At 61.8% G+C, this 56,237-nt stretch carries 57 protein-coding genes and 1 tRNA gene (1 of these 58 running past the window's edge); 12 read left to right on the forward strand and 46 right to left on the reverse strand.

Annotated features, from left to right (window positions below; translation table 11 throughout):
* Positions 1–60: 60 nt before the first annotated feature.
* Positions 61–2,820, reverse strand: coding sequence for a preprotein translocase subunit SecA (secA, locus tag Cth01_RS02295; RefSeq protein ID WP_045838439.1), 2,760 nt, complete (start codon positions 2,818–2,820; stop codon positions 61–63).
* A 315-nt stretch (positions 2,821–3,135) separates the two neighbouring features.
* Between secA and Cth01_RS02300 the strand changes: the two genes are divergently transcribed.
* Positions 3,136–3,441, forward strand: a complete 306-nt coding sequence (locus Cth01_RS02300) for a hypothetical protein (RefSeq protein ID WP_003062178.1) — start codon at positions 3,136–3,138, stop codon at positions 3,439–3,441.
* Positions 3,442–3,497: 56 nt separating this feature from the next.
* Here Cth01_RS02300 and Cth01_RS02305 read toward each other — a convergent pair.
* The 6 genes from Cth01_RS02305 to petA all read right to left on the reverse strand — a co-directional run bounded on the left by Cth01_RS02305 (position 3,498) and on the right by petA (position 7,793).
* A tRNA-Thr gene (locus Cth01_RS02305) sits at positions 3,498–3,573 on the reverse strand.
* 84 nt (positions 3,574–3,657) lie between these two features.
* Complete coding sequence (locus Cth01_RS02310; protein ID WP_034357512.1) at positions 3,658–4,176, reverse strand: ClpXP protease specificity-enhancing factor; 519 nt, start codon at positions 4,174–4,176, stop codon at positions 3,658–3,660.
* 99 nt (positions 4,177–4,275) lie between these two features.
* Positions 4,276–4,887, reverse strand: coding sequence for a glutathione S-transferase N-terminal domain-containing protein (locus Cth01_RS02315; protein WP_003058564.1), 612 nt, complete (start codon positions 4,885–4,887; stop codon positions 4,276–4,278).
* A gap of 100 nt (positions 4,888–4,987) precedes the next feature.
* Positions 4,988–5,743 (reverse strand): cytochrome c1, encoded by a 756-nt coding sequence (locus Cth01_RS02320; protein WP_003062174.1) that lies wholly within the window; start codon positions 5,741–5,743, stop codon positions 4,988–4,990.
* 17 nt (positions 5,744–5,760) lie between these two features.
* Positions 5,761–7,176, reverse strand: a complete 1,416-nt coding sequence (locus Cth01_RS02325; RefSeq protein WP_003062172.1) for a cytochrome b — start codon at positions 7,174–7,176, stop codon at positions 5,761–5,763.
* A gap of 14 nt (positions 7,177–7,190) precedes the next feature.
* Positions 7,191–7,793, reverse strand: coding sequence for a ubiquinol-cytochrome c reductase iron-sulfur subunit (petA, locus tag Cth01_RS02330; RefSeq protein ID WP_034357510.1), 603 nt, complete (start codon positions 7,791–7,793; stop codon positions 7,191–7,193).
* A gap of 149 nt (positions 7,794–7,942) precedes the next feature.
* Between petA and mscL the strand changes: the two genes are divergently transcribed.
* Complete coding sequence (mscL, locus tag Cth01_RS02335) at positions 7,943–8,377, forward strand: large conductance mechanosensitive channel protein MscL (protein WP_034357508.1); 435 nt, start codon at positions 7,943–7,945, stop codon at positions 8,375–8,377.
* Positions 8,378–8,535: 158 nt separating this feature from the next.
* Here mscL and pdxA read toward each other — a convergent pair whose 3' ends face one another.
* From pdxA to Cth01_RS02360, 5 genes are all read right to left on the reverse strand, one after another.
* Positions 8,536–9,594, reverse strand: a complete 1,059-nt coding sequence (pdxA, locus tag Cth01_RS02340) for a 4-hydroxythreonine-4-phosphate dehydrogenase PdxA (RefSeq protein WP_082085624.1) — start codon at positions 9,592–9,594, stop codon at positions 8,536–8,538.
* Between the two features lie 80 nt (positions 9,595–9,674).
* A complete protein-coding gene (locus Cth01_RS02345; protein ID WP_072248213.1) occupies positions 9,675–10,433 on the reverse strand; it encodes a Nif3-like dinuclear metal center hexameric protein in 759 nt (252 codons plus the stop codon).
* A 115-nt stretch (positions 10,434–10,548) separates the two neighbouring features.
* Positions 10,549–12,123: a malonate--CoA ligase gene (locus Cth01_RS02350; protein ID WP_045838441.1), complete on the reverse strand. Its 1,575-nt coding sequence runs from the start codon at positions 12,121–12,123 to the stop codon at positions 10,549–10,551.
* A gap of 29 nt (positions 12,124–12,152) precedes the next feature.
* Positions 12,153–13,115 carry a Bug family tripartite tricarboxylate transporter substrate binding protein gene (locus Cth01_RS02355; protein ID WP_045838442.1) on the reverse strand — a complete coding sequence of 321 codons (963 nt, stop codon included), beginning with the start codon at positions 13,113–13,115 and terminating at the stop codon, positions 12,153–12,155.
* A 50-nt stretch (positions 13,116–13,165) separates the two neighbouring features.
* A complete protein-coding gene (locus Cth01_RS02360; protein WP_034361347.1) occupies positions 13,166–13,915 on the reverse strand; it encodes an enoyl-CoA hydratase/isomerase family protein in 750 nt (249 codons plus the stop codon).
* An 88-nt stretch (positions 13,916–14,003) separates the two neighbouring features.
* Between Cth01_RS02360 and Cth01_RS02365 the strand changes: the two genes are divergently transcribed.
* Positions 14,004–14,702 (forward strand): GntR family transcriptional regulator, encoded by a 699-nt coding sequence (locus tag Cth01_RS02365; RefSeq protein ID WP_003062157.1) that lies wholly within the window; start codon positions 14,004–14,006, stop codon positions 14,700–14,702.
* 28 nt (positions 14,703–14,730) lie between these two features.
* Here the strand turns inward: Cth01_RS02365 and Cth01_RS02370 are convergent, their stop codons facing one another.
* On the reverse strand, positions 14,731–16,056 hold the full coding sequence (locus Cth01_RS02370; RefSeq protein WP_003062155.1) for an MFS transporter: 1,326 nt from the start codon (positions 16,054–16,056) through the stop codon (positions 14,731–14,733).
* 364 nt (positions 16,057–16,420) lie between these two features.
* On the opposite strand from Cth01_RS02370, the gene Cth01_RS02375 reads away from it, so the two are divergent.
* Entirely contained in the window at positions 16,421–17,581 is a 1,161-nt protein-coding gene (locus Cth01_RS02375; RefSeq protein ID WP_045838443.1) for a trypsin-like peptidase domain-containing protein, read from the forward strand.
* A 194-nt stretch (positions 17,582–17,775) separates the two neighbouring features.
* Here the strand turns inward: Cth01_RS02375 and tatC are convergent, their stop codons facing one another.
* From tatC to hisF, 9 genes are all read right to left on the reverse strand, one after another.
* Positions 17,776–18,588, reverse strand: a complete 813-nt coding sequence (tatC, locus tag Cth01_RS02380) for a twin-arginine translocase subunit TatC (protein WP_034357499.1) — start codon at positions 18,586–18,588, stop codon at positions 17,776–17,778.
* A gap of 156 nt (positions 18,589–18,744) precedes the next feature.
* Positions 18,745–19,266, reverse strand: coding sequence for a Sec-independent protein translocase protein TatB (tatB, locus tag Cth01_RS02385; protein ID WP_003062149.1), 522 nt, complete (start codon positions 19,264–19,266; stop codon positions 18,745–18,747).
* A gap of 22 nt (positions 19,267–19,288) precedes the next feature.
* The gene (tatA, locus tag Cth01_RS02390; protein ID WP_003058595.1) at positions 19,289–19,525 is read right to left on the reverse strand and encodes a Sec-independent protein translocase subunit TatA; all 237 of its coding nucleotides are present in this window, start codon (positions 19,523–19,525) and stop codon (positions 19,289–19,291) included.
* A gap of 121 nt (positions 19,526–19,646) precedes the next feature.
* Positions 19,647–20,012, reverse strand: a complete 366-nt coding sequence (locus Cth01_RS02395; RefSeq protein WP_034357497.1) for a histidine triad nucleotide-binding protein — start codon at positions 20,010–20,012, stop codon at positions 19,647–19,649.
* Between the two features lie 97 nt (positions 20,013–20,109).
* Positions 20,110–21,153 (reverse strand): patatin-like phospholipase family protein, encoded by a 1,044-nt coding sequence (locus Cth01_RS02400; RefSeq protein WP_034357495.1) that lies wholly within the window; start codon positions 21,151–21,153, stop codon positions 20,110–20,112.
* A gap of 269 nt (positions 21,154–21,422) precedes the next feature.
* Entirely contained in the window at positions 21,423–21,821 is a 399-nt protein-coding gene (locus tag Cth01_RS02405; protein ID WP_034409137.1) for a DUF4870 family protein, read from the reverse strand.
* Positions 21,822–21,832: 11 nt separating this feature from the next.
* Positions 21,833–22,231: a phosphoribosyl-ATP diphosphatase gene (locus Cth01_RS02410; protein WP_034357492.1), complete on the reverse strand. Its 399-nt coding sequence runs from the start codon at positions 22,229–22,231 to the stop codon at positions 21,833–21,835.
* Between the two features lie 4 nt (positions 22,232–22,235).
* The gene (hisI, locus tag Cth01_RS02415) at positions 22,236–22,664 is read right to left on the reverse strand and encodes a phosphoribosyl-AMP cyclohydrolase (protein ID WP_255538961.1); all 429 of its coding nucleotides are present in this window, start codon (positions 22,662–22,664) and stop codon (positions 22,236–22,238) included.
* 72 nt (positions 22,665–22,736) lie between these two features.
* Positions 22,737–23,537: an imidazole glycerol phosphate synthase subunit HisF gene (gene hisF / locus Cth01_RS02420; protein ID WP_003058607.1), complete on the reverse strand. Its 801-nt coding sequence runs from the start codon at positions 23,535–23,537 to the stop codon at positions 22,737–22,739.
* Between the two features lie 787 nt (positions 23,538–24,324).
* On the opposite strand from hisF, the gene glmM reads away from it, so the two are divergent.
* The 7 genes from glmM (at position 24,325) to Cth01_RS02455 (ending at position 34,980) form a co-directional block, all read left to right on the forward strand.
* On the forward strand, positions 24,325–25,659 hold the full coding sequence (glmM, locus tag Cth01_RS02425) for a phosphoglucosamine mutase (protein ID WP_034357702.1): 1,335 nt from the start codon (positions 24,325–24,327) through the stop codon (positions 25,657–25,659).
* Between the two features lie 162 nt (positions 25,660–25,821).
* Positions 25,822–27,003 (forward strand): non-hydrolyzing UDP-N-acetylglucosamine 2-epimerase, encoded by a 1,182-nt coding sequence (wecB, locus tag Cth01_RS02430; RefSeq protein ID WP_045838444.1) that lies wholly within the window; start codon positions 25,822–25,824, stop codon positions 27,001–27,003.
* Positions 26,990–29,209: a cyclic di-3',5'-guanylate-activated glycosyltransferase NfrB gene (gene nfrB / locus Cth01_RS02435; RefSeq protein WP_034357488.1), complete on the forward strand. Its 2,220-nt coding sequence runs from the start codon at positions 26,990–26,992 to the stop codon at positions 29,207–29,209. The genes wecB and nfrB overlap by 14 nt, the downstream gene beginning before the upstream one ends.
* A 10-nt stretch (positions 29,210–29,219) precedes the next feature.
* Positions 29,220–31,970, forward strand: coding sequence for an NfrA family protein (locus Cth01_RS02440; protein ID WP_045838445.1), 2,751 nt, complete (start codon positions 29,220–29,222; stop codon positions 31,968–31,970).
* Positions 31,971–32,072: 102 nt separating this feature from the next.
* Entirely contained in the window at positions 32,073–32,396 is a 324-nt protein-coding gene (locus Cth01_RS02445; RefSeq protein ID WP_034357484.1) for a hypothetical protein, read from the forward strand.
* 32 nt (positions 32,397–32,428) lie between these two features.
* Positions 32,429–34,063 carry a DUF2334 domain-containing protein gene (locus Cth01_RS02450; protein WP_034357481.1) on the forward strand — a complete coding sequence of 545 codons (1,635 nt, stop codon included), beginning with the start codon at positions 32,429–32,431 and terminating at the stop codon, positions 34,061–34,063.
* 47 nt (positions 34,064–34,110) lie between these two features.
* Positions 34,111–34,980: an alpha-amylase family protein gene (locus Cth01_RS02455; protein ID WP_233425098.1), complete on the forward strand. Its 870-nt coding sequence runs from the start codon at positions 34,111–34,113 to the stop codon at positions 34,978–34,980.
* Between the two features lie 134 nt (positions 34,981–35,114).
* Here Cth01_RS02455 and Cth01_RS02460 read toward each other — a convergent pair whose 3' ends face one another.
* The 7 genes from Cth01_RS02460 to Cth01_RS24220 form a co-directional block, all read right to left on the reverse strand.
* Entirely contained in the window at positions 35,115–35,981 is an 867-nt protein-coding gene (locus Cth01_RS02460) for a D-hexose-6-phosphate mutarotase (RefSeq protein WP_045838447.1), read from the reverse strand.
* Positions 35,974–36,717: a 1-(5-phosphoribosyl)-5-[(5-phosphoribosylamino)methylideneamino]imidazole-4-carboxamide isomerase gene (gene hisA, locus Cth01_RS02465; RefSeq protein ID WP_003058631.1), complete on the reverse strand. Its 744-nt coding sequence runs from the start codon at positions 36,715–36,717 to the stop codon at positions 35,974–35,976. Before hisA ends, Cth01_RS02460 begins: the two co-directional genes overlap by 8 nt.
* A 214-nt stretch (positions 36,718–36,931) precedes the next feature.
* Entirely contained in the window at positions 36,932–37,600 is a 669-nt protein-coding gene (hisH, locus tag Cth01_RS02470) for an imidazole glycerol phosphate synthase subunit HisH (RefSeq protein ID WP_045838448.1), read from the reverse strand.
* Positions 37,601–37,681: 81 nt separating this feature from the next.
* Complete coding sequence (gene hisB / locus Cth01_RS02475; RefSeq protein WP_003058637.1) at positions 37,682–38,305, reverse strand: imidazoleglycerol-phosphate dehydratase HisB; 624 nt, start codon at positions 38,303–38,305, stop codon at positions 37,682–37,684.
* Positions 38,302–39,420, reverse strand: coding sequence for a histidinol-phosphate transaminase (gene hisC / locus Cth01_RS02480; protein ID WP_039049597.1), 1,119 nt, complete (start codon positions 39,418–39,420; stop codon positions 38,302–38,304). The genes hisB and hisC overlap by 4 nt, the downstream gene beginning before the upstream one ends.
* A gap of 69 nt (positions 39,421–39,489) precedes the next feature.
* Positions 39,490–39,930, reverse strand: a complete 441-nt coding sequence (locus Cth01_RS24215; protein ID WP_039049596.1) for a PIN domain-containing protein — start codon at positions 39,928–39,930, stop codon at positions 39,490–39,492.
* Positions 39,927–40,199 carry a hypothetical protein gene (locus Cth01_RS24220; protein WP_012837072.1) on the reverse strand — a complete coding sequence of 91 codons (273 nt, stop codon included), beginning with the start codon at positions 40,197–40,199 and terminating at the stop codon, positions 39,927–39,929. Before Cth01_RS24220 ends, Cth01_RS24215 begins: the two co-directional genes overlap by 4 nt.
* A 156-nt stretch (positions 40,200–40,355) precedes the next feature.
* On the opposite strand from Cth01_RS24220, the gene Cth01_RS02490 reads away from it, so the two are divergent.
* Positions 40,356–41,921, forward strand: coding sequence for a serine hydrolase (locus Cth01_RS02490; RefSeq protein ID WP_045838449.1), 1,566 nt, complete (start codon positions 40,356–40,358; stop codon positions 41,919–41,921).
* Between the two features lie 36 nt (positions 41,922–41,957).
* Here the strand turns inward: Cth01_RS02490 and Cth01_RS02495 are convergent, their stop codons facing one another.
* The 17 genes from Cth01_RS02495 to pelG form a co-directional block, all read right to left on the reverse strand.
* Positions 41,958–42,890, reverse strand: a complete 933-nt coding sequence (locus tag Cth01_RS02495) for a hypothetical protein (RefSeq protein ID WP_045838450.1) — start codon at positions 42,888–42,890, stop codon at positions 41,958–41,960.
* A 97-nt stretch (positions 42,891–42,987) separates the two neighbouring features.
* On the reverse strand, positions 42,988–44,304 hold the full coding sequence (gene hisD / locus Cth01_RS02500; RefSeq protein ID WP_045838451.1) for a histidinol dehydrogenase: 1,317 nt from the start codon (positions 44,302–44,304) through the stop codon (positions 42,988–42,990).
* 21 nt (positions 44,305–44,325) lie between these two features.
* Positions 44,326–44,988: an ATP phosphoribosyltransferase gene (gene hisG, locus Cth01_RS02505; RefSeq protein ID WP_045838452.1), complete on the reverse strand. Its 663-nt coding sequence runs from the start codon at positions 44,986–44,988 to the stop codon at positions 44,326–44,328.
* On the reverse strand, positions 44,985–46,256 hold the full coding sequence (gene murA, locus Cth01_RS02510) for a UDP-N-acetylglucosamine 1-carboxyvinyltransferase (RefSeq protein ID WP_034357460.1): 1,272 nt from the start codon (positions 46,254–46,256) through the stop codon (positions 44,985–44,987). The genes hisG and murA overlap by 4 nt, the downstream gene beginning before the upstream one ends.
* A gap of 92 nt (positions 46,257–46,348) precedes the next feature.
* Positions 46,349–46,591 carry a BolA family protein gene (locus Cth01_RS02515; RefSeq protein WP_003062090.1) on the reverse strand — a complete coding sequence of 81 codons (243 nt, stop codon included), beginning with the start codon at positions 46,589–46,591 and terminating at the stop codon, positions 46,349–46,351.
* 72 nt (positions 46,592–46,663) lie between these two features.
* On the reverse strand, positions 46,664–47,419 hold the full coding sequence (locus Cth01_RS02520) for an ABC transporter permease (RefSeq protein WP_003058656.1): 756 nt from the start codon (positions 47,417–47,419) through the stop codon (positions 46,664–46,666).
* Entirely contained in the window at positions 47,416–48,351 is a 936-nt protein-coding gene (locus Cth01_RS02525; protein ID WP_034348309.1) for an ABC transporter ATP-binding protein, read from the reverse strand. Before Cth01_RS02525 ends, Cth01_RS02520 begins: the two co-directional genes overlap by 4 nt.
* Positions 48,352–48,425: 74 nt before the next feature.
* Positions 48,426–48,752: an STAS domain-containing protein gene (locus Cth01_RS02530; protein WP_034357458.1), complete on the reverse strand. Its 327-nt coding sequence runs from the start codon at positions 48,750–48,752 to the stop codon at positions 48,426–48,428.
* A gap of 19 nt (positions 48,753–48,771) precedes the next feature.
* A complete protein-coding gene (locus Cth01_RS02535; protein WP_034381574.1) occupies positions 48,772–49,404 on the reverse strand; it encodes an MlaC/ttg2D family ABC transporter substrate-binding protein in 633 nt (210 codons plus the stop codon).
* 80 nt (positions 49,405–49,484) lie between these two features.
* Positions 49,485–50,282, reverse strand: a complete 798-nt coding sequence (locus Cth01_RS02540) for an MlaA family lipoprotein (RefSeq protein ID WP_034357456.1) — start codon at positions 50,280–50,282, stop codon at positions 49,485–49,487.
* Positions 50,279–50,779 (reverse strand): outer membrane lipid asymmetry maintenance protein MlaD, encoded by a 501-nt coding sequence (mlaD, locus tag Cth01_RS02545; RefSeq protein WP_034357454.1) that lies wholly within the window; start codon positions 50,777–50,779, stop codon positions 50,279–50,281. The genes Cth01_RS02540 and mlaD overlap by 4 nt, the downstream gene beginning before the upstream one ends.
* Positions 50,780–50,808: 29 nt before the next feature.
* Positions 50,809–51,585 (reverse strand): lipid asymmetry maintenance ABC transporter permease subunit MlaE, encoded by a 777-nt coding sequence (mlaE, locus tag Cth01_RS02550; protein ID WP_003062071.1) that lies wholly within the window; start codon positions 51,583–51,585, stop codon positions 50,809–50,811.
* Positions 51,582–52,394, reverse strand: a complete 813-nt coding sequence (locus Cth01_RS02555) for an ABC transporter ATP-binding protein (protein WP_034357452.1) — start codon at positions 52,392–52,394, stop codon at positions 51,582–51,584. The genes mlaE and Cth01_RS02555 overlap by 4 nt, the downstream gene beginning before the upstream one ends.
* A gap of 221 nt (positions 52,395–52,615) precedes the next feature.
* Positions 52,616–53,392 (reverse strand): amino acid ABC transporter ATP-binding protein, encoded by a 777-nt coding sequence (locus Cth01_RS02560; protein WP_003062063.1) that lies wholly within the window; start codon positions 53,390–53,392, stop codon positions 52,616–52,618.
* Positions 53,373–54,026 (reverse strand): amino acid ABC transporter permease, encoded by a 654-nt coding sequence (locus Cth01_RS02565; protein ID WP_003058677.1) that lies wholly within the window; start codon positions 54,024–54,026, stop codon positions 53,373–53,375. The genes Cth01_RS02560 and Cth01_RS02565 overlap by 20 nt, the downstream gene beginning before the upstream one ends.
* 143 nt (positions 54,027–54,169) lie before the next feature.
* Positions 54,170–54,979: an amino acid ABC transporter substrate-binding protein gene (locus Cth01_RS02570; protein WP_034357450.1), complete on the reverse strand. Its 810-nt coding sequence runs from the start codon at positions 54,977–54,979 to the stop codon at positions 54,170–54,172.
* 242 nt (positions 54,980–55,221) lie between these two features.
* On the reverse strand, positions 55,222–56,237 hold the 3' portion of the coding sequence (pelG, locus tag Cth01_RS02575; protein ID WP_034357448.1) for an exopolysaccharide Pel transporter PelG. The gene runs 358 nt beyond the window's last position; only the last 1,016 of its 1,374 coding nucleotides appear in the window; its start codon lies beyond the right edge, outside the window; it ends in the stop codon at positions 55,222–55,224.

Below are 56,237 nucleotides of genomic sequence, written 5' to 3' on the forward strand. Positions count from 1 at the left end.
GCAAGGGGCGCCACCGCAATGAGTCCCCTTCAGGGGGAAGGCGCCAAGCGCCTCAGGGGGTCAGGACAGCTTGCCGTGGCAAAGCTTGAACTTCTTGCCGCTACCGCAGGGGCAAGGGTCGTTGCGGCCCACGTGCACGCCCTCGGGCATGGCCAGAGGCTCGGCCAGCATCACGTCGTCCTCGATGCTCATGCCTTCGGTTTCCGAGGGCGAGGCATAGCTCATGTGCTCCAGGCTCTGCGCGCCGCGCTCGTTCATGGCGACGGCGGCTTCGTCCATCTCTTCGCGCGAGCGGACCTGGACCGTCATCAGCACGCGGGTGACTTCGGTCTTGACCTGATCGATCAGTTGGCGGAACAGCTCGAAAGCCTCGCGCTTGTATTCCTGCTTGGGCTGCTTCTGGGCATAGCCGCGCAGGTGAATGCCCTGGCGCAGATAGTCCAGCGCAGCCAGGTGGTCGCGCCAGTTGGTGTCGAAGCTCTGCAGCAGCACGGCGCGCTGGAATTGCGTGAAGTTCTCCTGGCCGATCAAGGCCACCTTGGCGTCGAACAGATCGTGGGCTGCCTTGACGACCTTCTCCAGAATGTCTTCGTCAGTGATGGATTCGGAACCCGCCACGTCCTGCTGCAAGGAAAGATCGATCTGCCATTCGCTGGCCAGCGCCTTCTCCAGGCCGGGCACATCCCACTGCTCTTCCATGGACTCGGCCGGCACGTACTGACGCACCAGGTCGGTGATCACGTCCTCGCGCATGGCGGCCAGCATGCCATTCAGGTCTGTGGAATCCAGAATGTCGTTGCGCTGCTGGTAGATCACCTTGCGCTGGTCGTTGGCAACGTCGTCATATTCGAGCAGTTGCTTGCGCATGTCGAAGTTGCGTGCTTCGACCTTGCGCTGCGCCGACTCGATGGAGCGGGTCACGATGCCGGCCTCGATGGCTTCGCCTTCGGGCATCTTCAGGCGGTCCATGATGGCCTTGACTCGGTCGCCCGCGAAGATGCGCATCAACTGGTCGTCCAGGCTCAGATAGAAACGCGAAGAGCCGGGGTCGCCCTGGCGGCCCGAGCGGCCGCGCAGCTGGTTGTCGATACGGCGCGATTCATGACGCTCGGTGGCGATGATGCGCAGACCGCCCAGTGCCACGATCTTGTCGTGGGCCACTTGCCAGTCGGCACGCAGCTGCTCGATCTGCTGGTTGCGCTCGGTCTCGCTGAGTGCCTCGTTGCTCTCGATGGCCTTGAGCTGCTTGTCGATATTGCCGCCCAGCACGATGTCGGTACCACGGCCGGCCATATTGGTGGCGATGGTGATCATGCCTTCGCTGCCCGCCTGGGCAATGATGTCGGCCTCGCGCTCATGCTGCTTGGCGTTGAGCACCTGATGGGGCAGCTTCTCGCGGGTCAGCAGCTGGTCGATGATTTCGGAGTTCTCGATCGAGGTCGTGCCGACCAGCACGGGCTGGCCGCGCTCGTAGCACTCGCGGATGTCCTTGATCGCCGCGTCGTACTTTTCCTTGGTGGTCTTGTAGACGCGATCGAGCTGGTCCTGGCGCTTGCTGGGCTTGTTGGGCGGCACCACCACGGTTTCCAGGCCATAGATTTCCTGGAATTCGTAGGCTTCGGTGTCGGCCGTACCGGTCATGCCCGACAGCTTCTTGTAGAGACGGAAGTAGTTCTGGAAGGTGATCGAGGCCATGGTCTGGTTCTCGGCCTGGATGGCCACACCTTCCTTGGCTTCCACGGCCTGGTGCAGGCCATCGCTCCAGCGGCGGCCGGCCATCAGACGGCCGGTGAACTCGTCCACGATCACGATTTCGTCGTTCTGCACCACATAGTGCTGGTCGCGGAAATACAGCTGGTTGGCACGCAGCGCGGCGTACAGATGATGCACCAGAGAGATGTTGGAGGGGTCGTACAGGGACGAGCCTTCGGCGATCAGGCCGGCATGAGCCAGCAGGCGCTCGGCCGCTTCATAGCCCTGATCGGTCAGGTAGACCTGATGGGATTTTTCATCGACCGTGAAATCGCCGGGCTTGGTCACGCCCTCACCCGTGCGGGGATCGGCTTCGCCCTCCTGGCGCACCAGATTCGGCACGATCTGATTCATGGCCACGTACATGGCCGTGTGATCTTCGGCCGGGCCGGAAATGATCAACGGAGTACGCGCCTCGTCGATCAGGATGGAGTCCACCTCGTCGACGATGGCGTAGTTCAGCACGCGCTGCACGCGGTCGCCGGGCTCGTACACCATGTTGTCACGCAGGTAGTCGAAGCCGTATTCGTTGTTCGTGCCGTAGGTGATGTCGGAGTTGTAGGCCTGCTGCTTCTGTTCACGCGACAGATTGGGCAGGTTGATGCCCACCGACAGGCCGAGGAAGTTGTAGAGGCGAGCCATGGTCGTGGCATCGCGATTGGCCAGGTAATCGTTGACGGTCACGACATGCACGCCCTCGCCCGACAGGGCATTGAGGTACACGGGCAGCGTCGCGGTCAGCGTCTTGCCTTCTCCGGTGCGCATTTCGGCAATCTTGCCGTAATGCAGCGCCATGGCGCCCAGCATCTGCACGTCGAAGTGACGCATCTTCATGACGCGCTTGGAGCCTTCACGCACTACGGCAAAGGCTTCGGGCAACAACTCGTCCAGCGCCTCGCCCTTGGCAACGCGGTCCTTGAACTCCTGCGTCTTGGCGCGCAATGCCTCATCGCTGAGCTTTTCGTACTCAGGCTCCATCGCATTGATGCGAGCGACTGTTTTACGGTATTGCTTGAGCAACCGGTCATTGCGGCTGCCGAACAGTTTGGTGAGGAAATTGGTGGCCATGCGTGCGAAGGCACATTGCTTTTTTGCCTGTTGCGCAAAGCAATGTGTCCAGAATCCCTTGATTGTTGGTCTTCAGATGGGGCCGTCCCTGCGGCAGTCAAGAGCCACACCCGAAATGGGTGAAAAAACCTCCTGACGCACCCCAAACAGGGACAGGACCAAAAAATGATTCTAACCGCGCAAGCCTGCCTTGGCTTTTCGCTACTCCAGAGCACGTATGGGATTGCACTGCACGCGCAAATAGCCGGCACTGCGGCATTCATTCTCGGCTGAGCTAAGCTCGGGCTTGCCCTTGCCCAACTGTTTGCCGCTCGCATGACCATTGTTCGCCGCCATCACGCCGTAACTGCCATCAATGCCATGGAGTCTTCTCCCACATTGGCGCGCCTGGCAGCACTGACTCAGGACTCCAGCAACCGGCTCAAAGCCGTTTTACCCCTGGTTCCGCCCATGCTGCGCGCCAGCTTGCAGGCCGGCCCCATTGATGAAGACGGCTGGTGCCTGATCGTGAAAAACAACGCTGCTGCGGCCAAAGTGCGCCAATTGCTGCCGGCCATGGCGGCTCATCTGCGCACCAAAGGCTGGGCCGTCAACAGCATCCGCATCAAGGTTCAGGCCTGACAAGACCTTTTTAGAGGCAGAAAAACAAAAAAGGCCTCCGAAGAGACCTATTTGTTTGGTGCCGGTTGTCGGATTCGAACTGACGACCTACCGCTTACAAGGCGGGTGCTCTACCAACTGAGCTAAACCGGCGAAGACTGAATTCTAACGTAGAAATTCAGCCCCAAAAGAAGAATCCTGAAATTTCCCGATCTGCCGGCAAAAACACTGGCCGGACTACTTCACACGCTTGAGCGCCGGACGACCACCTGCGGGTGGCGGCGTACGAGGAGCATCATCTTCGCCGGAAGCTTCTGCTTCCGCCTTGACGGGAACCAGTTGCACCACACGCTCGGCCGAGGACTCCTCATCCGACTCCATGTCGGGCTCGGCATCCTCCATCGATGGCGCATCGTCGTCCTCGGGGACTTCGTCCTCCTCGGGCGGGAAGGCCATGCCCTGTCCGGTCTCGCGGGCATAGATGGCCATGACGTTCGCCACAGGCACCATGATTTCCCGTGGCTGGCCGCCAAAGCGTGCCTTGAATTCAACATACTCATTGCCGATCAGCAGGCCGCTGGTCGCGTCATAGCTGATGTTGAGCACGATTTGACCATCACGCACAAACTCCATGGGCACCTGGGTGCTGCGGTCCACGCGCACGGCAATATGCGGCGTCAAACCATTGTCGGTACACCATTCAAACAATGCCCGCAGCAGATACGGACGGGTTGAAGTCGTTTCAGGGGCTGTCATCTCATTTCCTGACGAATCAAATCCAGAAGATTGCAAAGACAAAAAAGCGGGCAGATGAAGGAAAGCCCTTCAACATGCCCGCTCTGCGCTCATGTGCAATTACTTGCGCATGACCTTTTCAGAGGGAGTCAGTGCTTCAATGTAAGCGGGGCGCGAGAAAATGCGCTCGGCATACTTGAGCAGAGGGGCAGCATTCTTGGACAGCTCGATGCCGTAGTAGTCCAGACGCCACAGCAGGGGAGCAATCGCCACATCCAGCATGGAGAAGTTCTCGCCCATGATGTACTTGTTCTTCAGGAAGATGGGCGCCATCTGGGTCAGGCGGTCACGGATATGGGCACGAGCCTTCTCCAGAGCCTTTTCATTGCCCTTGACGTTGCGCTCTTCCAGAGCGCTCACGTGCACGAACAGTTCCTTTTCGAAGTTCAGCAGGAACAGGCGCACACGGGCACGGTCCACAGGGTCGCCAGGCATCAGCTGGGGATGGGGAAAGCGCTCATCGATGTACTCGTTGATGATGTTGGACTCGTACAGAATCAGGTCGCGCTCGACCAGGATTGGCACTTGACCATAGGGGTTCATCACGGCGATTTCTTCGGGCTTGCTGAACAAGTCCACATCGCGGATCTCGAAATCCATGCCTTTTTCAAACAGCACAAAGCGGCAGCGGTGTGAGAAGGGGCAAGTCGTTCCCGAATAAAGCACCATCATGGTGGAGACTCCTAAAAATCAAAAAGAGTGGGTTGCCCACGGCACCCCACTCTGCACTAACACGGTTTGGCTGCAGACAACTTCTGCACGGCGGCAAAGCCTATTTCACGTCTTTCCAGAACGCGGCATTCAGGCGCCAAGCGATAAAGATGAAGAAGGCCAGGAAAATCAACACGCCCACCCCGATACGGGTTCGGGTGTTCTGAGCCGGCTCCCCCATCCATTGCAGGTAATTCACCAGATCGCCAACTGCCTGATCGTACTGCACTGCGCTCATCTTGCCAGGAGACACCTGCTCCCAACCCTTGAAGACCTGGGTCTTAGTTCCATGGTCGTCATGCTCTTCGAAGATGGCGCGACGCTCACCCTGCAGCTCCCACAGCGCATGCGGCATGCCTACGCTGGGAAAGGCAAGATTATTCCAGCCCGTGGCCTTGGTGTCATCCCTGTAGAAAGTACGCAAGAAGGTATACAGGTAATCAGCTCCCGAGCCGCCCGAGCCGGCACGCGAGCGCGCGATCACGGTCAGGTCGGGCGGGTTGGCACCGAACCACTCCTTGGCTTCCTTGGGATTGATGGCTGCCTTCATGGTCTCACCTACCTTGTCGGTGGTGAACAACAGATTGTCCTTGATGTCCTGATCGGTCAGACCGATGTCCTTCAAGCGATTGAAACGCATGAAGGCAGCGGAGTGGCAGCTCAGGCAGTAGTTGACAAAGATCTTGGCACCATTTTGCAGGGATGCCGTGTCGCTGGTGTTGACTGGCGCCTTATCCCAGTGGATGCCGCCTTCAGAAGCTTGCGCAGCGCCGGCAATACCCAGGGCTGCAACCAGGGTCAGAATCAGTTTCTTCATTCTTGTTCTCTCCTGCTTCAGTGAGGCTTGAAGGTGACACGCTCGGGCACGGGCTTGGTTTCACCCAAGCGGCTCCACCAGGGCATGAGCAGGAAGAAGCCGAAGTAGAACAGCGTGCCGACCTGCGACACCTTCTCGCCCACCGGCGACGGAGGCTGCACCCCCAGATAGGCCAGGACGACGAAGTTCACCACAAACACTGCATACACATATTTGTGCCAGCTGGGACGATAGCGGATCGACTTGACCGGGCTGCAATCGAGCCAGGGCAGGGCAAACAGGATGATGACCGCACCACCCATGACGACCACGCCCCAGAACTTGGCGTCGATGGACAGCATCATGGCGATGGCACCCAGGGCCACGATGGCGACGGCGCCCTTGGCAAAACCAGGCAGGCGCGACTTGAGAATGCCGTAGCCGGCACCCAGCACCACGCAGGCGATCAGCACATACATCATCTCGCTGGTGATGGCACGCAGCATCGAATAGAAGGGCGTGAAGTACCAGACAGGGGCAATGTGATTGGGCGTCTTGAGCGGGTCGGCCGGGATGAAGTTGTTGTACTCCAGGAAGTAGCCGCCGAACTCGGGCGCAAAGAACACCACGGCCGAGAACAGGAACAGGAACACCGTCACGCCAAAGATGTCATGCACCGTGTAGTAAGGGTGGAAGGGCACCCCATCCAGAGGGCGGCCCTTTTCATCCTTGGGCGCGTTCGGGCCCTTGATCTCGATACCGTCGGGATTGTTGGAGCCCACGTCGTGCAGCGCCAGCAAATGCGCAACGACCAGACCCAGCAGCACCAGAGGCACGGCGATCACGTGGAAGCTGAAGAAGCGGTTCAGAGTCGCATCGCCCACCACATAGTCGCCACGGATCAGCAGAGCCAGATCGGGACCGACAAAGGGGATGGCGGAGAACAGGTTCACGATCACCTGGGCGCCCCAGTACGACATCTGACCCCAGGGCAGCAGATAGCCCATAAAGGCTTCAGCCATCAGCACCAGGAAGATGGCGCAACCGAAGATCCAGACCAGTTCGCGCGGTTTGCGGTAAGAACCGTACAGAAGACCGCGAAACATATGCAGATAGACCACCACAAAGAACGCCGAGGCGCCTGTGGAGTGCATGTAGCGGATCAGCCAGCCCCAGGGCACATCACGCATGATGTATTCCACGGAAGCAAACGCCTTTTCGGCATCGGGCTTGTAGTGCATCACCAGGAAGATGCCGGTGACGATCTGGATCACCAGCACCAGCAGCGCCAGCGAGCCGAAGATGTACCAGAAGTTGAAGTTCTTGGGAGCGTAGTACTCCGACATATGGACGCGGTACGCATCGAATGCCGTCGGAAACCGGTTCTCCAGCCAGTTCATGGCCTTCGCTCCGGTTGTGGAGTTCGGGTCGATTTGCTTGAATTCGTGAGCCATTGTTCTTGTCTCCCTCAGGCTGCCTTGGTGTCTTCACCAATCAGCAGCTTGGTGTCGGACAGATACATATGTGGCGGCACTTGCAGGTTGTCCGGCGCTGGCTTGTTCTTGAACACCCGGCCGGCCATGTCAAAGGTGGAGCCATGGCAGGGGCAGAGGAAACCGCCCTTCCAGTCTGCAGGCAGCGAAGGCTGGGGCCCAGCGACGAACTTGTCGGTGGGAGAGCAACCCAGGTGGGTGCAGATGCCCACGACCACCAGGATTTCAGGCTTGATGGAGCGCGCTTCATTTTGCGCATAGGGCGGCGTGAACTCTTCGGGATGACGCGCCGAGGTCGGGTCTGCCAGTTCGCCATCGAGGCCTGGCAGGTCCTTGAGCTGCTCGGGTGTGCGCTTGATGATCCACACCGGCTTGCCACGCCACTCGACGGTGAGCTTCTCACCATCCTTGAGATTGGAGATATCCACCTCTACCGCAGCACCTGCTGCTTTGGCTTTTTCAGAAGGCTGGAAGGAGCTCACAAAAGGGACGGCCGTTGCCACACCGCCCACGGCACCAGCACATGCTGACGTGATGATCCACGTGCGCTTGCTGGAGTCGACTGGAGAGTCACTCATGGATTTCCTCGAAGTACATCGCTTGATTTGGGGTCAACTGCAAATTCTAGCGGTGGGGTTATGGTTATTCCAGCCCCAGTCCGACGTTGACAACCGCCAAAGTCACGCAATACTGCGCTATCTCAAACTCTTAGTGACTGGAACTGCTTATGGGCATGATGCAAGAATTCCGCGAGTTCGCAATCAAGGGAAACGTCATGGATCTTGCCGTGGGCGTGATCATCGGCGGCGCGTTCGGGAAAATCGTTGACTCCGTGGTCAACGACCTCATCATGCCTCTGGTGGGCCTGCTCTTTGGCAAGCTGGACTTTTCCAACCTGTTCGTCGTTCTGGGCACCATGCCCGAAGGAGTTCCACGCACTCTGGATGCGCTGAAAAAAGCCGGCATTCCCGTATTTGCCTATGGCAGCTTCATCACGGTTGCGGTGAACTTCGTGATTCTGGCCTTCATCATTTTCATGATGGTCAAACAGATAAACCGCCTCAAGCGCGAGGCTCCGCCTGCACCGGAGCAAGCACCCGCTACGCCCGAAGACATTCAGCTGCTGCGCGAGATCCGCGACAGCCTCAATCGCAAGGCCTGAGAGCGTTCAGCCCAGTGATGAAAAGCCTGCTGACCTCCAGCAGGCTTTTTTCATGGCATCGAGCATTCAGCGCGACCCAGCACACTGCATGAATCCATCCGGCAAGTGCTTGGATGCCTGAAGCATTGACGACTGGTGAACCAGCAGTTGAAGTCCCATCAACTCGCCAGGCTGCGGGCCATATGCACGGCTTCAAGCAGGCTGGCCTCATCGGCCACTCCCTGACCGGCGATATCAAAGGCCGTGCCATGGTCGGGACTGGTGCGTACCAGCGGCAAACCCAGGGTCACGTTGACGCCTTTTTCCACACCCAAATATTTGACTGGGATCAACCCTTGGTCGTGGTACATCGCCAACACCACATCGAATTCACCCGGGTGGGCTGGCGTATTTCGCGCCCGCATGAAGACTGTGTCCGGCGCAAACGGTCCCTGCACATCCATGCCTTCTGCCTGTGCTGCCGCGATTGCCGGGGCAATGATTTCGATTTCTTCACGTCCGAAGATGCCGCCCTCGCCCGCATGCGGATTGAGCCCTGCCACGGCAATGCGAGGCGTACGTCCCAGGCTCTTGCCCAGCGCCTGATGCGTGATGCGCAAGGTCTGCAGAATCTGCGGCCCGGTCACGGCCTCGATGGCCTCGCGCAGCGACACATGGATGCTGACCAGCACGGTACGCAGCTCGTCATTGGCCAGCATCATGCGCACCGGCATCTGCTCCAGCGAAACGCCCGCATGGGCGGCCGCCTCGGCCTGCAGCAGCTCCGTATGCCCGGGGAAGGTCACGCCGGCCAGATGCAGTGCCTCTTTATGCAAGGGCGCCGTAACCATGGCGGCAATCTCGCCACGCAAAGCCGCTTGCGCAGCCCAGACCACGCATTGCGCCGCGGCCTGCCCGGCAGCCGCGCAAATCTGGCCATAGGGCTGAGGCCCCGCCAACCCCGGCAAGTTCAGCAGCGCGACGGCACCTTCCGGAACAGACCAGGCTTCACCCGGCTCATCGATCACCACCACGGGCTGGGCAATGGCCTGATCGCCGTCGACGGCCCTGGCGGCCAGCGCCGTGGCCCGGCGCAGAGTCTGCAACTCGCCCACTACAAAGCAGCCGCGCATGGCCTGCGGCGCAGCCCGAAAAGCCTTGGCGATGATTTCAGGCCCTATGCCTGCGCAGTCGCCCTGGGTGATGGCGATGGTTTGGGTTGAAGCAATGACGGACATAGGCATCAGAGTTGCCGCAAGCCTCCTGTTCCAAAGTGCTTGCAGCCATCAAAAGTGAAAGACGAAGGTCCAGGAGCGGATCAGGCCGGGTTGTCGATATCGATGAAGCGGTGCTCCAGCCCGCACTCCTGGGCTACATGGGCAGCCACGGCCGGAGCACCATAGCGCTCGGTCGCATGATGGCCGGCAGCAATAAAGCTCACGCCCATCTCTTGCGCCAGATGCATCTGGGGCTCGGAGATCTCGCCGGTGATATAGGCATCGGCGCCGGCGGCAATCGCGGACTCGAAAAAGCCCTGCGCCCCTCCGGTGCACCAGGCCAGCCTGCGAATCGGCTTGTGCTCCTGCACACCGGCCAGCGTCACCTTTCGCCCCAGCACGCTTTGCACATGCCCTGCCAGAGCGGCGGCATCGGCAAAGTCCACATCGGCCAGCCAGCCCAGGTTCTGGTCGCCGAATGCGGCCTGTCCCTGCACTCCGAGCCGCGCCCCGAGTTGCGCGTTATTGCCCAGTTCGGCATGGGCATCCAGCGGCAGGTGATAGGCAAACAGATTGATGTCATGCGCCAGCAGCAGACGGATGCGCTCCTTGAGCCAGCCCGTGATGCGACCATCCATGCCGCGCCAGAACAGACCGTGGTGCACGAAGATGGCATCGGCCCCGGCCTCGATCGCCGCCTCGATCAGGGCGCGACTGGCCGTCACACCGCTGACGATGCGACGAATCTCGCTCTTGCCTTCGACCTGCAGGCCGTTGGGTCCGTAGTCCTTGAAGCGTTCGGGCTGCAGCAAGGCGTCGAACGCCTGCAGCATGTCTTGGCGGGTGGTCATCATGGGCATGATTGTCGCACCCGCCGCACTTCAAGATAAGGAGCTGCTAACGCATGCAATCAAAGCATTTCAGTACGAAATACACCTAAATACCTTTGTTACCATGAGGTAGCAGCTATGGTTTTCAGAGAAACAAGTCCCGGTAGCGATCACGCAGCAGGTTTTTCTGCACCTTGCCCATGGTGTTGCGCGGCAGCTCCGAGACGACAACGCAGCGCTTGGGAATCTTGAAGTTGGCAAGCCGGGACTTGAGCGCGGCGACAATGGCGGCGCCGTCGAGTGGATGGCCGCTCCTGGCAACGACCACCGCCACCCCCACCTCGCCGAAATCCGGGTGCGGCACACCGACCAGGGCGCTCTCGGCCACGCCGGGCATATCGTTGATAAAGCCTTCGATCTCCGCCGGGTAGACGTTGTAACCGCCGCTGATGATCAAATCCTTGCTGCGACCCACGATGCTGACATAGCCACGCTCGTCGAGCCTGCCGACGTCGCCGGTCCTGAACCAGCCATCGGCCGTGAACTCCTGCGCCGTTTTCTCCGGCATGCGCCAATAGCCTTTGAAGATATTGGGTCCCCGGACCTCGATGGCACCGACCTCGCCCGTGGACAACGGCTGGCCGCTGTCGCCCGCCACGCGCACACTCACACCGGGCAGCGCAAAGCCCACGGTGCCGCCACGGCGCTCGTCCTGCCCGCCGTGGCGTGCATCGGGGCCGTAGGGATTGGAGGTGAGCATGATGGTTTCACTCATGCCATAGCGCTCGAGAATGGTGTGGCCTGTGCGCTGGCGCCACTCGCCAAAGGTCTCGATGAGCAGCGGCGCCGAGCCCGAGATGAACAGCCGCATCCGGCCGGCCGCCTCCCTGGTCAACGTCGGCTCAGCCAGCATGCGCACATACAGCGTAGGCACGCCCATGAACACGGTGGCGCGCGGCATGGCGGCGATCGCGGCTTTGGCGTCGAATTTCGACATCCAGATGATCTTGCTGCCATTGATCAGCGCACCATGGATGGCGACGAACAGCCCGTGCGCATGGAAGATAGGCAGGGCGTGGATCAGCACGTCACCGCCCTGCTCGCGCGTGCGCCAGCCCCAGTACTGCTTGAGCATGAGCGCGTTCGAGAGCAGATTGCCATGCGAGAGCATCGCCCCTTTGCTGCGCCCCGTGGTGCCACTGGTGTAGAGGATGGCGGCCAGATCATCGGCCTGGCGCGGCACGGGTGCATGCACCTCGTCGAAGCGCAGCGCCTGCTCCAGCAGGCTGCCGTCCTGCGCTTCGCCCAGCGTGAAAACATGCTGCGTGCCGCAGTCCGCCGCCACCTTTGCCACCCAGTCCATATTGGCGGGCGTGCAGACTACGACGGCGGGCTCGGCATTGCCGATGAAATATCCGATCTCGGCACTCTGGTAGGCAGTATTGAGCGGCAGGAACACATGACCGGCACGCAAGGTGGCCAGATACAGCATCAGTGCCTCGACCGACTTTTCCACCTGCACCGCGATACGGCTGGCGGCGGGCAGATCGAGCGAGGCCAACAGATTCGCCATGCGTGCGCTCATGCGATCCAGCTCGCGCCAGGTATAGAAAAGCGGTGCATCGGCCGGGGCCTGAGGCGATACCGCCTCGATGGCGACCTCGTCCAGATCGGCCGGGAAAGCCGCGCGCAGGGCGGTGAACATATTCATGTCAGACATATGGAAAACTCTCTTTGCTGGAAACCGCTTCATTGCCCTGCCATGGCGCGCTCGGCAACGGCTTTTTGCTTCTTGCCGTCGGCCTGGGCCCAGGCCTCGAACTCCTGGGACGATGCCGAGGGATAAGCCACAACGCCCTGCTTTTCAAGCTTGGCCTTGACTTCCGGGTCGCTCAAGGCCTGGCGGCTGGCCTCGAACAGCTTTTGCGTGATCTCCCTGGGCAGCTTGGCCGGCCCGTAGAGACCGAACCAGAGCGTGAAGTCCGCCCCATCGATGCCGGACTCCTGCATGGCCGGCAGGTCGGGGAACAGCTGCGAGCGCTGGGCCGTCGTCACAGCCATGATGCGCAGCTTGCCGCCGGCGGCCATCGGCATCACCGAGGGGGGCGTTCCGAAAGTCATGTCCACATCGCCCGCACCCACGGCCTGAATCGACGGCGCCCCGCCCTTGAACGGCACATGCAGCATGTCGATGCCAGCCGCATGCGCAAACGAGGCCCCCGCCAGATGCGTGACCACGCCCGTGCCGGATGAGGAATAGCTCAGCTTGCCGGGGTTCTTGCGCGCCCGCTCTATCAGGCCGGCCACGGTTTTCTCGGGAAAGTCCTTTTTCACCGCCAGCAGCATCGGCGAATCGCTCCAGCGCATGATGGGCGTGAAACTCCTGGCGCCGTCGTAGCGCGCACTCTTATAGAGAATCTGGTCGGTGCCGTAGAGATTGGCGGAGCCCAGCAGCAAGGTATAGCCGTCCGCAGGCGCCCGCGCCACCAGATCCGACGCAATCGTCGTGCCGGCGCCGGGGCGGTTGTCCACCAGCACTGCCTGGTTCAGCACCCGCCCCAGCTTCTCGCTGACGATGCGCGCCACAGCGTCGGCGCCGCCGCCGGGCGGAAAGCCCACCATCAGGGTGATGGGGCGCGACGGGTAGGCGTCCGCCAGTGCCAGGGCGCTGGCGCTCAGCAGGCAGACCGATATCAATGCTTTCTTGAACATGCTTGTCTCCTTGATGGAAGTTAGGGTTGTTTTTCGGCGCAACAGCGGCGCTAGCAGCCTTTGAAAACCGGTACGCGCTTCTCGCGCCAGGCCAGGCCGCCTTCGCGCAGATCCGCGGATTCGACCGAGCGCTGCACGTCGCGCGCAATCGCCTCGCGGTCTTGGCGGCCGCAGGCAATCAGATTCAGGTGTTTCTTCATGCCGGACAAAGCCAGGGGCGCCATTGCGCCGATCGTCTCGGCCAGAGCCGCCACGGTCTCGTCGAGCTGCGGCGCCGCCGCCAGATGCGTCAGAAAGCCGCAGGCCTTCATCTGCTCGGCATCCAGGCGCTCGCCGGTCAGGAACAGGCGCTTGGCGGTATCGAGTCCCAGGCGACTGACATAGCGCTCCATTCCTGAGGCGTAGAAATGCAGGCCCAGCCGCGCCGCAGGCATGAACATGTCTGCCGCCATCGAACCCACGCGAAAGTCGCAAGCCAGCGCCAGATCGGTCCCGCCGCCATAGACGCCGCCCTGGATGGCGGCGATGGTCACCGCACGGCACTGCTCCACCACGTCCACCATTTCGCCGAAGCTGCTGCCTTCGCTCTGGCTGTTTTCGATTTGTGATATATCGTAGCCACTGCAGAAATACTTGCCTTCGCTACGCAGCACCAGCACCCGCACCTCCGATCTGCGATTGACGCTCTCGATGGATTCCATGAGCACCGGCAAGTCATCGGGCGCCAGGCGGTTTGCCACCGTGGGGCGCTGGAGAGTAATGGTTGCGATATGGTCTTGGTAGTGCAGTCTTGGACTCATGCGTATCAGACATATAAATAGATATATCTAATATTGAACAATGAACCCCAAACCTTCACCAAGGGAAGAAACCCTAGACGCGCCCAGCATGCAGGACCGCATCCGCCTGGCTCTGGAGCAGGATCTGCGCAACGGCGCATTGCGGCCAGGTGCCGCCATCGACGAACAGGCGCTGTGCGAGCGCTTCCAGGCCTCGCGCACGCCGGTCCGCGAGGCCTTGCTGCTGCTGTCCGCCAAGGGGATGGTGAGCATTCTTCCGCGCGTGGGCATCTACGTGCGCCACCTCGATCCCCGCGAGCTGATTGCGATGATGGAAGGGCTTGCCGAGCTGGAAGGCGTGCTGGCGCGCCTGGCGGCCCGGCGCATCAACGCTGAGCAGAGAGCGCAGTTGCAGGCCGCTCTCGCGCAGACCGCTGCCCATGCCCAGAAAGCCGATTCGATAGCCTATGAGCAAGCGAATGCCAGATTGCACGATCTGATATATCAATCCAGCGGAAACACCTTTATCGTCGAGCAGACCCGCGAGGCCAGGCTCAGGGTCGCACCGTACCGCAGCAAGATGTTCGAAAAGCCGGAGCGGCTACTGCACTCCCAGGCCGAGCATGAAGCCGTGGTGGCCGCCATTCTGGCGGGCAACAGCGAAGTTGCTGCCGAGGCCATGCGCAACCATATATCGGCGGGCGGCAGCGCCTTTGCCGACATGGTGCTGAGCACCGTGTCCGCGCAGCTCATGCAGCCGCGCCGCCGCAAACGCGCGAGCAGTGAAAAAAAAGGCAGCCACTGCTGACTGCCTTTTCTCATCCGCCTGTGCAGGCTCACGCTTTGCGCGGCTGCCAACCCTTGCAGGCCAGAGGCCAGAAGCCCATGGCCATGCCCAGCACGCCCATGGCCGCCACATAGTGGGCGGGAGCCATCACATCCACCTGCTGCCACACGGACACCAGCATGGGAGTCAGACCGCCGAACACGGCATAGGCCATGTTGTAGGAGAAGGACAGACCGGTGAAGCGCACCTCGGGCGGGAAGGCCCGCACACCCACCACGGGCAGCAGCGAGATGGAGCCCACGAAGAAGCCCACGGTCGCATAGTTGCAGATCAGCGATGCCTCGTTGCCAGGCAGGTTCAGGTAGAACAGATAGGCCGTGGCCGTCATGCCGCCCCAGCCGATGAGCATGGTCAGCTTGGTGCCGATCTTGTCGGACAGCCAGCCCCAGAACACGCAGCCTATGGTCAGCGTCACGGTCGCCACGGCATTGGCCTTCAGGGCCATGGCAGGCTCGATGTGGAACACCTTTTGCAGATAGGCCGGCGTGAACAGAATCACCACCACGATCGCCGTGGACAGCACCCAGGTCATCAGCGCCACGACGACGCAGGCTTCCCGGTGGTCGCGCAAGATGGTCTTGATCGGCAGTTCGCGGTCAGCGGCCTTGCGGGCCTGCAGTTCCTGGAAGATGGGGGTCTCGTGCAGGAACTTGCGCAGATACACCGACACCAGACCGAAGACACCGCCCAGGATGAAGGGGATGCGCCAGGCCCAGTCGTGGATCTCGCCCTGGCTGTAGGTGCTGTTGAGCCAGACCCCGATGATGGAGCCCAGGAAAATGCCGCCGGTAATGCCGGAGGTCAGTGCGCCGATCGCAAAGCCGTAACGCTTCTGGGGAGCATGCTCGGCCACGAACACCCAGGCACCGGGCATTTCACCGCCGATGGCAGCCCCTTGCATCACGCGCATCAGCAGCAGCAGGATGGGAGCGGCCAAGCCTATGGTTTCATAGGTCGGCAGCAGGCCGATGACCAGCGTGGGCACGGCCATCAGGAACACCGACAGCGTGAACATCTTCTTGCGGCCCAGGATGTCGCCGAAGTGGGCAATCAAAATGCCGCCGATGGGGCGCGCCAGATAGCCAGCCGCGAAAATGCCCAGCGTCTGCAGCTGGCGCATCCACTCCGGCAGCGAGGCTGGAAAGAACAGGCTGCCAATCACATTGGCAAAAAAGACGAACACCACGAAGTCGTAAAACTCCAGCGTTCCGCCCAGGGCCGATAAGCCCAGGGTCTTGTAGTCCTCCCGGTTCAGGAGACGATTCGTCGCTGCAGCCGGCGCGTCAGCCGATGCAGCGTGGTCAAGCGTAGTCATGGTGTTTCCTAGATCGAACAACAGGACAGCGCGGATAAGGCCGCTGATCACGGGTCAACGTGCAGTGGCAGACCGATTGCGGCGGGCTTCAGATGCAAAGCCACACCAGACCGAATATGAGCACCTTGTGGGCAGTCACTTCAGTAACGGCGGCGTAAGCGCAGTCGAAAAAACATTCTAGGGTTTCCACTCATATATCCTGGACACATAAAACTTTAGGTGCTTGCAGTCCTATAGCCATGGGCCCTGCATTCTGCAAAGCTTTGCGTTATGCATTTGCTTGCAAGCAAATGTTCGCTTCGACGCCTGGCGCAGCCATGCTTCACAATGTGGGCTTGTTCCCTTCACTACCTATACGCATTACATGAAACGCACCTGGTTGCTGTTTTCGCAGGTCGTCACCGTGCTGGTGGCTATCTATTTTGTAGTGGCTACCCTACAGCCCACTTGGCTTCAGCGCGGAAATATCCGTAGCAGTGCCGGTGTTTCGCTGCTGCAGGCTCCATCCACTCCAGCGGGTGAAGTCGCTCCCGGCAGCTTTGCGCCTGCCGCGCGCAAGGCCTCGCCCGCCGTGGTCAGCATCAACACCAGCAAGGCGGTTCGCCACCCGCGCGCCAACGATCCCTGGTTCCAATTCTTCTTTGGCGATCAGGGTCCACAGGAGCAATCTGGTTTGGGTAGTGGCGTCATCATCAGTCAAGATGGCTACATCCTCACCAACAACCATGTGGTGGAAGGCGCCGACGATATCGAGGTCACGCTGACCGATAGCCGTCAGGCCAAGGCCAAGATCATTGGAACAGACCCCGAGACTGATCTGGCCATTCTCAAGATCGAGCTCGACAAGCTGCCCGTCATCGTGCTGGGCAACTCCGATCAGGTCGCTGTGGGCGACCGCGTGCTGGCCATCGGCAACCCCTTCGGTGTGGGCCAGACAGTGACCAGCGGCATCATCAGCGCTCTGGGCCGCAGCCAGCTGGGCATCAACACCTTCGAGAACTTCATCCAGACCGACGCAGCCATCAACCCCGGCAACTCCGGCGGTGCGCTGGTGGATGCCAACGGCAATCTGCTGGGCATCAACACGGCCATCTACTCGCGCTCTGGCGGCAGCATGGGCATCGGGTTCGCGATTCCCGTCTCCACTGCCAAGATGGTGCTGGACGGCATCGTCAAGGACGGCAAGGTCACGCGCGGCTGGATCGGCGTGGAGCCCAACGAACTCTCGCCCGAGCTGGCCGAGACCTTTGGCGTCAAGGCCGATGCCGGCGTCATCATCACCGGCGTGCTGCAGGCCGGCCCCGCCGCCCAGGCCGGCATGCGTCCCGGCGACGTAATCGTCAAGGTGGGCGAGACCGCGACCCGCAATGTCTCCGAACTGCTCACAGCCGTGGCCTCGCTCAAGCCCGGCGAAGCCGCCAAGTTCGATGTGCGCCGCGGCGACAGCGAAGTGGTGCTGGACATCACTCCGGGAGCCCGACCAGCAGCCAGCACCTTGCAGCAACAGGGTCACCCACGCCGCTGATTGCAGCGCCAACAAACCGAAAAGCCAGCGCCAGCCGCTGGCTTTTTTCATGCTCCGGCCAGGCCAGCCACAACTTCTTCAACACGATTCATCAAGAGATATGACTCAAGCACTGATGGAAAAAATTGCAGACAGTCATCAAAACAAAAGCCCTTGAATTGCTTCAAGGGCTTTGCAGGAGGTCGGGGCGAAGATCAGTGGCCGTCCGAGGATTTCTCCACTTCCGAGCCCGTGCCTTCCTCGGCATCGGGCGCACGCGATACCCTGCTGAACCAGCCGGCGCCCAGAATGCCAATCTCGTAGAGCAGGCACATGGGCAAGGCCAGGGCCAGCTGAGAGATCACATCGGGCGGCGTGATGACGGCAGCAATCACAAAGGCCAGCACCACGAAATAGCCGCGGAAGGCCTTGAGCTTTTCGATCTCCACCAGACCGAAGCGCACCAACAGCATCACCACGATGGGCACCTGGAAAGCCGCCGCAAAAGCGATGTAGAGCGACAGAATCGCTTCCACATACGAGGCGATGTCGGGCGTGGCCGCCACGCTGGCAGGCGTGAAGTGCTGGATGAACTTGAACATATTGCCCAGCACAAAGAACTGTACGAAGGCAATGCCGGCATAGGCCAGCAGGCTGCCGAACAGGATCAGCGGCAGGGCGAACTTCTTCTCGTGGCTGTACAGGCCCGGTGCCACAAAGGCCCAGATCTGGTACATGATCCAGGGCAGCGCCAGCAGCACGGCCACCATCATCAACACCTTGAGCGGCACGAAGAAGGGCGAGAAAACGCCCACCGCAATCAGCTTGGCGCCGGGCGGCATATGCTCCTTGATGGGCAGGGCGATGAAGTCGATCAGGCCATCGGGGCCCGGCCAGAACATCAACAGCCCGACGCCGATCAAAACGCCATACAGGCTGTAGAGCAGGCGATCACGCAGCTCCATCAGGTGCTGGACAAACGGCTGCTCCGTGCCGGCGAGTTCGTCTTCTTTAGAGGGTTCGGACATGGTGCAAAACCGCGTCGGAGCCCGATCGGCTCCACACGCTTGAGAAACAACAACGCCCGCGGATCACGGGCAAAGAGCGACATGCGGGCAGCAGGGCCTGGCCCCTGGGGCCGGCCATGGCCGACCTTGCGGCCGGCAGGCTGCTGAGCTGCATGTTCAATGGAACTTCTTGGGGCGAAAGCGCGCCACGCGTGCCGCACCCGACTGGACCTTGCTGCGTACCCCGGCGCGGGCCTTGTACCACTGGGGCACGGCACCGCGCTTGACGCGCCAGTTCTTGCGCGGATGGCGATAGCTTGGCACCACGCTGCTGTGCGTATCCAGACCGGTGTAGCCGCCTTCTGCGTCATAGGAGCCGAAGGACGAAGCCGAAGTCATGTTCGAGTCGTCGCGCAGGTCCTTGGTCGCATCGCTCCAGTCCTTTTCAAGATCGGAGGCCTGATTGCGCATGCTGGACTCCACGTCCCGCGCGGCGGTCTCGACCGTGTCCTTCATCTTGCGCAGCTCATCGAGCTCCATGGAGCGGTTGACCTCGGCCTTGACGTCGGACACATAGCGCTGTGCCCTGCCAAGCAAGGTGCCCACCATGCGGGCCACGCGCGGCAGTTTCTCGGGACCGATGACCACCAGGGCCACGGCACCGATCAGCGCCATTTTGGACAGGCCAATATCAAACATCTAAATGTCAGTCCTGCCGCGATCAGCTCTTTTGCTTGGCTTCCACGTCGATGGTGGCCTTTTCGGCAGCCTGCTGGTTGGCCACTTGGCCGGTCGCAGCATTGGCATCGGCGTCAGTCGCGCCGTCCTTCATGCCGTCCTTGAAGCCCTTGACGGCGCCGCCCAGGTCGGAGCCGATGTTCTTGAGCTTCTTGGTGCCGAACACCAGAACCACGATGAGCAGCACGATCGCCCAGTGCCAGATAGAAAACGAGCCCATGAGAATCTCCTAGAAATTGCAAACCATTTTAGACGGGGCTTGTGACAGATACGAATCAATCACCCAAAAAGCCTGCAGCGCACAGCTCTATCGCCGCGTGCAGGCCCGGTGCGCCGCCTGATCAGCCCTTGAGCCAGGGGCGCGGGCCGCCCATGACGTGCAGGTGCAGATGGTGCACTTCCTGCCCGCCTTCGCTGCCGGTGTTGACCACGATACGGAATCCGCCATCGGGATAAGGGTTGCAGCCCTGCTCCATCGCCAGCTTGGGAGCCAGCGCCATCATGCGACCCAGCAGGGGCGCATCCTCGGCGCCGACCTGGGCCATGGAGGGGATGTGCTTCTTGGGAATCACCAGAAAGTGCACGGGCGCCCCCGGGTGAATGTCATGGAAGGCGAACAGCTCCTCGTCTTCATAGACCTTTCGCGAAGGAATCTCGCCCTTGGCGATGCGGCAGAAAATGCAATGGGGGTCGTGGTGGTCGTGCATGGTCTCAGGTATCTCTACGGTTCAGTATTCTGGACGCCCTGCGCTATCCATGGCCTAGGAGGCCAGGAAGCAGGCAATGGCGTCGCCCCCTGCGGGGCTATCCCCTATTCTCGTTGAATCGCAGCGTCTGCTTGACGCCAAGGTGCTCGCGGTTGAGCTGCAGCCATTGCTGGCCGCGCTCGCGTCCCAGCTCGAACAGCTTGCGCACCATGCCCATGTCTGCGCGCACCTTGCTTGAGGCGCCAAAGGGCTTGAGCACCGAGCCGCCATCGATGCGGTGCATCAGCACATGCTTGTAGCGCTCGGGGTCCAGGCGCTTTTGCTCCAGCAGCTTGACCACAAACTCGATGGCCCTCAACTCGGCCAGCAAGCTGGCGTTGAAGGTGATTTCGTTCATGCGATCCATGATCTCGCGGGCCGTGTCGGGCGAGACATCGGACTCCTTGGGATTGATCTGCACCAGCAGGATGTCCCTGCTCCGGGTCTCGTAGATCAGCGGATACAGGGCCGGATTGCCCGAGAACCCGCCGTCCCAGTAGCACTCCCCGTCAATCTCCACTGCCTTGAACAGTTGCGGCAGGCAGGCCGAGGCCATGATGGCGTCTGCCGTCACCTGCTCGCCCTTGAAGATCTTGCCGCCGCCCGTGCGCACATTGGTGGCGCAGATGAAGAGCTTGGGCACCACGCTGGGGTGCTCGGGATGCGCCAGCATCTCGAAGTCCACCACCCGGGTGAGCAGTTGTCGCAGCGGGTTGATATTGAGCGGATTGGTCTGATAGGGCGACAGAAACTGGTTGAGCACGCCCATGAACTGCTTGCTGCCCGGCAACGGTGCGGCCCAGAACATCTTGCCCACGCTGCCCATGGTGCCCACGCCCTCCCACAGCTCGCGCAGAGACTGGCGCGCCAGTTGCCGTCCCAGGTAACGGGCATCGTCCACTTTCTTTTCCTGCGCGGCCGCCTGCGCGAAACCATGGGCCAGCGCCACGGCGTTCATGGCACCGGCACTGGTGCCGCTGATGCCTTCGAAGATCAGTCCGTCATCGTCCAGCAATGCATCCAGCACGCCCCAGGTCAGCGCACCATGCGATCCCCCGCCTTGCAGGGCCAGGTTGAGGGTATGGGAAGTCTCTGCAGCCATGGCACGATCCTGTGAGGGTTGAGGAACCAAGCAAGGGGCTTGGGACTTACGCAAGCAAGAAGGCACAGCGGGCATATCCATGGACAAAACACCATGCCCGATTCGAATCCGCTTAAGTCCTGGAGCTTATCCAGCACCGCGAGCATTGCACAGGCCCAGGCCCCGTGTCAGCCTGCCACCCCGAATCTGTTGCAGCGCAGCACAACCGCTTGCAAAAACAAAAAAGCCCCGGCCGTAAAGCGGGGGCTTGGGTGTCTGGCAAGTGCGGTTCAGGGCTGGATCGCGCGATTCTTGTTCATGGCGATCATGCCGCTGACGATGCGGTAGAGGAACCAGATGGAGATCAGCACCCAGGCAGGGTTGAAGATCAAGAGGCCCAGCAGGAAGAACGGGAAAGTCACCGCATAGAGCACGATGGCCCAGAGCACGCTGCGCAGCCGCCAGGAAAAATGACTCTCCTGCCAGGTGCCACGCGCATCATCACGCTTGACCAGATCGATGACAACTGCAATCAGCAACAGCAGCACACTGACCTGCGCGCCCGGGAGCACGGCGGCCACGGCCACGACCAGGTGCAGCAGATAGCTGACCCAGCCCCAGGCCTTCAGGCCCTCGATCTCGGTAGAGCTGCTGCTGCCTACATCGATGATGTCGCGATCGTCATTCATGCGCTTCCTCCTTATTGCTTGGCCGCCCCTTCCTGAGCAGCGCGTTCCTGGGCCTTGCGCAGGGCTTTTTCCTCCAGACCGCTGGTGCCCTCGCGGCGCTCCAGCTCGGCCACCACCTCTGCGGGTGTCAGCCCGTAGTGCGACAGCGCAATCATGGAATGAAACCACAGATCCGCCACTTCATAGAGGATCTTGCCCTTGTCCGCACCATGATCGACATCCTTGGCGGCCATGACGACCTCGGTGGCCTCTTCGCCGATCTTCTTCAGAAAGGCGTCAGGCCCCTTGTGCAGCAGGCGCGCGACATAGCTTTTTTCAGGGTCGCCACCATTGGCGACCTTGCGGCTTTCGATCACGGCGGCCAGACGGGCCAGTGCGCCCTCGATCGACGCGGTGTTTTGTTCAGACATGACTTTATTTGTAGATGGAAGCAGGATCTTTCAAGACCGGATCGACAGCAAGCCACTGTCCGTCCTTGAAAACGCTGTAGAAGCAGGAGTGGCGGCCGGTATGGCAGGCAATACCGGGATCATGCCCCTCTTGCGTGATCTTGAGCAAAACCACGTCGTTATCGCAGTCGATGCGCATCTCATGCACGGTCTGCACATGGCCGGACTCCTCGCCCTTGAACCACAGCTTGTTGCGCGAGCGGCTGAAGTAGACGGCACGCCCCAGCTCGGCGGTCTTTTCCAGTGCCTCGCGGTTCATCCAGGCAAACATGACCACGTCGCCGCTGCTTTGCTCCTGCGCAATCACGGGCACCAGACCCTGCGCATCCCATTTGACTTGATCGAGCCAGCTCATTGCAGACCTTTGCTTTGTATAGCTGCCAGCGCAGGCCAGCAGCTAACATCAACCATAAAACATATGGAAAGCCGCTTGTAGCCTGCGCAAGCTGCTCTCAAAACAACTACTTTAGAGACGCACGGGAATGCCGCGCGCGCGCATGCATTCCTTGGCCTGCTGCACGGTGTACTCGCCATAGTGGAAGATGCTGGCGGCCAGCACGGCATCGGCGCCGCCGATGGTCACGCCATCGGCCAGATCTTCGAGATTGCCGACACCGCCCGAGGCGATCACGGGCACGGCCACGGCATCAGCCACGGCACGCGTGAGCTTCAGATCGAAGCCGCTCTTGGTGCCGTCCTTGTCCATGCTGGTCAGCAGGATCTCGCCGGCACCGCGCCTGGCCATCTCTTCGGCCCAGCGCACCACATCCAGCCCCACATTCTTGCGGCCGCCGTGGCTGTACACATCCCAGCCCGGCCCCATGGGCGTGCCGCCGGGACCGATGCGCTGCTCGTCCTCGGGCGTGCGGCGCTTGGCGTCGATGGCCACCACGATGCATTGCGCGCCATACTTGTCGCTGCAGGCATTGATGGTGTCCGGGTTGGCAATGGCGGCGGAGTTGAAGCTGGTCTTGTCGGCTCCGGCATTGAGCAGGCGACGCACATCTTCCACGCTGCGCACGCCACCGCCCACGGTCAGCGGAATGAAGACCTGCGAAGCCACGGCCTCGATGATGGGCAGAATCAGGTCACGGCCATCGCTGGTGGCCGTGATGTCCAGAAAGGTCAGCTCGTCTGCACCCTGGGCGTTGTAGCGTGCGGCAATTTCCACCGGGTCGCCCGCATCGCGCAGCTCCAGAAAATTGACGCCCTTGACCACGCGGCCGCCGGTCACGTCAAGGCAGGGAATGATGCGTTTGGCAAGCATGGACCAGTCTCGGAATATCTACGAACAAGGAGACCAAAGATACCACGGCCTCGCCGCTGCCTAGGGCATCTGCCGACGGCGCCCCCCTGCCGCTGCCATGGCATTGCCAGCTGGCTTCGGCGGCACGCAGCCCGGCCACAGCCATCGCATCGCGAGTCAAACCCGCTCGATTTGAAACGATTCAACTCAGCAGCAGCCCCAATCCATAAAGTGGCACAAAATCCCCGTGCTCCCAATTGAATAACAGTAAACACAGAGCCGGCCTCACGATTTATTGTTTTCAGCCGCAATCTCTTTCCTGCATCGATATTCCGGCTGCGATTAACTGGCGCACATAGAACCATCGCCCACTCCTGACCAGGCATGCCACAGGCGATCCGGAAATAAAGGCACTGATATTCTCAATGAGAAGCCTCCACACCTGCGAGAAGCTGCACTGCCGAGAGCGGCATATGACTGCGTGACAAGCAAAGCTATTGCGGATTGGGCTTCGGCAAGCCACCTGACGCTAGGGTTGACAGCAATGCAAAGCAATCTCGACCAGGCAGCGAAATACCTTAAATATTGTGTATAAAACCCCAATTCGGCATCCAAATATTCATGACGTAAAAAGATGTTTCTTTTTACGCTGCCTTCTTGTTCGGATTGTTTTTGCTAGTGAAACTATGAAAAAAATAAATCAATAGTTTTTAATATTTCGACAGTGTTGAACCCATAAATAGTTGACCGAACCCGGAAACCCATCCCATTCGATGAATGTATTCAGGCACAGGTGATCATCATGGATATGAGACGCCAATATTTCGGTACCGACGGAATCCGTGGGCGGGCTGGGTATTTCCCCATCACGCCGGACTTCGCTCTGCATCTCGCCCATGTCGTCGGACGAATGCTTCATCGCAACGAAGAGCGCCCGACGGTGCTGATTGGCAAGGACACGCGTATCTCGGGTCACATGCTCGAAAGCGCCTTGGTGTCGGGCTTCAATTCGTCTGGCGTGGACGTGGTGCTGCTTGGGACGCTGCCAACACCGGGAGTGGCCTATCTCACGCGGGCCTTGCGTGCCAGTCTGGGAGTGGTCATCAGCGCCAGCCACAACACCTTCGAGGACAACGGCATCAAATTCTTCAGCGCCAAAGGCACCAAACTGCCCTATGTCTGGGAGGTAGCAGTCGAGCAAATGCTGCTGGATGAGCCGCATTGGGTCCCGGCAATCGCACTCGGAAAAACCCAGCTCCTGGATGACGCCGCCGGTCGCTATATAGAGTTTTGCAAGAGCACTTGCGACCATGCGTTCACCTTGCGAGGACTGAAGATCGTGGTCGATGCCGGCCATGGTGCGGCCTATCAGATAGCGCCCATGGTCTTGCATGAACTCGGTGCCGAAGTGGTGGCCATAGGCTGCGCTCCCGATGGCATGAACATCAACCAGGGGGCCGGAGCCGCACACCCTGAGCTCCTGGCCACGACCGTTTCCGGTTGCGGTGCGGATTTCGGCATCGCCCTGGATGGCGATGCGGATCGCCTGCTGGTCGTCGATGCCGCCGGGCGGCTCTATAACGGGGACGAGTTGCTGTACCTGATCGTCGCCGACCGCCTGGAGCATGACGAGAGCATTGCGGGCGCCGTCGGCACGCTGATGACGAATATGGCGGTGGAGCGGGCATTCGGGGTGCTGGATGTGGACTTCATGCGCACCAAGGTCGGCGACCGCTACGTGCTTGAGGAGCTCAGCCGCAGGGGCTGGACCTTCGGCGGCGAGGGGTCAGGCCATCTGCTGATACTGGACCGGCACAGCACGGGCGACGGTCTGGTGAACGCGCTGCAGATATTGCAGGCCTGCGTGCGCACCGGCCGCACGCTGTCGCAATGGCTGCTGCCGGTGCAGCTCTACCCTCAGGCATTGCTCAATGTGCACTGGTCGCCAGACCGGGATTGGCGCAGCAATACCTTGCTGGCACGAGTGCAGGCGCAGGTCGAGGCCGAACTGGGCTCTACCGGGCGTGTGCTGGTGCGTCACAGCGGCACGGAGCCGCTGCTGCATGTGATGGTGGAAGCGCAGGATGGCGATCAGGCCAGCCGCTGTGCCGAGAGGCTGGTCACGGCTGCCAGAGACGGTTAGCCCGCCGATGCAGCTGCGCCGCTCATGCAGCAAATAGAGCCGGCACCAATTGTGGCCAGCACGAGGAGCTGGCTGACATACCCCAAGCAGAGCGTGAAAGATGATTTTGAGCAGGTACGAATGAAGAACGTCTGATACCAATTGACTCAAAGGGAGAACGCAATGAATCAGGACTCCGAGGCTCTTCACGCCAAGCCAGACATCGTGCAGTTGCTCATCGTGTCCGGGACCAGGCCCGAAATCATCAAGCTGGCCCCTGTCTATCACGCACTGAAACAGACGCACTGGGCCCGCCCCATCTGGCTGCACACCGGCCAGCATGGCGACATGGCCGCGCAAATGCTGGACTGCTTTCATATCCAGCCCGATCATGTGCTGCAAAGGCAAGGAAGCTCTCTGCTGGAATTCGCCACAGGCTGCAGGGTTCAGCTGGAGTCCGTGCTGACGGATACGAGCTGTGAGGCAGTGATCGTGCAGGGCGACACAGAAAGCGCGTTTCAGGGTGCATTGGCCGGCTTCTATCTCAAGGTGCCCGTCGTCCATGTCGAAGCCGGCCTGCGCACCTACAACCTGCACCGACCTTTTCCGGAGGAAGGCCTGCGGCAAATGATAGGGCGCATCGCCAGCCTGCATCTGGCCCCCACCCCGAGGGCCCAGCAGGCGCTGGAGCGCGAAAACGTGGCCAAGGAAAAGATCGAGCTCACCGGCAACACCGTCGTCGATGCCCAGCTCTGGGCCAGCCAGCATCACCACATCCACCGCCGCATGCAGGGCCGAGGCCATATTCTGGTGACCATGCACAGGCGAGAGAACTGGGGCCCCGATGTAGACCATGTGTGCGAAGCCATTGCCGATATCGCGCGCGAGTTTCCCCAGATGCCGGTGCTGTTCCCGGTCCACCTCAATCCGGTGGTCAAGGAGCCGGTATACCGTCTGCTGGGCGGACTTCCCAATGTCAAGCTGACAGAGCCGCTGGATTACCTGGCCATGCAGCAGGCCCTGGCCGATGCCTGGCTGGTGCTGACCGATTCCGGCGGACTGCAGGAGGAGGCACCGACCTTCAAGGTACCTGTGCTGGTCTTGCGCGACGAGACCGAGCGTCCCGAGGTGCTGGAAGCCGGCTGCGCCGCTTTGGTTGGAGCCGACAGAAGCAGGATCGTTCAGTCCGTGCGCCACCTGATGCATGACGATGCTGCCTACCGGAGCATGCAGGCCAGCAGCAACCCGTTTGGTGACGGGACTGCAGCACAACGCACCGAGAAAAGACTGCACCAGATGCTGAGGCCTGATCACGCAGGCCTGGCACAGAAAGCCGCAGAAAGGACGCGCCATGTCCTGGCTTGACCTGTTCACCGGATATCTCTATGTCCTCAAGAGCATCGCCATCGTCATTGCGGTGGTGATCTTCATCAGCGGACTGGACGATCTGTTCATCGACCTCTTTTACTGGGGGCGGCGCACCTGGCGTGCACTGACCGTGTACTCGCGCCATGAGCAGATGAATCACAAGGCCTTGCTCGGCGTGGACGAGAAGCCGCTGGCCATCATGGTGCCCGCCTGGCAGGAGCATGGCGTGATCGGCAAGATGGCGCAGCTGGCGGCAACCACGCTGGACTATGAGAACTACCACATCTTCATCGGCACCTACCCCAACGACCCCCAGACCCACGCCGATGTGGAGCAGGTAAGAGCCCATTTCCCGAATGTGCACAGCGTGGTCTGCGCACGCCCCGGGCCGACCAGCAAGGCCGACTGCCTCAACAACGTGCTCGATGCCATCTTCCAGTTCGAGCAGCGCTCGGGCATCGAGTTTGCAGGCTTCATCCTGCATGACTCGGAAGACGTGCTGTCCAGGTTGGAGCTGAGACTGTTCAACTTTCTCGTGGATCGCAAGGATCTGATCCAGCTGCCGGTCTACCCCCTGGAGCGGCCGCTGCGCGAGTTCACCGGCGGGCATTATCTGGACGAGTTTGCCGAGCTGCATGCCAAGGACATCGTGGTGCGCGAGGCCCTGGTGGGCCAGGTGCCCAGCGCCGGAGTCGGCACCTGCTTCAGCCGCCGCGCCATCACGGCGCTGCTGGAGATGGGCGACGGCGTGGCCTTCGACACCCAGAGCCTGACCGAGGACTACGACATCGGTTTCCGGCTCAAGCAGCTGGGCATGCGCGAGATCTTCGTGCGCTTTCCCGTGCATGACGCGGACCAGCCTGCCGATCCCGACCAGCCACGCCGACACGGGCGCAGCGCGCGTGAAGCCAGCGTCATCTGCGTGCGAGAGTTCTTCCCCGATACGCTGAATGCGGCGGTGCGACAGAAGTCCCGCTGGATCACGGGCATCGTGATCCAGGGCTTCAAGACCCTGCGCTGGACCAATAGCGGCGTGCTGAACTATTTTCTCTGGCGCGACCGCAAGGGTGCTCTCACCAATTTCGCCAGCTTTCTGGCCATGCTGCTGGCGATGCAGCTGATTGCCATCTGGCTCTACCAGCACCTGGTACCGGACAGCTACCGGTTTCTCTCCATCTTCCAGGGCGACTGGTGGCTGTATGCACTGCTGGCTGCGAACTTCGTGCTGATGCTCAACCGCATTGCCCAGCGCATGTTCTTCGTCACCAGCTACTACGGCATCGTCCAGGGATTGATGTCGCTTCCGCGCCTGCTATGGGGCAATTTAGTGAACTTTCTGGCCAACTGGCGGGCCATCGCCCAGGCGCTGCAGGCCAAGGATATCCGGCGCATGGCCTGGGCCAAGACCGACCATGACTTTCCCATGCTGGGAGAGGGACCCCGACTGCGCCAGCCCCTGGGACAGATACTGATCGCACAAGGTGCCCTGACAGAGAGCCAGCTGCAGGAAGCGCTGCTGCGCCCCACTCCCGGCTTGCGCCTGGGCAGTGCGCTGGTGCACAAGGACCTGATCAGCACCGCACAGCTGGCAGCTGCAGTTGCCCAGCAGGCTGGTGTTTCATGGGAATTTCTGGGAGAGCGTCTGATCCCCGACGAGATCGCGGCGCTGCTGCCTGCACATCTGGCACTGCATTACAGCGTGGTGCCGCTGCGCGAGGAGGGAGAAACACTGATCCTGGCCAGCGAGTCGGTCATAGACCCGGTCTCGCACGCAGCCCTGGAGCGCAAGCTGGAGAGGCCCGTGCGCTACCTCATTGCCCCCAAGGGAGAGGTCACGGTCGAGCTGCGGCGTCTGTATGCAAGACAACATGGGGAGCCGGCTCGCGAACTGCTGGCCTGGGCCGTGGAGCGCAAACGCGTATCCGCCGAACAGGCGAAAGAGCTGTGGAAATTCTATGTATCGCGGCAGCTGATGCTGGGCGAAGTGCTTCAAGCCCTGGGCCGCATCGACACAGCCGTGCTGAATGCCTTGCTGCTCAGACATGAGCAAAGCGATGACAGCCTGGGCCTGTTCCTGGTGAACCAGGGGGCGTTGACGCAGGCTACGCTGGATGAAGCACTGCGACTGCAGCAACAGCTGCAGGTCACCATGGCGCAACTTTTGCGCCGCCTTGATGCCGCCCCGATCGTGTCCGTTGCTTAGGTGCCAATATATGAAGCTTTCTCGTCCTATTCTGGTTCTTTCCCTGGCATGCGCCACTCCATACGATGGTCTGGCGCAGACGGTGGATCTAGGTCCGGATATCACTCCCAGACAGCGCTTTCAGATCTATCCCCGGATCGACAAGGCGTATGAGGCCATGGCGCGCGGCGATGGCCAGCGCGCCATCTCCGAGCTGCAGCAGGCTCAGCGTCTGGCACCGGACAACACCGAGATCGCCTTGCAGTTGGCCGCAGCCCATCGCCGCTTTGGCCAACCAGCACAGGCCGAAGCTGTACTGAAGGCCCAGCTTCAGCGCCACCCTGGCGATGCGCGTCTGGCCCAGGCTCTGCGCGATATGCATCAGGGAGCCGTTCCGGCCAGACAGCCCGAGTCTCAAGCCCTGCCCGCTCCTGCGGCCAAGGCTCCACCGAAGACGCCAGGCACAGCCACGCCTTCAGCAGCGCCAGCACCGGAGCCGGCAAAGGCTGCCTCCTCGACAGCGGACACCACGCCACGCCCGCGCAAGAGCCCGGCAGCACAGGCCATGCCTGCTGGTTACGCCAAGGCCAGCCAGGCCTATGCCGCCACCGAGCGGCGTGACTTCGCCACGGCCTTGCCTCTGGCAAGGCAGGCCGTAGCTGCGGCCCCAGGGCGTCTGGACTATCAGCGCCTGCTGGTCTACCTGCTCGTAGAGAACGGGCGCTTCGACGAGGCCGAAGCCCGGGCAACAAGGCTGGACAAGGTCAAGCAACTGCAGTCGGACTCCGATTGGCAGATGCTGCGCACATCCATACGTCAGCGCCGCGCACTGCGTCCCTTCGAGCAGGCCTTGCAGGCACGCGAGCAAGGCGACATGGTCAAGGCCCTCAGGTATGCCGAGACCAGCGTCCGAATAGCGCCGGATGCGCTGGCTCCCCGCCTTCAGTGGCTGGGCTTGCTGCTTCAGGATGGGCAGGCAGCCCAGGCGCAGCGCGTGGCAGAGCAAGGGCTGGCACTGCAGAACGATCCAGCACTGCAGGTGCTGCTGGGTGTGGCCCTGCATGCACAGGGTCGCGGCAATGCTTCTGTACAGGCTTTCGACGCTGCACTGGCGGCCCCCCATCTGGCGCGCTCGGAACGGCAGAATTACGGCGTCATTGCCGTTGATGCGGCACTGGCCGCCGGTCAGACCGATCGGGCGCAGCGACTTGTGCAGGCGCTGGAGACGGACAGCAATGCCGACGTCAGCAGCCGCCGAGAGCAGCTCAAGGCCCTGCGCTCCCCAACCACGTCACGCAGCTACGAGCTGCCACTGCCCCTGGTCAACTGCTTCAGCGCCGGCGATGTGCCCGGCTGCGAAATCTGGCCTGGGCAGGAGGCGCCAGACCCGGCATACAAAGTCGCACATGAAGCCTATCAAGCCTACAGCGATGGGCAATATGCTTTGGCGGCAGAAAAGGCAGGGGCTGCCGTGCAGCTCAACCCCGGACATCTACCCTACCGTCAGCTTCGCCTGCAGGCATTGCTGGCTGCAGGCCAGAAGGCGCAGGCGCTTGAAGAGGTCGATCAAACACTGCAGCTACAGCCCGATGCAGTCGAAGTGCTGGCCTTGCGCAGTCGCCTGCGCCACGAGCAGGGCATGACCGAGGCCGCCAACGCCGACGCACGGACGGCATTGCAAATGGGCGGCCTGTCCCTGTCCAGCGAGGTGGACCTGCTGCTTCAGCTGGGGCTGCGAGACGAGGCTGCTGCACGCTTTGCACAGGCCGTCTCGGAGCCTGAGCTGCAGCAAAGCGCCGACCCCAATCTGGCCTATCTGGCCGTCCGCGTGGGGGACGATCGCAGTGCCTTGTCCATCTTCAACCGCGCACGTGACCAGAGCCGCCTGCCGGACACGGCGCTGCGCGATGGCGCCTACGCAGCCAGCAGGCTGGCCGAGAACGAGCAGTCCATCGACTACTTCAAGCAGGCCATTGCCGCAGCACATGAAGGCAGGCTCGCCATGACGCCGCAGCAGCAATATGAGACGCGGCGTGAAGTTGCCGACCGGGACCGCTCCTGGGGCATCAACACCTTGCTGGGCTATCGGGGCATTGCCCTGGGCGCGGCAGGCGCCCAGCCCGGACTCTATGGCGACGTGGCCCAGCTCGTCAGCGAGGTGTACTGGCGCCCGCAGAAGTTCGGCGACGGCCGCTTCTGGGAGCTGTACGGCGGCGCTGCACAAACGGTCTACAGCCGCCACGATGTGCCCACGGGCGGAGAAACCACCCAGGGTGCCGTCGGTGTCCGTGCCAAGCCGCTGAGCGATCACAACCTCATACTCGCGGCCGAACGGCGCGTGCGCATCGGCTCGCTGTCCAGCAACGACTGGTTGCTGCGCATGGGATATTCGGGCGGCATGGGCACCGACCTGCGCGTGGATGTGCCCAGCTGGAACACGTTCAATATGTACGCCGAAGTAGGTCGCTTCATTCATCGCAAGCAGAACTACGCGACGTTCGAAGCCCAAGCAGGGCGCAGTTTCCGAATGGGGGGGAGCGACTCAAGACTGGTGCTGTTTCCGCATGCAGTCCTGGGTGCTGATTACAACTCTGAACGCACAGCCTCGGGCAAGCAAAGCTCGGTTGGCGCTGGCGTTGGTGTGAGCATGCGTTTCTGGTTCCGCGAGGACCGTGACCATGCACCTCGCTCCTACCTCGACCTCTCCCTGCAGTATCGCGCCCGGCTTGCCGGGGACGAACGAGGGAAAGGCGTGTTTCTACGTGCCGCCTTGGTATTTTGAGATGGCACGCCTCTAAGACCCGAACCCATCGCCATTTCTAGAGTTTGTGGAGATGGAGTTCTTCGACATTTTTTCTTTCTGCCCTCCAGAAAGGAGGCTCTCATGCACTCCCATGATCAAAGGCAGGCCACGCGCGCGCTGCTCGCGCTGGCGCTGCTGACCTGGGCCAACTGGTCCCTGGCCTCGAACGTCATGCCGCCGCCCTTGCCGCCTGGTGCCTCCCAGATCCGCATGGATATCGGCGCAGCCCCTGAAGAGCGCAAGCGCAACGAACGTGCGCATCACCACAAAGGGCATTTCAAGAAGGATTTCACACGGGATGACACGCTGGATGAACTGCCGAGCAAACCCGGCAACCCATCCCCCGGCAATCCCCCGAAGGACAAGCCCAATCCGGGTGGCCCATTCCGTGGCCAGCAGCAATAGACCTCACCGTGTACTGATCTCAGGAGAGTCTCATGAAAACCCTAGGACGCATTCTTGGGGCATGGCTGCTAGCCATGCTCTTTGCGAGCCCTGGCGCCTTTGCGCAAACAGGTCCGCGCACACTGATCCTTTATGACGCGCCGCCCAATACGGCCTACACCAAGCTCGGCATGGGCTATGCCATCATGCTGCGCAATCTGCTCGGACATTTCGACAGCAAGGTCGATATGCTCCCGGTGCAGAACTACACGGCAGGCAAACTCAGCGGCTACGACGCCACGTTCTATCTGGGCTCGTATTACGACAACCCGGTGCCCGCCGCCTTCATGGCCGATGCCGCCAGCTCGAGCAAGACCATAGTCTGGTTCAAGTACAACATCTGGCAGTTTGCCTGGGATGCGGCCTACGGCTTCCAGTCCCGCTATGGCTTCAACCTGACGGCGCTTCGCGGACTCAATGCCGCACCAACCTCAAGCAACACCACACCGGGGTTCTTCGACACCATCACCTACAAAAACCTGCCCTTTGTCAAATACTACGCATACGACAGCAGCACCGGAGCCGTGAATGCGGATCCCGATGTGGGGCTGACGGCCATCACCGATACCACCAAGGCCCAGAACCTGGTTTCCATGTCCAATCCCAAGACCGGCGAGCAGGCGCCCTATGTGGTGAGGTCGGGCAACTTCTGGTATGTGGCGGATCTGCCGTTCAGCTATATCGGACCACGCGATCGCTATCTCGTGCTGGCAGACATGCTGCATGACATGCTGGGGGTGAACCATGCCGAAAGCCACAAGGCCATGGTCCGTCTTGAAGACGTGAGCGCATTGGTCAGTGTGGCGGCGATGAAATCGCTGACGGATTACCTCTACCAGCAACGGATACCGTTTTCGATTGCGACCATTCCGTACTACCGCGACCCTCTTGGCGTCTATAACTCGGGAGTGCCTATGCAGGTGCCAATGTCACTGGCGACCAACCTGAAGAGAGCTCTCAACTATGCACTGGTGCGCGGCGGCGAAATCGTGATGCATGGCTACACGCACCAGTACAGCAATATGCGCAACCGCTATACGGCCGTGAGTGGCGATGACTACGAGTTCTGGGACATTGTCAACAACAAGCCCGTACCCGAAGACTCGACCACCTGGGCGTTGGGACGCTATCGAGCAGGTCTGCTGGAGTTGTCTCTCAATGGATATCGCGCTACAGCCTGGGAAACCCCGCACTACCAGGGCTCGGCGCTGGCATCCAAGGCCACTACACAGGTCTTTGCCAAGACTTATCAGCGCGTGGTGTACTACACCGCAGACAAGCCCAATTTCACTGCATCGGTGGAGAAGGATTTTGCCGTGGGCCAGATCTTCCCCTACCCCATACAGACCGACTACTACGGCCAGAAAGTGCTGCCGGAAAGCCTGGGAAACATCGAATACGACATCTCCCAGATCGATCCGACCTCCTTTTACAACTACACATGGCAGGACATTCTCACCAATGCCCAGTATGTGAAGACGGTGCGTGACGGCTATGCCTCGTTCTTCTTCCACCCGTTCTGGCTGGAGCCGCAGGTTGGAACCCCTGGTCTGGCGGACTTCAAGAGCCTTGTCAGCGGCATCTCCAATCTGGGCTTCACCTGGACGGTTCCGAGTCAGCTGCCATGAAAGAAAAGCGCTTTCTCCGAAAGGAGAAAGCGGCTCGATCCATAGATATGACGATGGAACAATGCACCAGACGCGAGGCGCTGGGCCTGGCCTGGGCGCTGAGTTGCAGCCTGCCTGATGCACAGGCCAAGCCCGGCCTGCGTCTGCCAGGCATGGTCTGGCAGCCCAGTGCCGACACTCTGCGGCCCCATGGAGCATGGCAGCGTCTGGGCATCCGCCGCCTGCTGGTGCAATGGACGGCCGTGGACAATCTGAGCCTGGTGCCGGGCACTTATCTGCCCTCCATGAGCCGCAACCTCCCGGACTGGGAGCGCATCGCGGCCGAGCCCTGGGCGCAGGAGCTGATTCTCGGCTTGGCCGGCATGCATGACGAGGCCAAGGCCCGCGCCAGTCTCGCGGATCTGGCAATGCAGTCCTATGCCTTGAAAGCCGCTATCACGGCGCTGCCACTGCGGGTTGCCGGCTGGTACTTCCCGGTCGAAGTCGATCCAACCTGGGCTGCGCCCAGCCTTCTCACCGAGGTTCTCAACAAGCTGCCTCGTCCGCTGTGGATCAGCGCCTATGACAATGCCAATATGGGCCCCCAGGCGCTGGTTGACTGGATCATGCGCTGGATACCCGAAGATGTGGGCGTGTTTTTCCAGGATGGAGTCGGCGTCCACGCGCGCACTCCCAGCGTGGCACGCGAATACCTGCAAATGCTGACCGCCCATCTGGGCCAGGCGCGTGTTCGCGTGATTGCCGAGGCCTTCCGGCCTGCGCAGGGCGGCGGCTTTCGCAGCGCCATGGCAGAAGAATTCCTGCCGCAGTTGGCGGCCTACCAAGGCTGGACGGTCTTTGCATTCGACGGCCCGCATTATCTGAACCCGCCTCTGGTCGATGCATTGGCGAATGCCCTGAGCACCAAATCCCGATAAGTCGCCATCCGCCTTGCCTCTGCAGCTGCGGCCCATGGAGCCGGCAACAGGGCTGAGCAGGCTGACGGCCAACAGGTCTTCGCACGAGGACAGACCCAGGCTCGGGGTGGCATCCCCCAGCCTCGTTCAAAGCCTCAAAAGCATTCGAAGGTTTGCGCCGCCTTCCAGCGCTGGTCGGGTCCAAGAACCACAGGAGCATCAATGGCCGCAGCCTCCACACACAGCATTTGCTGCCAGCTGTCGGCCTCCATGTCCTTGAGCGTGGCGCACAGAGCAGGGCCGGGATTCCAGACCACGGTTTCGCTCCAGGACGCATCCTGGGCAAGCTGCAGCCAGGGCCGGCCCGAGCTTTGCAGCTGCAGGGCTGCAGCCGCACGTGGATAGACGCGATCGGTCTCCGCACCGAAGCTGACGCAGCCCTCCTGCGTGACACGGGTGTCCGGCTGAGCCGCAGCAGCGTCCCAATAGCTCAAACCTTCGAGACCATGCAAGCTGGTCTGCTCGACCTGCGCAACGCGAAGATAACCGTGCAAGGCCGCTGTAAAAGACAGCTCCTGCCGGCCGCGGTTATGCACGGCCAGTTCCACACGCAACGCGCCGGGCCTGAGCTCAATCGTGAGCACTGCCTCAAAGGCGTGCAGCCAGACGGCGCGCGATGCTTCGCTGTCCGTCAGGCGCAAGGAGATTTGCACACCATCCTCGCCCAATGGCCGCGCAGCATCGGCCTGCCAGTGACTGAGGCGCGCAAAGCCATGCTTGACCAAGGGACCACGCTGGTTGAACTGGGGAAAGCAGACCGGAATGCCGCCACGAATGGCGCTCTTGCCGTCATGGGATGCGCGGGGACTGAGGAACAGGCGCTCCTGCCCCAGGCCGACCCAGGACAGCACCTGGGCACCCTGCAGGCAGATCAGCGCCGAATCCCCTTGACCCAGCTTCAAAGCAATGGCAGGAAGCCCTTTCCAGTCAACGGCCTGGGCCTGAAACGTCAAATCACTCACCCGTGAGCTCGTCCGCACGCTCCTGGCCTGCGGCGAAGTCCAGATCGCCGGTATAGATGGCCCGGCCGCAGATCACGCCCTCCACGCCCTCGTCCTGCACCTTGCACAGCGCTTCGATGTCGGCCATGCCGGCCAGACCGCCCGAGGCGATGACCGGAATCTTCAGCGACTGGGCCAGCTTGACGGTGGCGTCGATGTTGATGCCGCTGAGCATGCCGTCACGACCGATGTCGGTGTAGATGATGGATTCCACACCCCAGTCCTCGAAGCGCTTGGCGGTCTCGATCACATCCTGGCCGGTGAGCTTGCTCCAGCCGTCGATCGCCACCTTGCCGTCCTTAGCGTCCAGGCCCACGATGATGTGGCCGGGAAAGGCGCTGCAGGCGTCCTGCAGGAAACCGGGGTTCTTCACGGCAGCGGTGCCGATGATCAGGTACTCGATGCCCAGATCGATGTAGCGCTCGATGGTATCCAGATCACGGATGCCGCCGCCCAGCTGCACGGGAATCTCGCCATCGACTTCCTTGAGGATGCTCTTGATGGCCGACAGGTTCTTGGGCTGGCCCGCAAAGGCGCCGTTCAGGTCCACCAGATGCAGGCGACGGGCGCCCGCATCCAGCCATTTGGCGGCCATGGCTGCGGGGTCTTCACCGAAAGTGGTGGACTGGTCCATATCACCCTGAATCAGGCGAACGCAGTGGCCGTCCTTGAGGTCGATAGCGGGGATGAGCAACATGATGGTGATCTGCTAGCAAGTTTGGCCGTCAGAAATGGCCGGTTGAAAAATCGGGTTGACAGTGAACAAGCCCTGCGATGCAGCGCGCACTGGATTGGGATGGGCTGCGAGGCGCAAACCACAGCCGGGCTGATCGCCCGGCGAGGATTTGCAACGCTGCAGACCGCCCAAGCCAGGGATGCGATGCGCGCAAAGACTGGTTCAATGTTGACCCTTAGGGCTTCCAGCCCAGGAAGTTGCGGAACAGCGCCAGTCCCTGATCCGAGCTTTTCTCGGGGTGGAACTGGGTTGCGAAAATATTATCGCGTGCGACGGCACATGCAAAGAGGCCGCCATAGTCGGTCTCGGCCGCGCAATGCGCGCTTTGTTGCACCTGCGCATAAAAGCTGTGCACAAAGTAGTAGAAGCTGCCGTCTGGAATGCCGGCCCATAGCGCATGGTGCTTGCCGCCCTGCTGCGTCTGCTGCACCTGGTTCCAGCCCATCTGCGGCACCTTGAAACGGCTGCCGTCGGCCTGCGTCCTTCCTTCGAGATCGAACTTGCGCACATTGCCGGGAATCAGTCCCAGGCCCGGCACATCGCCTTCGTCGCTGTGGTCGAGCAGCATCTGCATGCCCACGCAGACGCCGAACAGCGGCTTGTTGACGGCAGCATCGAGCACGGCCTGCTGCAGGCCCGATTCGCGCAGCTCGCGCATGCAGTCGGGCATGGCCCCCTGACCGGGCAGGACCACGCGGTTGGCAGCATGGACCACATCGGGATCGGCCGTGACGACCACGTCCCAGCCGGTATCGGCTGCGGCCGTACGCACCGCCTGCGAGACCGAACGCAGATTGCCCATGCCGTAATCGACCACGGCCACGGTGTTGTTCTTCAAACTCATAGCAGCTACCGCTTATGGAGATTGGTTTTTAAAGACAAACAGCTTTGAAGTGCAGTTTAAACAGGCGCAAGACGCTCCTGATTACAGAGCACCCTTGGTCGAGGGAATCACGCCGGCCATGCGCTCATCATGCTCCAGTGCAAAGCGCATGGCACGCGCAAAGGCCTTGAAGATGGTTTCGCACTGGTGGTGGGCGTTGAAGCCTTTGAGGTTGTCAATGTGCAGGGTCACGCCGGCGTGGTTGACAAAGCCCTGGAAGAATTCGAAGACCAGTTGCGTGTCGAGCTGGCCGATGCTGCCGGCCGTGAACTTCACATCCATGTGCAGACCGGGACGGCCCGAGAAGTCGATGACGACGCGGCTCAGGGCTTCGTCCAGCGGCACATAGGCATGACCGTAGCGGCGAATGCCTTTCTTGTCGCCGATGGCCTTGGCGAAGGCCTGGCCCAGGGTGATGCCGATGTCTTCGACCGTGTGGTGGCCATCGATGTGCAGATCGCCCGCGCATTCGATGTCCATGTCGATCAGACCGTGGCGCGCGATCTGGTCCAGCATGTGGTCGAGAAAGCCGATACCGGAGTTCAGGCTGGCCTTGCCCGTGCCGTCGAGGTTGACGCGCACGGCGACGCGGGTCTCGGCCGTGTTGCGCTGCACTTCGGCAATGCGCGGCAGGTTCTGGGCGATGGAGGGGACGATATTGCTCATAGGCTTTCTTTCAGTGCCGCCAGCATCTGGGCGTTTTCTTCGCGGGTACCCACGGTCAGGCGCAGGCAGTTGTGCAGCAAGGGGTGCATGGCCGATACGTTCTTGACCAGCACGCCGCGCTGCTTCATCTCGATCTGGGCCTTGCCGGCATCGCGCACGCGCAGCAGCACCATATTGGCTTCGGAGGGCCAGACTTTTTGCACGCCGTCCAGCAGGGCCAGGGCATCGATCAGCGGCTGGCGTTCGGCGCGGATGGCAGCGGCCTGCTCGGCATACAGGGACTCGTGCTGCAACGCAAAAATCGCCGTCTCGCAGTTGAGCACGCTGATGTTGTAGGGCGGGCGCACCTTGTCGATCTCGTTGACGATGGCCGAAGGGCCGATCAGATAGCCCAGGCGCGCACCGGCCAGACCGAACTTGGACAGAGTGCGCATCAACAGCACATGGGCGTTGCGCGCGGGGTCGGCCTTCATGCGGGTGATCCAGCTGCGGCTGGCGAAGGGCTGGTAGGCCTCGTCCATCACGACCAGACCGCCAACCTCGGCCACGGCGTCGATCACGGCCTGAACCTTGTCCTCGGCCCACAGCGTGGCGGTGGGATTGTTGGGATAGGCGATATAGGTGATGGCAGGCTGGTGCTCGGCAATGGCGGCCTGCATGGCCGGCACGTCCAGGTCGAAGTCGCTCGTCAGATTCACGCCCACGAAATCCAGGCCCTGCAACTTGGCAGACAGCGGATACATCACAAAGCCCGGCATGGGCGCCAGCATCTTGGCGCGGGCATTGTTGCAAGGCTGGGCCGTGGCCAGCGCCAGCAGGGTGATGATCTCGTCCGAGCCATTGCCCAGCAGCACCGATGTGCCGGCCGGAGCACCGGCGTAGTCGGCCAGCATCTGCTTGAGCACTTCCTGGCGCTCGCCGGGGTAGCGGTTGATTTCCAGACCGCCCAGATGCTCGCCCAACTTTTTCTGCAGCTCGGGCGGCAGACGGTAGGGGTTCTCCATCGTGTCCATCTTGAGCAGGCCTTGCGCGGGCTGCACATGGTAGCCCTGCATGGCGCGTACATCGGCGCGAATGCGTTGCAGGGCTTTGGTCTGGATGTCTTGAGCAGTCATGGGTTCACTCCTTCACACAAGGCTTGCGTTGGCCAATGCAGTCGATACCGATCGCTGCGATTCTGGCGCTCAAGCCTCAAGATTCTGCGTGGCGGCTTGCTCCAGCGGGTGCACCACGGTTACGCCGCCAAACTCTGCCCCATGGGGCAGATGCAGGCTCAGCATCTGGTTGCAGCCGCTGTGCTGGGCGCAGGCCACGGCCAGGCAGTCGCCAAAGTCCAGCGCATGGCGGGCCTGCACGGCCCAGGCCGTCTCCAGCGTGGCGGCGTCGGTCTTCCAGGGCGTCCAGGTCTGGTAGCGGCGGATGGCGGCGCGGGCATCGCCCTGAGGCAGGGGCAAGGCTGCGGTGGTGGCCTGATCATAGAACTCCACCAGCGCCTGGTTGCTGGTGCGGCCGCTACGGCTGCGCCACAGCAGATCCAGCCATTCCAGCGTGGCCACATACAGCGCACCGCCAGCCGCATCTTCCGCGGCGATCAGCACCGAGGTATCGACAAATACGGGGTTCACCTGGCCACCTCGGTTTCAGCATTGCTGTGCGCTGCAGCACGCTTGCTGCTGGCACTGCGCGCCAGGGATTTTGCCGACTGGCCGGCAGCTTGCCAGGTGCGCTCATCCGTGCGCCAGGCCAGATAGGCACGCTCGTAGGCATCCTCGCGCTGCATCAGCTCGGCCATGAAGTCACCCAGCATGCGCGAGACGCTGCTGCCGCGCCTGGCCGCTTCAATGCGCGCCCAGTCAAGCACGCTGTCTTCGACGGTGATGGTGACGTTCTTCATGCCTCGCATGGTACACGAATTTCGTGCAACACGAAATTCGTGTGAAATTTCAAATTGCCAGAATGGCCTGCAGGAATCCATACTGCGGAGCAAAAAGCAGTTCGCCAGAAACTTGCCCCTCTGCAAGCGCAGACCCACCAACCGGGAGGAGAAATCATGAGCCAGCCATCCAAGACTGCATGGACCAGACGCCAGATGCTCGATCGCACCGTCCGCGCCGGAGCCGGCCTGGGCATCGCGGCCGGCTCCGGGCTGGCTTTGGCGGGCTGCGGCGGAGACGATGGGCCGGCAAAAGGTCTGAGCGCCGCGGAGGCAGCCCGGCGACTGCCCGAGCTGGCCGCGACGCTGCGCCGTGTCAGCGGTGTTCCGGGTATGGCCTGGGCCGTGGTCCAGGGCGCGCAAACGCTTGCCGCCCAAGGCCTGGGGCTTTGCGAGACCGGCGGCAGTGCGGCCGTGAATGCCGACACCGTGTTCCAGCTGGCCTCGGTCTCCAAATCCCTGGCCGCCACCGTGGTGGCGCGCCAGGTCGGCCAGGGACGGGTCTCCTGGGATAGCCGCATGCAGGACTTGCTGCCCTGGTTTGCACTGCGCAATCCGGGCAGCAGCGCGGTGCTGACCGTGGGCGATCTGTTTGCCCATCGCAGCGGCCTGCCCGACCATGCGGGCGACAAGCTCGAGGAGCTTGGCAACGGCCAGCAGGTGGTGCTGGAGCGGCTGCGCCTGCTGCCCGTCAAGCCGCTGCGCAGCGAATACGCCTACACCAATGCCGGGTTGACCGCCGCCGCCGTGGGCGTCGCAGGCGCTGCCAATACCGACTGGGCGAGCCTGTCGCGCCAGAGCCTGTATGCGCCTCTGGGCATGACGCGAACCACATCGGTCTATGCCGAATTCATGCAGCAGGCCAACCGTGCCAGCCCCCATGTACGCGCCGATGACGGCAGCTGGCAGCGCGGCACGCCGCGCAATGCCGACCCCCAGTCCCCGGCCGGCGGCGCCAGCTCCAGCGTCAACGACATGGCGCGCTGGCTGTCTCTGCTGCTGGCGCAGGGACGCTGGCAGGGACAGCAGCTGGTCGCCCCTGCAGCCCTGCAAGCCGCCTGGCAGGCCCAGGCGCCGGGAGGGCACTACGGCTTCGGCTTCAATGTCGCAGCGACCGATGGCGGGCTGAAGTTCCTCAGCCATTCGGGCGCCTTCATGCTGGGTGCGGCCACCTGCTTCATGCTCATCCCCTCGCTGGACGCCGCCGTCATCGTGCTCACCAACGGCATTCCCATAGGCGTTCCCGAAACCCTGTGCCGCCAGTTCGTGGACCTGATGGAAACCGGCCGCCTCACGCAGGACTGGTGGTCGCTGTACAGCGAAAAGATCGCTCCGCTGATGGCGCCCACGGGCTCCCTGCGGGGCCAGCAGCCCCCGTCTGCGCCCCAGCCTCCGGGCGCGCTGCAGCGCTATGCGGGAAGCTATGACAACGCCTACCATGGCCCGGTGCAGGTCAGCCTCGTCGACAACCGGCTGCAGCTGAGCATAGGCCCGCAAGCCCAGACCTATGTGCTGCGGCACTGGAGCGGCAGCCAGTTCTGCTTCGTTCCTGGCAACGAAAGCGCAGCTCCGCACAGCATTTCGCTGGCGGTCTTCGAGGCAAGTGACACAGCGCCGGCCCAAAGCCTCTGGCTGGAGTTCTATGACGACGACGGATTAGGCCAGTTCAGCAGGCGAATCTGACATGCGCTGCGGCTGCAGGCGGCAGCGCCACAGCCCTCAGCGCCGGTACTGCGGCGGCGGGGCATATCTGCCGTCGGCGGGAAAAGCCGCAGGCTCGGCCGCACCACGGGGCTCTGGCGCAGGCCGAGCGGCATCGCGCCCCTGCAGGCGGACTTCAAACAGGGCCGCTCCGATCACGCCCACGTTGCGCGCATCGCCCGCCGGGGTATTGCCGGCATAGGCGCGCTCCTTGCCGGAAAAACGAAAGGCCGCCACTTCACGCTGGCTCTTGCGAAAACCCTCGATGCGCAGGGTCTCGCCGGGGCGCAGCAGATAGCCGGCATTGCGCACGCTGCCGGCCTGGCCGGTGAGCACATCCAGGCCGTCCACCGTGACCACGACCTCATAGTGGCGCTGGCTGCGGTTGCTGTAGACCAGCTCGTAGCGCTCGCCATGACGGCCGGCCAGCTGATAGTCCCGAGCTCCGCGCATGGTGTAGATGAGCAGCGGCCGGCCCTGCCCGTCCTGCACCACCCACTCCACATCGCCGTCGGCTAGCTGCACGCTGAGCTGCTGATCAATGCTGCGCCCCAGGGCGCGGCGGATGCTGGCCTCATCGGAGTAGCGCAGCTGTGCCACGGTGCGCGGGCGTTCGGGATCCAGGCGCGCGGCTTCTACGGTCCGGGTGACCGACTCTCGCCCTTCCCCCCATTGCGTGCCCAGTGTGGACTCGACCCTGGGCGTGCGCGGCGCTGCTGATGCGCTCTCAGCGACCTGCAAGGCATCCTGCGCCGAAGGCGGTGCACCGCACGCGGCCAGCCCCGCGATCAGCAGCAGTCCGCCCAGCAGCCGCCAGCCGCGTTGCTGCCAGGAACTCATGACCTGATTCATCTTCACGCTCCCTTGTTGTGATTGGCTATTGAATGCTGCGCTGCCACGCAGCCCGCCGAGTGTCACAGCAAATCCGCGCATTCCCGCACCATGAAACATCTGGAGATGATTTGCCCCGAAACGGGGGCATGTGGACCTGCCCGAAAATGAAAAAAGCCGTGGACGGGCCACGGCTGATGGGCAAGCACCGGCGGATTTACTTCAGGCGCATTTCGGCAGCCCTGGCATGACCCTGCAGGCCTTCGCCATAGGCCAGCACGGCGGCGGTCTTGCCCAGGATCTGGGCACCGGACTCGCTGACTTCGATGATGGAGCTGCGCTTCTGGAAGTCGTACACCCCCAGCGGCGAGGAAAAGCGCGCCGTGCCGCTGGTGGGCAACACGTGATTCGGGCCGGCGCAGTAGTCGCCCAGGCTCTCGGAGGTGTAGGCGCCCAGGAAGATGGCGCCGGCGTGCCTGAGCAGAGGCTCCCAGCGGTGCGGGTCGCGGCTGGAGACTTCCAGGTGCTCGGGCGCGATGCGATTGCTGATCGCGCAAGCCTCTTCCATGTCCTTGGTCAGAATCAGTGCACCGCGATCGCTCAGGCTCTTGGCGATGATGGCCTTGCGCGGCATCTCGGGCAGCAGGCGGTCGATCGCGGCCTGGACGGCATCGATATAGGCCGCATCGGGACACAGCAGGATGGACTGTGCCAGCTCGTCATGCTCGGCCTGGCTGAACAGATCCATGGCCACCCAGTCGGGTGGTGTCGTGCCGTCGGCCAGCACCAGGATTTCAGAAGGACCGGCAATCATGTCGATGCCCACGATGCCGAACACGCGCTTCTTGGCGCTGGCCACATAGGCATTGCCTGGGCCGGTGATCTTGTCCACCTTGGGCACGGTGGCCGTGCCGTAGGCCAGGGCTGCCACGGCCTGGGCGCCACCGATGGTGAAGGCGCGGTGCACGCCAGCCACATAGGCAGCAGCCAGCACCAGCGGGTTCTTCTGACCCTGGGGCGTGGGCACGACCATGATGATGTCCTGCACACCGGCTACATGGGCGGGAATGGCGTTCATCAGCACGCTGGACGGATAGGCGGCCTTGCCGCCCGGCACGTAGATGCCCACGCGGTCCAGCGGCGTGACCTTTTGGCCCAGCAGCGTGCCGTCTTCGTCGCGGTAGCTCCAGCTCTCGCCATTGGCCTTTTTCTGCGCCTCGTGATAGCTGCGCACGCGGCGCGCCGCCGACTCCAGCGCTTCGCGCTCGGCTGCCGGCAAGCTCTCGAAGGCGGCTTTCAGCTCCTGCTTGGTCAGCTCCAGCGCAGCCATGGAATCGGCCTGCAGCCCGTCAAAGCGTGCCGTGTATTCAAGCACGGCGGCGTCGCCGCGCTGCTGTACATCGGCCAGGATGTCGGCCACCCGCTGCTCGATGGCTGCATCCGTGTCCGCCGACCAGTGCAGACGCTGCGCAAAATCATGCTCGAACTGGGCATCAGCGGTTGACAGACGGGCGGGGACAGCTACGAATTCCATAGTATTTACCAGTAGGGAAAATCAGTTGTTCTTGGCGGCAACGGCCTGCGCAAACGCATCGATGATGTGGCGCAGCGGAGCCTGCTTGAGCTTGAGCGAAGCCTGGTTGACGACCAGACGCGAGCTGATGTCCATGATGGGCTCGACCTCGACCAGATCGTTGGCCTTGAGCGTGTTGCCGGTGGACACCAGATCGACGATGGCATCGGCCATGCCGGTCAGCGGCGCCAGCTCCATGGAGCCGTAGAGCTTGACCATGTCCACGTGCACGCCCTTCTTGGCAAAGAAGTTGCGGGCAATCTCGGGGTACTTGGTGGCGATGCGCAGACGCGCGCCCTGCTTGACGGCCAGCTGATAGTCAAAGCCGTTGCGCACGGCCACGCTGACACGACACTTGGCAATCTGCAGGTCCAGCGGCTGGTACAGGCCCTGGCCGCCATGCTCGATCAGCGAGTCCAGGCCCGATACGCCCAGGTCTGCGCCGCCATATTGCACATAGACGGGCACGTCCGATGCACGCACCAGCACCACACGCACATCGGGACGGTTGGTGTCGAAAATCAGCTTGCGCGACTTTTCCACATCCTCGGTCACCACTATGCCGGCGGCGGCCAGCAGGGGCACGGTTTCTTCAAAAATGCGGCCCTTGGACAGGGCTATGGTCACAGGCGTTGCGGTGCTCATGCGGAAATTCTCTCGATATCGGCGCCCAGGGCGCGCAGCTTGTCTTCCATGCGGTCGTAGCCACGATCCAGGTGGTAGATGCGATCGACGATGGTCTCGCCCTCGGCCACCAGACCGGCAATCACCAGGCTGGCCGAAGCGCGCAGATCGGTCGCCATCACGGTGGCACCGGACAGGCGCTTGCCGCCTTCGATGGTCGCCACGCGGCCGTCGGTGGTGATGCGCGCGCCCAGGCGCACCATCTCGTTGACATGCATGAAGCGGTTCTCGAAGATGGTCTCGGTCACCATGCTAGTGCCTTCGGCCACCAGGTTCAGCGCCATGAACTGGGCCTGCATATCGGTGGGAAAGCCCGGATATTCGGTGGTGCGAAAGCCCTGGGCCTTGAGCTTGCCGGAGGACGCCACCTTCAGGCCGCCATCCACGCACTCCACGCTCACGCCCGCATCCTTGAGCTTGTCGATCACCGCGCCCAGATGGTCGGCACGCGCGTGGTGCAGCAAGGCTTCACCGCTGGTAGCCGCCACGGCGCAGAGGAAGGTGCCGGCCTCGATACGGTCGGCCACCACCTGATGCTCGCAGCCATGCAGCTTGTCCACGCCCTGAATCACGATGTGGCTGGTGCCGTGACCGGTGATCCTGGCCCCCATCTTGATCAGCATCTCGGCCAGGTCGGTGATTTCGGGTTCCATGGCGGCGTTTTCCAGCACCGTCTCGCCTTCGGCCAGCGCAGCGGCCATCAGGAAGTTCTCGGTGCCGGTCACGGTCACCATGTCGGTGGTGATGCGTGCGCCCTTCAGACGCTTCCAGCCTTCGGGCAGGCTGGCATGCATATAGCCGTTTTCCACGGTGATGATGGCACCCATGGCCTGCAGGCCCTTGATGTGCTGATCCACGGGGCGCGAGCCGATCGCGCAGCCGCCGGGCAGCGACACCTTGGCGTGGCCGAAGCGGGCCAGCAGCGGACCCAGGGCCAGCACCGAGGCGCGCATGGTCTTGACCAGCTCGTAAGGCGCTTCGGGCACCAGGCTGTCGGGTGCCACAAAGCTCATGCCGCCACGTTCGCCATGGGTTTCGGTCTGCACACCCATGTTGGCCAGCAGCTTGCGCATGGTGGCCACATCGTGCAGACGCGGCACATTGTGCAGATGCACGGGCTCGGCCGTGAGCAGTGCGGCACACATTTCAGGCAGAGCGGCGTTTTTGGCACCGGAAATGATTACTTCGCCCTTGAGGGGACGACCACCGTGGATCTTGAGTTTGTCCATGGCTTCAAGCCTTGAATGTTTATATGTAAAAAATGCACTCAGCGCTTATGTAGCAAGCACTGACAGCTATCAATCTTGCGTCTCGACTCGCATCAAGCCTGGGCAGCAGCCCATTCTGCCGGGGTGTAGGTCTTCATGGACAGGGCATGGACTTCATCGGTGGCCATGCGGTTGCCCAGCGTGGCATAGACCAGGCGCTGGCGGCCCAGCAGACGCTGGCCTTCAAACTGTGCAGAAACAATGGTGGCAAACCAATGTCGGCCGTCACCTTCCAGCGCAATATGCTCGCAGGGCAGGCCGGCGGCGATCAGGTCTTTGAGTTGGTCTGCAGTCATGGGGAACCTTTAAGCGCAAAGCTGGCGAAACCGGTCATTGTCTCGCAAGCAGCCCCGCGTCAATTCTAAAAATCAGTTACGAATCTTGTAGCCGATACGCAGCAGGTGCACGGCCAGCGCGCTCACAGCCAGCCAGGCAGCGCCCACGATGGCGAAGCTGAGCCAGGGCGAGACATCGCTCTGGCCGAAGAAGCCATAGCGGAAGCCGTCGATCATGTAGAAGAACGGGTTGACATGGCTGACCGCCTGCCAGAAGCCGGGCAGCGAGTGCACGGAATAGAACACGCCGGACAGAAAGGTCAGAGGCATGATCAAAAAGTTCTGGAAAGCTGCCATCTGGTCGAACTTCTCGGCCCAGAGACCGGCGATCAGGCCCAGCGTGCCCATCAGGGCACAGCCCAGAAAGCCGAACACCAGAATCCACAGCGGCGCGGCAAAATCGGGCACGGCAAAGAACAAGGTGACCACAAACACGCCCAAACCGACCAGCAGGCCGCGCAGAATGGCCGCTCCCACATAGGCGCTGAACCAGGCCCAGTGCGACAGCGGCGTGAGCAGCACGAACACCAGCGAGCCCATGATCTTGCTCTGCACCAGGCTGGACGAGCTGTTGGCAAACGCGTTCTGCAGCATGCTCATCATCACCAGGCCGGGAATCAGAAACGCGGTGTAGGGGATGCGGTCGTAGACCATGACCCGGCCTTCGAGCACATGGCCGAAAACCAGCAGATACAGCACGGCCGTGAGCACCGGTGCGGCCACGGTCTGAAAGCTCACCTTCCAGAAGCGCAGCACTTCCTTTTTGAGCAGGGTCTGCCAGCCGTTCATTGGACACCTCCTGCAGGAGCCTGTGTCCTGGAGCCTTCATTCATGATGTGGATGAACACATCTTCCAGATCCGCGCGGCGGATTTCCACATCCTCGGGGGTCACACCCGCCTCGCGCAAGGCGGCCAGCAGTTGCTCCACATCGACTGCATGGGCGGCGGGAATCTGCACGATTCGACCGGTAACACGCGCTCTGTCGGCCACGGCCTTGGGCAGGGCGCTATCGGTCTTGAACTGCAACACATTGCTGGAAGCCGACTTGAGCAGCTCGCTCATGGGCGAGAGCTTGATGATCTCGCCGCGCTTGAGCATGGCCACGCGGCTGCACAACGCCTCGGCTTCTTCGAGATAGTGAGTGGTCAGCAGAACCGTGTGGCCCTGCTTGTTGAGTTTGGCAATGAAATGCCACAGCGTCTGGCGCAGCTCCACGTCCACACCGGCCGTGGGCTCGTCCAGCACGATGATGGGCGGCTTGTGCACCAGGGCCTGAGCCACCAACACGCGGCGCTTCATGCCGCCCGAGAGCTGGCGCATATTGTTGTGGGCCTTGTCCGTCAGGCCCAGGCTGTCGAGCAACTCGTCGATCCAGTCGTCGTTGTTCTTGACGCCGAAATATCCGGACTGGAACTTCAAGGCCTCGCGCACATTGAAGAAGGGGTCGAACACCAGCTCCTGCGGCACGATGCCCAGCTTGCGGCGTGCATCGGCGTAGTTCGCCTGCACATCGCTGCCCTGCACCAGCACGCGCCCGCCCGTGGCTTGAGCCAGTCCGGCGAGGATGCTGATCATCGTGGTCTTGCCGGCGCCGTTGGGGCCGAGCAGACCGAAGAATTCACCTTCCTCGATATCCAGGCTCACCGATTTGAGGGCCTGAAAATCCCCTTTGGGGGTACGGTAGGTCTTGGAGACGGATTGGAATGAGACTGCGGACATGGAGCCCATGATTCTAGGTCTTGCCCACAGCCTCTGCCTTGGCGGGGCTTAGCCGGACACAGTGATTCGTCAGCCTAGCCCTGCTGAGCGGTGGCGGCCGCATCGGGCACGGGAGCGGGCATCAGCAAGCCGTCCACGCCATACAGCGCGGCCATGGACTGCAGGCCCTTGGGCAGACCCTCGACGACGAGCTGCTTGCCCGCCTCCTGGGCAGCACGCCGGCAGGCCAGCAGCACGGCCAGAGCCGCCGAGTCAAACACCTTGACGGCACTGGCATCCAGCACCACCTGTGCATCCGCATGGCCCGTGACCAGCGGGCGCAGGCGCAGCAGACAGTCGCGCCCCTGACGATAGGTCAGTTCCTTGGGCAGTTGCAGAGGGTTGCTAGCTGAGCGGGCCATGACGTCTGAAGCGCTTTGCTTACTTGTTCGCCGTGGCCGGCATGGAGCTGCGCGAGGCCAGGGTCTTGATCAGGCCGTCAATGCCGTTGGCATTGATTTCCTGCGCAAACTGGTTGCGATAGGTTTCCACCAGCCACACACCGAGCACGTTGAAGTTGTAGAGCTTCCAGCCCGTGGCCTGTTTTTCCAGACGGAAATCCAGTTGCACGGGGTCGCCACGGCCGTTGACCTGGGTACGCACCAGCACGTCGGTGTCGCCGGCTGCCATGCGCACAGGCTTGACGGTAATGGTCTGATCGCCGACCTGGGACAGGGCCCCCGCATAGGTGCGAATCAGCAGGGCCTTGAACTCATCCTGCAGTTTCTGGCGCTGCTCGGGCGTGGCCTGACGCCAGGCCGGACCGACAGCGGCCGATGTCATGCGGCGAAAGTCCACATAGGGCATGACCTTCTCGTTGACCAGTGCATTGATCTTGCTGGAATCGCCGTTGCGCAGCGAGGCATCCTTCTTGATGGTCTCCAGCACATCGGCAGAGACGCGCTTGACCAGTGCATCGGGAGCTTCCTCAGCAGCCTGGGCTGCGGGTAGCCCCAGATTCAGAGCGAGCACGGCACCTGCTGCCATGCCCCACATGCGACGAGTAATCTTCATTGCGTTTTTTCTCCTAGGCCCGCAAGTGTCACCGCACTCGCGCAGCCTGTGCATCATGTTTGTAACCAAGCTCTACCGGCTCACTGGCCTTCCGGGGGCAGCTTGCCGGCGTTGTCGTCATCATAGTTTTCGAGGCGACCATCGCCGCCGGACGCCGCGCCGCCAATGCGTGAGCGCAGATAGACATCGCGCACCAGGCTGTATTTGTCGAGCGCAACGGAGTCCAGCACATCGCCGGCCTTGAGCAGATTGGCACGGTTGTTGACCATGCGCAGACCGAACAGGCTGTTGCGCCAGCGCACGTCATCCATGGAGTTGGCAGGATAGCCGAAGGCGTCAACCACCAGGCCGGCCGAATCTCGCACCGTGGACGGCCCCCAGAAAGGCAGCACCAGATACGGCCCCGTGGGCATGCCCCAGCGACCCAGAGTCTGGCCGAAGTCCTGCTTATGGCGCTCGATGCCAGCCTCGCTGGCGATGTCGAACAGACCGCCTATGCCCAGCACCGTGTTCACGCTGAAGCGCACCATGGAGTTGTAAGCCCCCTGACCCTGACCCTGCAGCACATTGTTGACGAAGGACCAAGCATCGCCGAGATTGTCGAAGAAGTTGGTCACGCCCTGGCGCGCCACACGCGGCGTCACGGTCTGATAGGCCGTGGCCACGGGCTTGAAGACCGCCTCGTCCACGCCTTCATTGAAGGAATAGATGCTGCGGTTCATGGACTCCAGCGGATCGGCAGGGTTGGCAGGGCCCGTGGTGGTGGCGCAGCCGGACAGCAGTGCGGCTACGGAAACGCTGGCTGCCAGCGCAACGCGCCTGAGCGCCTGATTCTCGTCTGACGTCAATTTCGTCTGTGGGCTTGTTGTAGTCATCATTCTTTCGCTCCCCCGTTGCCTGCGGCAGCGCCGGAATCACCACCCTGCTCCGCCTTGCTGTAGAGAAACTGACCGATCAGATTCTCCAGCACCACGGCAGACTGGGTGGCAGTCACACGGTCGCCTGCCTTGAGGTTCTCTTCGCTGGCGCCCGCTTCAATACCAATGTACTGATCACCCAGCAGGCCGCTTGTCAGAATTTTCAGCGAGCTGTCCTTGGGAAAGGCGTAACGGGTTTCCATGCTCATGGCCACGTCGGCCTGGAAGGTCTGGTCGTTGAAGGTAATGGATTCGATACGGCCCACGACCACGCCGGCGCTCTTGACCGCCGCCTTGGGCTTGAGTCCGCCGATATTGTCAAAACGCGCCGTGATCGCATAGGTCTTCTGGAAATTCAGACTCAGCAGATTGGCCGACTGCAAGGCCAGGAACACCAGGGCCAGAGCACCGATCAGCACAAACAGGCCGACCCAGACATCACTTTTCTTTTGCTGCATGATTTTTTACCTCTATCTGCTGAGCAGCCTCAAATGCTGAACATGGTTGCGGTGAGCAGGAAGTCCAGGCCCAGAACCGCTAGCGAGGCCACGACCACGGTACGGGTGGTGGCACGGGAAACTCCTTCAGGCGTGGGCTTGGCCGCATAGCCTTCGAGCAGGGCCACAAAGGTCACGGCCAGGCCGAAGACAAAGCTCTTGAGCACGCCATTGCCCAGATCGCTCCACCAGTCCACGCCCTGCTGCATCTGGCCCCAGAAAGCACCGCTGTCGACGCCGATCATCACCACGCCCACCAGCCAGCCACCCAGCACACCCACGGCGCTGAAGACCGCAGCCAGCAAAGGCATGGTGATCAGCCCGGCCCAGAAGCGCGGCGCCAGAATGCGTTTGACGGGGTCCACCGCCATCATTTCCATGGCTGACAGCTGTTCACCGGCTTTCATCAGGCCGATTTCGGCCGTCAAGGCCGTGCCGGCACGACCCGCGAACAGCAGGGCCGTGACCACAGGCCCCAGCTCGCGCAGCAGGCTCAGGGCCACCATCATGCCCAGCGCCTCGGCCGAGCCATAGCGCTGCAGGATGTAATAGCCCTGCAGACCCAGCACAAAGCCCACGAACAGACCGGAGACGCCGATGATGGCCAGCGAATAATTGCCCAGAAAGTGAATCTGGTCGCCGATCAGGCGCGGGCGCCTGAGCGCCGGCCCCATCAAACCCAGCAGGCGCCACAGCAGGCGTGCGCCAATCCCCATGTTGACCAGCTGGCAGCGCACTGCCAGGCCAATGCGTGCGAGAAAGTTCATGCACGCCTCCTGCTGCCAAAGTCCTCGTCGGCGCTGACGCCCGGATAGTGAAACGGCACAGGCCCCGTGGGTCTGGCATGGATGAATTGCTGCACCAGCGGGTCGGTGCTGGCGCGCACCTCTTCGGGTGTGCCCTGGGCAGCAACGCTTCCGGCTCCCAGAATCACCACATGGTCGGCCACGCGGAAAGTTTCTTCCAGATCGTGGGATACCAGAATCGAAGTCAGGCCCATGGCATCGTTGAGCTGGCGGATCAGCTGTGCCGAGGTACCCAGCGAAATGGGGTCCAGGCCCGCGAAAGGCTCGTCATACATGATGAGTTCGGGGTCCAGCGCAATCGCGCGGGCCAGTGCCACGCGGCGGGCCATGCCGCCCGAGACCTGGGAAGGCATCAGATCGCGCGCACCGCGCAGGCCCACGGCATGCAGCTTCATGAGCACGATGTCGCGAATCAGCTCTTCGGGCAGATCGGTGTGCTCGCGCAGCGGAAAGGCCACGTTGTCGAACACGCTCATGTCGGTGAACAGTGCACCGAACTGAAACAGCATGCCCATGCGGCGACGCGCGGCGTAGAGCTGCTGCGCATTCATGATGGTCACATCCTGGCCGTCAAACAGCACCTGCCCCTGCTGGGCATGGTTCTGCCCGCCGATCAGACGCAACACAGTGGTCTTGCCGCCGCCCGATGCGCCCATCAGCGCGGTGACCTTGCCGCGCGGCACTTGCAGGGACAGATCGCGCAGGATGACGCGGTCACCATAGCCAAAGGTGACATTGCGCAGTTCCACAAAGGGTGCGTTGGGTGACATGCGTGAATAGCCGCTCAAGAGAAAGCAAACTGGTATTGTGCCGACAAGCTCGGCAAAAAGCTCGGGTTAGCCCCAAGTAAACATACATTCGTGAATGTTTCTTCAAGGCATGGCTTGGATCGCAGAGTCATCACTCCTGTTTCAGGAGCATTCAGCGCTTGTTGTGCATGCGCAAACTGCCTTTTTTGCGATATGAAATCGCATCGACAGCTGCGACTTATTTACAACATATTCTGCAGAAACGCCTTGGTGCGCTCGTGCTGAGGCGCCACAAAGAATGCTTCGGACGGGCCTTGCTCGACGATGTAGCCGCCGTCCATGAAGATGACGCGGTTGGCCACCTCTCGCGCAAAACCCATCTCGTGGGTCACGACCAGCATGGTCATGTGCTCCTCGGCCAGCTCGCGCATGGTGCGCAGCACCTCGCCGGTCAGCTCGGGGTCCAGCGCCGAGGTGGGCTCGTCGAACAGCAGAATGTCGGGTTCCATGGCCAGCGCACGGGCAATCGCCACGCGCTGCTTCTGACCGCCTGAGAGATGATTGGGATAGGCATCGCGCTTGGCGGCCAACCCCACCTTGGCAAGCAGGGCCTCGGCCTTGGGAATGATGTCTTCGCGCTTCATGCCCTTGACGATGACGGGCGCCTCGATGATGTTTTCCAGCACCGTGAGGTGGGGAAACAGATTGAAGGACTGAAACACCATGCCCATCTTGCGGCCGATCTTGCGGATTTCGGCATCGCTCACGTACTGAGCCCTGGCCTCACCCTCGGAGCGTGCCAACACCTCGCCTTCGATGCTGATGGTGCCGCGGTCAATCGTCTCCAGGTGGTTGAGGCAGCGCAAAAAGGTGCTCTTGCCCGAGCCGGACGGGCCGATCACGGCCACCACCTCGCCGCGCAGCAGCTCCAGAGAGACACCGCGCAGCACTTCGTTGCTGCCAAAGGCCTTGTGGATGCCCTGGGCGGAAATCATCACGTCAGGCGTCGTACTTGGCATATTTTTTCTCAAGATATTGGAAGCCCCAGGTCAGCACCAGGGTCATGATGAGATAGAAGGCCGCAGCCACGATGAAGGGCGTGAAGCTGAAGTCGCGCTGCACCACGCCGCGCGCCACGCGCAGCAGATCGTTGAGTGCCAGCACATAGATCAGCGAGGTGTCCTTGACCAGGGTGATGGTCTCGTTGCTGACGGGCGGCAGGATGCGGGCCCACATCTGGGGCAGCACGATGCGGCGCATGGTCTGGGCATAAGTCATGCCCAGCACCTTGGCTCCCTCGTACTGGCCGCGATCCACGGACTTGATGCCGGCGCGGAAGATCTCCGCGAAGTAGGCCGCATAGTTCAGCGCAAACGCCACCACGGCGGCGGGAAAGTCGGGCAGGCGCACACCGATGTAGGGCACAAAGGGCAGCGCAAAGTACACGAACAGCAGCTGCAGCATCAGCGGCGTGCCGCGCATCAGCCAGATATAGGCGCCCACGGCGCTGCTCAGCGGCTTGATGCTGGAGATGCGCATCAGCGCCAGCGCCAGGCCCATGGGAATGGACAGCGCCAGCGTGATGAAGAACAGCTTGAGTGTGACAAGGGCACCAGCCGACATGGGCCCCAGGAGCGAGATTACATAGTCCATCAAATGGCCTTCAGTGTGGCGCTGCAGCTATCGAAAGCCCGCCACAGGCACGGGCGTGCGCAGGAGGAAGTGTTTGCACGCATTGTCGTCGCAAAAAAAACCGGCAATGCCAGGCATTGCCGGTGCAGTCCGTCAAAAAGGGATTAGTGCTTGATGACGTCGGCGCCGAACCACTTCTGGGCGATTTCAGCAGCCTTGCCGTCCTTCTTCATTTCGGTCAGCACATCGTTGACCTTGTTGCGAGTGGCTTCGTCGTCCTTGCGGAAGCCCACACCGTAGTCTTCGGTACCGAAGTCCTCGGCCAGCACCACGTAGTTGTCGGGCTTCTTGTTGACGTAGTAGCGACCCACCACCTCATCCACCACCACCACATCCAGACGGCCTGCTTCCAGGTCCATCATGGCAGCGATGTTGTCGCCGAAGAGCTTTGTTTCCTTGAACTTGTCCGACAGTTCCTTGTCCTTGGTCAGGGCAGTCACGGCGCTGGAGCCTTCCTGGGCACCCACGATCTTGCCGACCATGTCAGCCTTGCCCTTGATGGGAGAGCCGGCCTTCACGATGATGATCTGCTTGTTCACCATGTAGGGGTCGGAGAACAGGATCTTTTCCTTGCGCTCTTCCAGAATGGTCAGGCCGTTCCACAGAGCGTCCACACGCTTGCCCAGCAGCTCGGCTTCCTTGGCGTTCCAGTCGATGGGCTTGAACTCCACTTCGATATTGGCGCGCTTGGCGACTTCACGAGCCATGTCGATGTCGAAACCGACCAGTTCGTTCTTTTCGTCACGGAAACCCATGGGCGGGAAGTTGTCGTCCAGGCCCACCACCAGCTTGGCGGCAACTGCCGCAGGAGTGGGCGCAGGAGCTGCAGCGGTGTTGCTTGCGGACTCGTTCTTGCCGCAGGCAGCCAAAATTGCAGTCAGGGCCACCGAGGCCAGCAGGGTACGTTTTTTCATGGCGTCAAAATTTGAAGTGGAAAAAGCGGAGGCAGGGGCTTTGTCTCCCGTCCGGGGCCACCGCAGCCGTCCCGAAGCCGGGCTGCCGCCAGCGCCGAATCCGCTATTGTCGCGCAGACGGGACAGAACGTCACTCGCCGGTCGCAAAACCATGAACTTGTTCGGAACATGGATCGTGCCTTTCAGCCATTGCACCCGGGCGAACTCGGGGCTGCAGCTGCCGAGACCTGCAGCCGGCCCGGTTACTGCAGCATAAAAGTCTTGTATTCCAGCCGGTCCAATTCGCGCGTCAACAGAAACAGACCTGTACACAGGGTTGCCAGCATTGCCAGGCAGAAACCATAGCCGTAGAAAGCCGCCCCCAGCGCCAGCGAGATGCCAGTAAAGACGATGTTCAGCACCACCATCAGTGCACAGAGCAAAAGCACGATGCGCCGCTCGTCGAGATAGAAAAACACATTGAGCACAGCCATCACACCCACCTGAAGACCGGCACCGACCACCTGCACATGCAGCAGCGGCAGGTATAACTGCGATATGCCCAGCAAATGCAGCACGGCCGGACCGGCGACAAAGGTCACGAGAACCGCCAGCGTCTGCACTTTGGCGATCTCGCCCAGGCCCGTCTGTATCGCATACACCATCTCGTTGCGCATGGACTGTATGTAGTTCAGGGAGCCGCCGCCGCGCACCGCATCGAAGAACTTGTCGTAGTACTCGACGAAATCGGTTTCTATGCGCACCAGGAACACTGCCATGCCAGGAATGATGGACAGATAGGACAGGAAAACTGGCAGGTCGTAGATCAGCGAGGCCCTGAGCCCGCCGATGATCTGCTGCGAGGTTGGCGGGAAATACCAGAACATGAACTTGTCGGCCCAGATACCCAGGTTGTAGAGCAAGCCGACCGCAATCAGTACCGGAAAGATCAGCGAGCGCTGCATGAAATCGAAGCCGATCCAGCGCCTTTTGATCGGGAAAGCGCGCAGCACGATGGCCCACATGCCAGCCACCAGCACGATATTGCCGAACACGAAGCTGCTCAGCAGCCCTTCCAGTCCCCAGCGACGCAGAGGCAGCGACAGCAAGACAATAAGCGCATAGCTGACCCCGAACAGCGCGGAGATGGCCTTGTAATGCTTGAGGCCGGACAGCAGAACGGTCAGCATCCAGACCACGCACATCAGCGTGAAGCCGGCCAGCATCAGCATCCGGTACAGCAGGCTCTGGCCTGGCAGCACCACGAAAAGGGCCAGCG

The sequence above is a fragment of the Comamonas thiooxydans genome, assembly GCF_000964545.1.
GTDB lineage: Bacteria > Pseudomonadota > Gammaproteobacteria > Burkholderiales > Burkholderiaceae_C > Comamonas > Comamonas thiooxydans.

Coding starts and splice junctions, on each gene's coding strand:
- Cth01_RS02445 (WP_034357484.1), top strand. CDS start 32,073: ATGCACTCCCATGATCAAAGGCAGGCCACGCGCGCGCTGCTCGCGCTG.
- Cth01_RS02560 (WP_003062063.1), bottom strand. CDS start 53,392: ATGCCAAGTACGACGCCTGACGTGATGATTTCCGCCCAGGGCATCCAC.
- Cth01_RS02450 (WP_034357481.1), top strand. CDS start 32,429: ATGAAAACCCTAGGACGCATTCTTGGGGCATGGCTGCTAGCCATGCTC.
- Cth01_RS02345 (WP_072248213.1), bottom strand. CDS start 10,433: ATGCCCATGATGACCACCCGCCAAGACATGCTGCAGGCGTTCGACGCC.
- Cth01_RS02455 (WP_233425098.1), top strand. CDS start 34,111: ATGACGATGGAACAATGCACCAGACGCGAGGCGCTGGGCCTGGCCTGG.
- wecB (WP_045838444.1), top strand. CDS start 25,822: ATGAATCAGGACTCCGAGGCTCTTCACGCCAAGCCAGACATCGTGCAG.
- mlaD (WP_034357454.1), bottom strand. CDS start 50,779: ATGCAGCAAAAGAAAAGTGATGTCTGGGTCGGCCTGTTTGTGCTGATC.
- Cth01_RS02515 (WP_003062090.1), bottom strand. CDS start 46,591: ATGACTGCAGACCAACTCAAAGACCTGATCGCCGCCGGCCTGCCCTGC.
- glmM (WP_034357702.1), top strand. CDS start 24,325: ATGAGACGCCAATATTTCGGTACCGACGGAATCCGTGGGCGGGCTGGG.
- mscL (WP_034357508.1), top strand. CDS start 7,943: ATGGGCATGATGCAAGAATTCCGCGAGTTCGCAATCAAGGGAAACGTC.
- hisC (WP_039049597.1), bottom strand. CDS start 39,420: ATGACTGCTCAAGACATCCAGACCAAAGCCCTGCAACGCATTCGCGCC.
- Cth01_RS02370 (WP_003062155.1), bottom strand. CDS start 16,056: ATGACTACGCTTGACCACGCTGCATCGGCTGACGCGCCGGCTGCAGCG.
- Cth01_RS02555 (WP_034357452.1), bottom strand. CDS start 52,394: ATGTCACCCAACGCACCCTTTGTGGAACTGCGCAATGTCACCTTTGGC.
- Cth01_RS24220 (WP_012837072.1), bottom strand. CDS start 40,199: ATGAAGAACGTCACCATCACCGTCGAAGACAGCGTGCTTGACTGGGCG.
- hisA (WP_003058631.1), bottom strand. CDS start 36,717: ATGTTGCTCATCCCCGCTATCGACCTCAAGGACGGCCACTGCGTTCGC.
- Cth01_RS02395 (WP_034357497.1), bottom strand. CDS start 20,012: ATGCACGACCACCACGACCCCCATTGCATTTTCTGCCGCATCGCCAAG.
- murA (WP_034357460.1), bottom strand. CDS start 46,256: ATGGACAAACTCAAGATCCACGGTGGTCGTCCCCTCAAGGGCGAAGTA.
- Cth01_RS02525 (WP_034348309.1), bottom strand. CDS start 48,351: ATGTCCGCAGTCTCATTCCAATCCGTCTCCAAGACCTACCGTACCCCC.
- Cth01_RS02320 (WP_003062174.1), bottom strand. CDS start 5,743: ATGAAGAAACTGATTCTGACCCTGGTTGCAGCCCTGGGTATTGCCGGC.
- petA (WP_034357510.1), bottom strand. CDS start 7,793: ATGAGTGACTCTCCAGTCGACTCCAGCAAGCGCACGTGGATCATCACG.
- Cth01_RS02400 (WP_034357495.1), bottom strand. CDS start 21,153: ATGGCTGCAGAGACTTCCCATACCCTCAACCTGGCCCTGCAAGGCGGG.
- tatA (WP_003058595.1), bottom strand. CDS start 19,525: ATGGGCTCGTTTTCTATCTGGCACTGGGCGATCGTGCTGCTCATCGTG.
- Cth01_RS02365 (WP_003062157.1), top strand. CDS start 14,004: ATGCAGGACCGCATCCGCCTGGCTCTGGAGCAGGATCTGCGCAACGGC.
- Cth01_RS02440 (WP_045838445.1), top strand. CDS start 29,220: ATGAAGCTTTCTCGTCCTATTCTGGTTCTTTCCCTGGCATGCGCCACT.
- Cth01_RS02490 (WP_045838449.1), top strand. CDS start 40,356: ATGAGCCAGCCATCCAAGACTGCATGGACCAGACGCCAGATGCTCGAT.
- Cth01_RS02530 (WP_034357458.1), bottom strand. CDS start 48,752: ATGGCCCGCTCAGCTAGCAACCCTCTGCAACTGCCCAAGGAACTGACC.
- Cth01_RS02315 (WP_003058564.1), bottom strand. CDS start 4,887: ATGATGGTGCTTTATTCGGGAACGACTTGCCCCTTCTCACACCGCTGC.
- hisG (WP_045838452.1), bottom strand. CDS start 44,988: ATGAGCACCGCAACGCCTGTGACCATAGCCCTGTCCAAGGGCCGCATT.
- hisH (WP_045838448.1), bottom strand. CDS start 37,600: ATGAGTTTGAAGAACAACACCGTGGCCGTGGTCGATTACGGCATGGGC.
- Cth01_RS02300 (WP_003062178.1), top strand. CDS start 3,136: ATGACCATTGTTCGCCGCCATCACGCCGTAACTGCCATCAATGCCATG.
- Cth01_RS02495 (WP_045838450.1), bottom strand. CDS start 42,890: ATGTTTCATGGTGCGGGAATGCGCGGATTTGCTGTGACACTCGGCGGG.
- Cth01_RS02535 (WP_034381574.1), bottom strand. CDS start 49,404: ATGAAGATTACTCGTCGCATGTGGGGCATGGCAGCAGGTGCCGTGCTC.
- hisF (WP_003058607.1), bottom strand. CDS start 23,537: ATGCTTGCCAAACGCATCATTCCCTGCCTTGACGTGACCGGCGGCCGC.
- mlaE (WP_003062071.1), bottom strand. CDS start 51,585: ATGAACTTTCTCGCACGCATTGGCCTGGCAGTGCGCTGCCAGCTGGTC.
- Cth01_RS02355 (WP_045838442.1), bottom strand. CDS start 13,115: ATGTTCAAGAAAGCATTGATATCGGTCTGCCTGCTGAGCGCCAGCGCC.
- nfrB (WP_034357488.1), top strand. CDS start 26,990: ATGTCCTGGCTTGACCTGTTCACCGGATATCTCTATGTCCTCAAGAGC.
- Cth01_RS02360 (WP_034361347.1), bottom strand. CDS start 13,915: ATGAGTCCAAGACTGCACTACCAAGACCATATCGCAACCATTACTCTC.
- hisD (WP_045838451.1), bottom strand. CDS start 44,304: ATGGAATTCGTAGCTGTCCCCGCCCGTCTGTCAACCGCTGATGCCCAG.
- Cth01_RS02375 (WP_045838443.1), top strand. CDS start 16,421: ATGAAACGCACCTGGTTGCTGTTTTCGCAGGTCGTCACCGTGCTGGTG.
- Cth01_RS02540 (WP_034357456.1), bottom strand. CDS start 50,282: ATGATGACTACAACAAGCCCACAGACGAAATTGACGTCAGACGAGAAT.
- secA (WP_045838439.1), bottom strand. CDS start 2,820: ATGGCCACCAATTTCCTCACCAAACTGTTCGGCAGCCGCAATGACCGG.
- tatB (WP_003062149.1), bottom strand. CDS start 19,266: ATGTTTGATATTGGCCTGTCCAAAATGGCGCTGATCGGTGCCGTGGCC.
- pdxA (WP_082085624.1), bottom strand. CDS start 9,594: ATGTCCGTCATTGCTTCAACCCAAACCATCGCCATCACCCAGGGCGAC.
- Cth01_RS02565 (WP_003058677.1), bottom strand. CDS start 54,026: ATGGACTATGTAATCTCGCTCCTGGGGCCCATGTCGGCTGGTGCCCTT.
- Cth01_RS02405 (WP_034409137.1), bottom strand. CDS start 21,821: ATGAATGACGATCGCGACATCATCGATGTAGGCAGCAGCAGCTCTACC.
- Cth01_RS02410 (WP_034357492.1), bottom strand. CDS start 22,231: ATGTCTGAACAAAACACCGCGTCGATCGAGGGCGCACTGGCCCGTCTG.
- Cth01_RS02310 (WP_034357512.1), bottom strand. CDS start 4,176: ATGACAGCCCCTGAAACGACTTCAACCCGTCCGTATCTGCTGCGGGCA.
- hisB (WP_003058637.1), bottom strand. CDS start 38,305: ATGAGCAATATCGTCCCCTCCATCGCCCAGAACCTGCCGCGCATTGCC.
- Cth01_RS02570 (WP_034357450.1), bottom strand. CDS start 54,979: ATGAAAAAACGTACCCTGCTGGCCTCGGTGGCCCTGACTGCAATTTTG.
- Cth01_RS02520 (WP_003058656.1), bottom strand. CDS start 47,419: ATGAACGGCTGGCAGACCCTGCTCAAAAAGGAAGTGCTGCGCTTCTGG.
- tatC (WP_034357499.1), bottom strand. CDS start 18,588: ATGTCCGAACCCTCTAAAGAAGACGAACTCGCCGGCACGGAGCAGCCG.
- Cth01_RS02325 (WP_003062172.1), bottom strand. CDS start 7,176: ATGGCTCACGAATTCAAGCAAATCGACCCGAACTCCACAACCGGAGCG.
- Cth01_RS02350 (WP_045838441.1), bottom strand. CDS start 12,123: ATGTCTGACATGAATATGTTCACCGCCCTGCGCGCGGCTTTCCCGGCC.